The sequence below is a fragment of the Comamonas serinivorans genome, from assembly GCF_002158865.1.
Classification (GTDB): Bacteria; Pseudomonadota; Gammaproteobacteria; order Burkholderiales; family Burkholderiaceae_C; genus Comamonas_E; species Comamonas_E serinivorans.
On sequence record NZ_CP021455.1, the window covers coordinates 1760757 to 1818427 of the forward strand.

Sequence of the window (57671 nt, forward strand, 5' to 3'; positions counted from 1 at the left end):
CAGCCGCCGCTGGCACCCAGTTGCACGATGGGCGAGAAGCCGCCGAAGATCATGCGTTTGCCGTCAAACGGCATGGTGTCCGGCCCCATGCCGGCGATGCGCGGGTCGGCCATGACGGCCGCGTTGATGCGGTCGCGCTCGGCGCGAGAGGCGTAGACGATCCACGAGAAGCAGGCGACTTCGTCGTCCTTGAGCTGAACGGCCAGCGGGAAGGACGTGACCTTGCCCGGCGGCACGTCGTCGCCCACGCATTCCCAGTACTGCAGGGCGCCGTGTTCCATCCAGACGGCGCCGGCGGTTTCGGCCACCTGGCGGTAGGCCTCGACGTTGGCGCGCGGCACGGGCACCACAAATCCATCGACATAGGGCATGACGTTCTCCTGCGGGGGTGAAGGAAAGCCGGCGCTCACAACGTGGCGGCCAGCTCGGCCAGCTGGTCGGCACAGGTGCCCCAGCCGGAATGAAAACCCATGGCTTCGTGCTGCTGGCGCGCGGCTTCCGTCCAGTGGCGCGCGATGGCGGTGTAGCGGGTCTGCCGTCCGCCGTCGCCCACGGCCTCGAAGGTGACGATGGCGGTCATGAAGGGCTTGTCGGTGGGCACCCAGCCGGCGGTGTAGGCGTCGGTGAACACCAGTTTGCGCTCGGGCACGACCTCGAGGTAGACGCCGGCATTGGGGTACTCCTGGCCGTCGGGATCGCGCATGACGATGAGGCTGCCGCCGCCGGGCCGCAGGTCGATCTCGGCCCGGGCGATGGTCCAGGGCCGGGGCACGAACCATTGCTGGAGCAACGCGGTGTCGGTCCAGCAGCGGTAGAGCGTGGCGGCGGGCGCGTCGATCAGGCGCGTCAGCACCAGGTCTTGAGGGTGGTCGGTGGGCGAGGTCATGCGGGGCTCCGGTTGAGGGACAGGGGTGAAGGGCGAGGTGGGCCTTGCCGGGTGTGGGGGCGGGAAGCGGTCATCGGCGTCGAGGCGGTTCGCGGCGCGGTGCACGGCGCGGTTCCCCGTGCGGGTGAGGCGGGTGCACTCGGGCGGCGGGCGTGCATGGGGACGGGACGGGCTCATGGCGGGGCAGCGCCCAGCACTTCGGCGCTCAGGCGGTTCAGGTTTTGCGCGTTGGCGGGCACCACCAGGGCCGCCAGCTGCGCGGCCACCTCGGCGCTGTCGAACACCTGCGCCCATTCGACCCGCGTGCCGGCGCCGTCGGCATGCAGGGTGAGGTGCAGGCGAAACAGCGGCGCGCCCACATGACGCACGACGAACTGCGCGGGTTGATCGGGGTGATCGGCTTGTGGGGGCGTCAGGGTTTCGAACACGTTTTCGTTCGGGTAGGCGCGGCCATCCGGTCCGTGCATGACGAACACCCAGCGCCCGCCCGGCCGCATCTCGCACAGACTGACCTCGTTGGTGAAGCCGTTCGGGCCCCACCAGCGCGCCAGCCGCGCGGGATCGGTCAGCGCCGCAAACACCTGGGCCGGCGGGGCGGCAATGTGGCGCGTGGCCTGGAAGGTGTGGTCGGGGTGGTCAGGCATGGTGGTCCTTCACAGTGCGCGGCCGTCGAAGCGGTGAAGGGGCAGGGTGTCCAGGTCGATCTGGTCCACGCAGCGCAGGTTGATGGCGGCCATGGCCGTGCCGTTGGGGGCCGTGCCCTCGCCGTGGGTGTGGATGCCGCAGGTGGGGCAGAAGTGGTGGGCGATCTGGTGCGTGTGAAAGCGGTAGACCGCGTCGGGCGCCGCTGCGTCGCGCGCCGCTGCGTCGGGCGCCGCCGCGTCGGACGCGGGCGTGCGCAGCGTGAGCGCCCCGCGCGGCACAAAGCTCAACAGCGAGCCGCGCCGGCGGCAGAGGGAGCAGTTGCACGACAGCGCCTGGGTGATCTCGGCCTCGAACGTGAAGGTGATCTGGCCGCAATGGCAGCTGCCGGTGTAGGTGTTGGTCGATGTTTCCATGGGTATGCGGGTGAAGTCGTTTTCAGGTCATCGGCATCTGGCCCATACTGGAAAAAGATGTGGTGAAGCGGCAACGCGCGGCATGAAGCATGCAGCGGGGCTGCGTCAGCCTTGGGGCGGCTCGGTGGCCACGTTCACCATCCAGGGGGTGCCGAAGCGATCGGTCACCATGCCGAACCCGGGCGACCAGAAGGTGGCCGCGTAGGGCATGGTGACCTGGCCGCCCTCGGCCAGGCCATCGAACACGCGCTGGCCTTCGGCGGCCGAGTCCACGCCGATCGACACCCACAGGCCTTGCGGCTTGACGTAGCCGCCGCCGCCGCAGGCCTCGGCCGATTGGCCGGGCATGGCGGGCAGGGTGTCCGACGCCATGATGGCCTGGGCACCAACCTGCAGGTGGGCGTGCATGAGGCGGTTTTTGGCCGACTCGGGCAGCGGGGGCATGCCCTCGCCGGGCGGCATGTCGGCGAACGTCATCTGGTGCACGAGCTGTCCGCCAAAGAGCCGGGCGTAGAAGGCCATGGCCTCGGCGCACTGGCCGTCGAAATTGAGGTAGGGCACGAATTGCATGAGGGTCTCCTGGGGGTGAAAAAAGCGCGTCAGGGCAGGTTGATCTGCCAGGACACGCCGAAGCGGTCGTCGGTCCAGCCAAAGCGCTGGCTGAAGCCGTAGTCGGCCAACGGCATGCGCACCTGGCCGCCATCGGCCAAGGCGGTGAACACGCGCAGCTGCTCGTCGGCCGATTCGCAGTCGATGAAGATCGAGCTGGATGGCGTGAAGCCGAAGGCATGCACGGGCGGGCTGTCGCTGAACAGGAAGGAGGTGCCGCACAGCGCCACGCGGGCCAGCTTGATGGAGCCGTCGCCCGTGCCCGCGCCGGGGTGGCGTTCCAGCGCTGTCGGGCAGCGTGGCCACGTACAGGTCGATGGCGGCCTGGGCCTGGCCCTGGAACATCAAAAACGGGGTGGCGGTGGGCATGGTGCAAGCTCGTGCAGTGCCTGGCGGGCCAGGCGGGTGGGGAATGGCGCGGTGACGACCATGGCCGCGCCGCTCAGGCCTGGCCGTCGAAAGCGGCCTGCAGGCGGGCGATGTCCAGCTTCTTCATGCCGAACATCGCCTGCATGGCGCGCTTGGCGCCAGCCTGGTTGGGCGAGGTGTAGAGCTCGGCCCACATGCGCGGCGCGATCTGCCAGGACACGCCGTAGCGGTCGGCCAGCCAGCCGCACTGCTGGGCGTTGGGGTCGCCGCCTTCGCCCAGGCGCGCCCAGTAGTGGTCGATCTCGGCCTGGGTGTCGCAGTTGACCATCAGCGACACGGCGGGGTTGAACTGGAACACGGGGCCGCCATTCAAGGCCACCATCTCCTGGCCATCCAGCGTGAACGACACCGTCAGCACCGAGCCGGCAGGCCGGCCGTGGTGCTCGAAGCCGACCTCGCTGTAGCGCGTGATGAGGCCGATGGCCGAGTTGGGAAAAATGCCGGCGTAAAAGCGCGCGGCTTCCTCGGCCTGGGAATCGAACCACAGACAGGGGGCGATGCGGTGCAGTTGAGCCATGGGATGTCTCCTGAAGTCATGGGGTCATGCGTCTTCATGTGGACGCTGTTCACACGCATTCTGCAGGTTAAAATGGACGCTGTCCACATGCTTTCGTGTATGGGATGTAAGCCTGTGTGCCAGACGCCCATGACGGCACGGTGTCCATCCAATGTTGATGGGGGTATCACCCATTTTTCGATGAATCAAAAACGACAGCAGATTGATACTGCAAAATCATCTGCCACCGCCCCAGCTGCCCGCCGCAAGCGCCAGGCAGCAGCCGCCGATGCCGGGCAGATCCGAGACCGGGATCGGGACCGCTACCACCATGGCGACCTGCGCCAGGCCCTGGTGCAGGCGGGGCTGGCCCTGGCGCGCGAGGGTGGGCCGGCGGCCGTGGTGCTGCGCGAGGCCACGCGCCGGGCCGGCGTGGCGCCCAACGCCGCCTACCGCCACTTTGCCAACCACCAGGCCTTGTTCGACGCCGTGCGCGCGGCCGCCCTGGGCGCGCTGGCCCAGGCCATCGAGGCCGAGATGACCGAGGCCAAGGCCATCGCCGATCCCGTGGTGCGGTCACGCGCCTTGCTGGCCGCGGTGGGGCGCGGCTACTTGGGCTTTGCGCGCCGCGAAACGGGGTGGTTTCGCACCGCGTTCGCCTCCGGCGCCCACGACGTCGCCGTGCCGACCGACCCCGCCCGCACCGCGGCCATGGGCCTCAACCCCTACGAGTTGCTGACCTACGCGCTGGATGCGATGCAGGCCGCCGGCGTGCTGCCCGACGCGCGCCGCCCCATGGCCGAATTCCTGGCCTGGTCGGCCGTGCACGGCATGGCCATGCTGATGATCGACGGCCCGCTGCGCCATGTGCCGCCCGAGCACCTGCAGGCCCTGGGTCAGCGCCTGCTGGTGATGGTCGAGCAGGGTCTGTGAGCGCCTTGGCGGTGGAGGCGCGAGCCGCCCGCGTGCCGCGGGCTTTGCAGGCGTGCCTCACGCGGCGGGCGGGATCGTTCCTGGCCCGATGGGGCAATTTGCTGGCGCGCTTGGCGCCAGTCACCCCGCTGGCCGCGGGCCGGCCCGGCGCCTGAGCGGACACCGGTGCAGAGGATATGTGCAGTAGATTGACACAGTATGCGGCAGTTGACGATCCTGCATGATCGGGTGTGCATGCATACTCTGGTCATCGATTCGATTGGGTGCCAGTGACCACGCGGCCCCATCGGTTCGGGGTCGCACTTCCAGCACGCGACCCGTCATCGGCCCGGCCCCAGCGGGGCGCGGGTCGGTGTCCTGCCGAGGCGTTCACCCCCGAGCCGGTTCGGCGACCCCAGCCAACCTGGACAAACGCGGCCCGTCTGCGGCGTGCAGCCGTGTCGTCGGGACAGGGCAGGACTGCACGCGCGAGCCTGGAGCAGGCGGTGGGCGCGTGCTGGCCGAAGCCGCGCCAGGGGCGCAGCCGCCAGGTCCGCGAAGGGGGCCAGCTGCCGGATGCATTCATCGGGCTTGAGGATGCGGCGTGTGGCCGACGCGCGCGCGGGATGGGCCGCCTGTCTGCAACGTGTGCGCGCCGCGGCCGCAGCCACGCCGGCCTCTGGGGTCAACCCGCCGGCGAGTCCCGGTGCAGCTCGCCCTCGGCCACGGTGTCGGGGCGCAGTTGCCAGAAGATCCAGGCCGAGCAGGCGGTGACGATGCCGATGCTGACGAAGGCGGCACGGAAGGCCATGAGCGCGTGCTCGGCCGTGGCCGGGGTGAACCAGGCCGTGAAGGTGGCGACCAGCGCGGCGGCCACGGTCACGCCCAGGCTCATGGACAGCATCTGCACCATGGACAGCATGGAGTTGCCGCTGCTGGCGTTGGCGGCGTCCATGTCCTTGAGCGTGACCGTGTTCATGCAGGTGAACTGCATGGAGTTGAAGGCGCCGAACACCGCCATCTGCACGATGCGCAGCCACAGCGGCTGGTCGGGCGACATGAGCGCGAACCCCGCGATCTGCACGCCCAGCAGCACGGTGTTGATGGCCAGCACGTTGCGGTAGCCATAGCGCCGGATGATGCGGATGGCGACGCGCTTGGTGCCCATGCTGGCCAGGGCCACGGGCAGCATCAGCATGCCGGCCTGGGCTGGCGTGTAGCCCATGTGCAGCTGCATCAGCATGGGGATGAGGAAGGGCATGGCGCCCGAGCCGATGCGGGCGAACAGGTTGCCGAGGATGCCCACGCGAAAGCTCTGGATGCGGAACAGCACGGGCGAGAACAGCGGCTTGGGCACCTTGAGCGCGTGCAGCCAGTAGGCCGCCAGCATGGCCAGCCCGACGAGCAGCAGCACCAGCACCGTGGCGTGGCGCATGCCCAGCCCGCCCAGGCCGTCGACCGAGAGCGACAGCGTGACCATGGCCACGGTGAGCATGACGAAGCCGGACAGGTCGAAGCCGCCGAGGTTGGCCTGGCGCAGGTCCGGCATCCACACGCGCGCGGCGAGGACGCCCAGCACCCCCACGGGCACGTTGATGAGGAAGATCCAGTGCCAGGTCAGGATCTCGACCAGCCAGCCCCCCAGCGTGGGGCCGATGAGCTGGCCCATGAGGCCAGGGATGGCGACGAAGGCCATGGCGTCCAGGAACTTGTCGCGCTCGAACGAGCGCAGCACCGCGAGCCGGCCCACGGGCAGCAGCAGCGCGCCGCCCAGGCCCTGCAGCACGCGCGCGGCCACCAGCTGGTTGAGGGTGTGCGCCGCGGCGCAGGCGGCCGAGCCGAGGGAAAACAGCACGGCCGCCGTCATGAAGATGCGCCGCGTGCCAAAGCGGTCGGCCAGCCAGCCCGAGGCCGGGATGACCGCGGCCACGGCCAGGCCGTAGGCCACCACGGCCATCTGCATGTGCAGCGGGCTTTCCTGGAAGCTGTTGGCGATGCTGGGCAGCGCGGTGTTGACGATGGTGGAGTCCAGCGTCTGCATGAAAAAGCCGATGGCGACCAGCCAGAGCAGGCGCCGTTCGGCGGGGTTGAACGAAGTGGCCATGAGAAGTCCCTTTCGGCCGCGCATCATGCACCCGGCAGCGGCGAAGCCATGTCCGTCGGGTTCGCCAATCGGCGGGCCAGCAGCCAATCCGCGAGTCTGCAAGCGCATCCGCAGGCGCATCTGCAAGCGCATCCGCAAGCGCTTTGCCCTCGGGCAAGGGGCATCGACCGGCCGAGCGCTGACACACCGATGTCGCCCGCAGCGGGGCTGCGGCTGCGGGCGACTGCCGGGCCAGGCCGCTGAACGCGCTGGGCGTGCCGTCGGCGCCGGGGCCGTGCCCGCCCGGTCACGGTTGCTGCCCGCCAGGCATTCGGCGCCGAGACCGTGGGCGGGGGCGCGCAACTTCCGCCCCATGCAAGATTCAAAAGGGGTATGGGCCGGTTGCCGTTCAAGGTTGATCGGCAACTGAGCCATACTGCGTTTTCGGCGAGTGAGTCACTTCATGACGCCTTGAGCCAGGCACGCCCTGGCCCGAGACGGTGTCAGCCACCGCGCCAAGGCCCTGGGTGTGCCTGGTGACCCGCGGTGGCTGGCGCAGCCCCAGGCTGGCGCGGCAGCCATGGGGCCAGGGCCGCTGGCGGCGTCAGTGCATGGCGCCGCCGCCCGGGGGTTGCAGTTGCTGCGCCATCAGCTCGCTGAGGCTGCGCATGCCGTCGGTGATGTCGGCGCGCGAGGCCATGCCGGCGCTCAGGCGCACGAAGCGGTCCATGCGCGGCTGGCCCGAGAACAGCGGCCCCGGCGCGATGTGGATGCCGCGCGCCAGCGCGTCGTGCCCCAGCTGCATGGCGCTGACGCCGGCCGGCAGCTCCAGCCACAGGAACAGGCCGCCATCGGGGGGCGTGAGCTTGACCTGGTCGCCAAAGCAGCGCGCCACCTCGTCGGCCAGGGCCTGGCGCCGCTCGCGCAGGTCCTGCTGCAGGCGGCGCAGGTAGCGGTCGTGGCTCTTGCTGGCCAGAAAGCGGGCCAGCACGATCTGGCCCAGCTCTTCGGGAAAGCGGCTCTGGCTGTACTTGAGCATCTCGACGCGCGCCTGCCAGCGCCCGGCCGACATCCAGCCGATCCGCATGCCCGGCGCCAGGCTTTTGTTCAGCGAGCTGCAGTGGATCACCAGGCCGGTCTCGTCCATGGCCTTGATGGGCTGGCAGTGGCTGGCCGCGGCGCCCATGTCGGCGTAGATGTCGTCTTCGATGATGGGCACGCCGTGCTCGCCGCACAGCTGCAGCACCGCGCGCTTGTGGGCGTCGGGCATGGTGCAGCCCAGCGGGTTGTGCAGCGTGGGCATGCACAGCAGGGCGCGGATCGGCGTGCGCGGGTCGTCCAGCGCCATGGCCAGGGCCTCGACCGAGAGGCCGGTGCTGGGGCTGGTGGGCAGCTCGAGCGGGCGCAGCCCCAGGGCCTCGAGCGCCTGCAGCGCGCCGTAGAAGGTCGGTGATTCCACGGCCACGGTGTCGCCGGGCTGGCACAGCGCGCGCAAGGCCAGCGTCAAGGCCTCGATGGCGCCGTTGGTGACCGTGATCTGGTCGGCGCGCAACTGCATCCCCCGCGTGGCGGCGCGCTTGGCCAGCACGGCCAGGAAATCGGGGTGACCGTAGCGGCGCGTCATCTGCGTCATCACCTCGGGGTGCTGGCGCAGGGCGCTGGCGGCCAGGCGTTGCAGGGCGGCCGTGGGGTAAAGCTCGGGCGCCCCCACGCCGGTCATGAAGTTGATGCGTGGCGGCGTGGCCTCCAGCAGGTCGAGCCAGCGCGCGATGGTGGCGTGCAGGCCGGTGAAGCTGTCCGGCTGGGTCAGGCGCCGCGTGGGCAGGGCTTCGGAGGCGCGCGACAGCCCGGCACGCGGCGCGGCATCGACGTAGTAGCCCGAGCGCGGCCTGGCCTGCAGCAGGCCCCAGTCCTCCAGCGTGTGGCAGACCTGCACGGCGGTGCTCATGCTGATCTGGTGGGTTTTCATGAGCTGGCGCACCGAGGGGAACTGCTCGCCGGGCGCGAAGGTGCCCTGGGCGATGTGCTGCGACAGGCGCTGGGCCAGCTGAAGGTAAAGCGGTGCATCCATGGTGAGGCGATCCCGTTGGCGCGGGCCTGGCCGCAGGCGGCAGGCGTGCGCACCGGCACGGCTGGCCGGGGAAGCCGGCAGTGTGCCACCGCGGGCCCGCGGCGGGCGATACAGAGCCCGCCTTTTGGAGCCGCTACAGACCGCAGCCCGCAGCGCTGCTGCGGTGCACAAATCGCGGGCCTGTGTCTTGGTGCCGCAGGCGGCTTTTCTTAAGCTGACGGCAGGCAGATTCACCTTGGAATCGATGCTTCATCAACGGAAAAGGATGCATACATCATGAGCAGGCAACGTGGATTCCCGGCGTTCGAGCACGCGGCGTGGCGCATGCGGCGCTACACGCTGGCGCCCGGCCAATCGGTGTGGCTGCGCGCCCAGCCCGGTCAGGTGGCGTGTGTGCGGCGCGGCGAGCTGTGGGCCCGCTGCGTCCTGCCGCAAGCGGGACTGGAAGCCCGCTGGGCCATGAGCCCGCCGCCCGCCCAGGCGGCGCCCCAGCGCTGGCACAGCCAGGCCCTCGTGGCCCTGGCCGACGACGCCTGGTGGTGCCTGTCGTCCGAGGCCGAGGCGGCGGAACTGCTGGTGTGGCAGCCGCGGCCCCGGTGGCAGCGCATGCTGCGCTGGGTGGCCGGCTGGCGCGGTGCGCGGACCGTGGTGCCGAACGGGTCATCGCCAGTCGAAGACCGCCCAGGGCCAGCCGGGCTGCGCGCCGAGCGCTGGCTCAGTCGGGCGGCGTGAGCAGGGCCGCCACCTCGGCGTGGCCTTGCTGGCGGGCCAGGTCGGCGGCCCGCAGACCCTGGGGGTCGCGCAGCGTGCGCTGGGCGCCGTGTTGCAGCAGCAGGCGGACCAGGGGCGCGTCGCCGAGCAAGGCCGCCTGCATCAAGGGCGTGCGGCCTTGTGCGTCGCGCACGTCCACGCCCGCGCCGGCCTGCAGGGCCGCGCGCGCAGCCGGCAGGTCGCGTGCCTGCACGGCGCGCTGCAGCGGGGTGGCGAGGCCGGGGTGCGACGCGGGGGCACGCGCCACCGCAGCGGCTGGGGCTGTCATGCTGCTGACGGGTGCGGCCGCAGGTGCCGCCGCGGGTGCTACTGCCGCTGCGCGAGCCGGCGCTGCCAGAGGAGCCCCACCTGCCGCCTCGGGCGCTGCCGCCACGGCGGCTTGGGGTGCCGGGGCTGCGGCCGACTCGGCCCGGGCCGGCGTGCGCGAGCGCGCGGCCATCGGCGCGGGTGCCGGGGGCGCGGCAGCATCGGATGGGGGCGCCGTGTCGGCGTTGGCCAGGGCGAGGCGCTCGCCATCCGCCGGTTGAGCGGGGACCTCGGCCGCCGCCATGGCGGCCGATGGCGCAGCGGCTTCATCCGCACGGCGGGCCTTGGCCATCCGGGTGTCCGCCGCGGCCACGGCGGGCGCGTGCGCGACAGAAGGCTCGGCCGCGGGGGCTGCGGGTCTGGCCGGTTCGGCAGACGGCGGCGGTGCAGTGGGCGCAGGTGCTGGAGCGGGTGCCGCCTCGGGCGCCTGCGCCAGGGCCACGCGGGGGGCATCGTCGGCAGGGGCCGGTGACGCCGTCTCGGCCTGGGGGGCAACGGTGTTGAAGGCCACCTGTTCGGCCGTGTCCTCGCGGTCCAGGGTCAGCGCGATGCCCCCGATCACGCCCACCATGGCGACGCAGGCAGCGGCACGCCAGAGCCAACGCGGCTCGTTGGCGGCTGCACGCGATGTGGTGGCGGCGTCGGTCGGCGTGGCGGGCGGCACCCGCGGTGCGGCGCCATCGCCGGCTGCGGCGCCTTCGGGCGCCAGGACGGATGCCGCGTTTCCTGGCGCGCGGCTTTGCGCCTGGGCTTGCGCAAACGCCAGCACCTGGTCGCGCAGGCGGGCGTCGGGTTGCTCGGCCAGCAGCTCGCTGGCCTCGCGGTAGCGCGCCACCAGTGGATCGGGCCGGCTGGCTTCGGCGGGGGTGCGCTCGGTCATGCCAGGGCCTCCAGCGATTGCCGCAGCTTTTGCCGCGCGTAGCGCAGGCGGCTCTTGACGGTCTCCGTGCTCGTGCCGGTGGCCTCGGCGATCTCGGCCAGCGACAGACCGGCTTCGGCCTGCATCAGGAAGGCCTCGCGCTGCAGCTCGGGTAGCTCGGCCAGGGCGTCCAGCAGGGCTTGCGCCTGTTGCCGGTGCGCCACCTGCTGCAGGGGGCCGAAGCCCGAGTCCACGGCCAGCGTGTTGGCCAGCGCCAAGCCCTCGTCGGTGTCGGCGCTGAGGCTGACCTGGGGGCGCTTGGCCCGCAGGTGGTCCACCAGGCGGTTGTGCGCCAGCGTGAACAGCCAGGTCTTGAAGCGGGCCGTGGGCTGGTAGCTGGCGGCCGCGCGCACCACGTTGAACCAGGTGTCCTGGGCGATGTCGTCGGCCATGGCGCGATCGCCCACGCTGCGCAGCACATAGCGCCACATGGGCAGGGCCAGGCGCTCGTACAGCGTTTCGAACGCGCGCAGGTCGCCGTGCTGGGCATACGCCAGCATCAAGGCCTCGTCGCTGGGTGGGGCTGCCGGAAGGGACATGGCGCGCATTATGCGGGCCGCCCTGGCGCGGCTTTGCGCGGGCTGGGCCCGCCGGGCGGGGCACCCAGCGCCGCGCCCATGCCCGCTGCCCAGGCAGGTCCCCGGGCGTGGGAAACGGCGCCTTGGGACCGCAGGGGGCCGTCCGCGCATGCGCGCGCCGTCAACGCCAGCGCGGGGGATCGGGCACATAGCCGCTGTTGCCCGGAAAGGGGTCGGGCTGGCCGCGCCACGGCCGCTGGCTGGGGATGACGCCCATCGCGATGAGGTTCTCGCGGCTGTCGTAACGCAGGCGCAGCACGGCGCTGGGGCGCGACGAGGCGCGTTCGAACTGCGTGGCCTGCGCGTGCGAGTACTCGCGGCGGCCATGGCCCGTGCCCAGGCTGGGCGCTTGCGCACGGGCGCTTTTCTCGGCCATGGGCGCGGCGTTGTCGGCCCGGGCTTCGGCGTCCTCGCGGTTCGCCTCGCCGCTGCGCGGGTAGGTGCGGTCGTAGATCACGGGCGGCGGGCGGCGGTACTCGTCGAACACGGCGACGCCGATCACCCCCACGTCGTCAGGTCGGCCGGTGCGCGCGGCGTACGAGTTGGGCAGCGCGGTGAAGTTGAAGGCCGCCACCTGGTTGCTCGATTTGCGCCAGCCGTTGATCTGGCTGTTCTGCCAGGGGTCGAGCACGTAGCCGGCCTGGTCGGTCGCGGCGGTGTCGCCGGTCAGCACGTTGACGCCATCGACCGAGATCACCGCCAGCAGGCGCTCGCCGCTGCGGTTGTTCACGCGGATGCCATAGCGTGCGCCGGGCCGGCCTTCGACCCAGTACTCGCCGCGGTGGGCGTAGACGGGCAGGCTGCGGCCGGTGTGGCGATCCACCACATCGACCTGCAGGGGACCGGCCTGCTGGGCCTGGGCGGCAGAGGCGCCCAGCGCCAGGCACAGGGCGGCCGCCAGCGGCGCGGCGCGCAGGCCATGCAGCAGGCGATGCGGGCGGCTGCCGCGGGAGGCGGGGTTGGGGGTCATGACGTGCACCTTTCTCGTTGGACGGACCACGGCTTTAACGCGGCAGCGGGGCCAACGGGGTCAGGTCATGACGCAAAAAAGTGTTGCAGCGCCGGGGCGGCTGCGGCCTTGGCGTGTCGTTGTCCGGCCGCACGGGCCGGCCGTCGCCCGCGCCGGGGATGGCCCACGCGATGCAGGCTTGGGTTGGAATAGGCAGTATGGTGCCATCGCCGTTTCATGTAAAACGGCAGTGGTCCCATACCCCAATGTCTTCAGCAAGACGAGCCACCGGCGCTTGAACCCGAGCTCTGCACCGACGCGCTGGCGCCGTGGCCGGCGCTCGTCCTCACTGGTCGATCTTGGCGCCCGACAGCTCGGCGAGCTTTTTCCAGCGCGGCGCCCACTCGCGGTACTCGGCGACCAGCTTGCGGGGCGTGCTGTCGGCCACCGGCGTGTAACCCATCTTGACGATCATCTCCTGCATCTCGGGCGTGGCCATCACGGCGCCGATGGCCTGGGCCAGCTGATCCTGGATGGCGGCGGGCGTGGCCTTGGGCGCGATGATGCCGAACCAGTTCTGCATGCGGAACACGTCGTCGCCAAAGCCTTGTTCGGCCATGGTGGCCAGCTCCGGCATGGCGGCCGTGCGCTGGCCCGCGATGAGGGCGATCGGGCGCAGCTTGCCGGCGTCGAAGTGCTGCTTCTGGGCGTTGAGGCTGGCGATGCCCACCTGCACCTGGTTGCCCAGCATGTCCTGCACCAGCGGGGCTTCGCCCTTGTAGGGCACGTGGTTCATGCGCGCATCCAGCGTCTTGCGCAGGTACTCGCACAGCAGGTGCGGCGACGAGCCCTGGCCGTAGGAGCCGAAGTTCAGCTTGTCGGGGTTGGCCTTCAGGTAGGCGACGAAGTCCTGTGCGTTCTTCACCGGCACCGAGGGGTGCACCGCCAGCACGCCGGCCGTGTCGGCCACTTTCGAGATCAGGGCGATGTCGCGCTCCACCTGATAGGGCACCTTGGTGTAGATGTGCGGGTTGATGAGCACCACGCCGCTGAGGATCAGGCCGATGGTCTGGCCGTCGGGCGCGGCTTTCACCACCTGGTCGGTGCCGATCATGCCGAAGGCGCCCGGCTTGTTCTCGATCACGAAGGGCGCGTTCAGGGACTTGCTGAGCTGGTCGCCCAGCTTGCGCGCGATGACGTCGGTGGCACCGCCGGGCGTGAAGGGCACAACGAGCTTCACCGGGCCCTTGGGGTAGGCCTCGGTCTTGGCCTGCACCGGGGCGGCCAGGCCGCTGCCCGCGAGGGCCGCTGCGCCGCACAACCACTGGCGGCGCGAGGGGGTGAGCAGGGCTGGCGGCTGGATCGGGGTCATCGGTGTCTCCTGTGAAAGCCGGCCATTTCAGGGGCAGATGCGGCAGGGGCTTGTCCCCGGAGCGTCAAACCCGCAGCTCGCCAGCGGGTGTCCGGCGGGCGTTTGATGGAGGCTCCAGGCCCGCCTGGATCGGTGCGCCCGCATGTGCTGCGCCACGCGGGCGTGCTGCAGCCGCGCCGGCCGTGGCAGCGGTCCGTCACGCGTTGCGCCAAGCGGTCGGCGTGGGCCGGTTCCTCGTTGGCGTGCACCAGAAGCGCCTCGGCGGTGGTCAGCAGCCGTCTGTCGCGCGTGTCGGGGTGATGGCCGCCGCAGCGGGGCGTGCGCGTGAGCCGCCAGCCAGGGCGGGCTGCGGCGCCATGCCCCGGCTGGCGTAGAGTGGCGGCCCATGACTGCACCCACCCCCTTCACCGTCACCGAACTGTTCACCGACCACGATGGCCGCGCGCGCTTTCGCGACCACACCCTGTCGCTGGACGAGGGCACGCCGGTGTCGCGCCTGACGCGCCTGGCCGCCAGCGGCGGCTGCCAGTGGCGCGAAAGCCCGGCTGGCTTTGCCAGCAGCTTCCATTGCACGGGCGAGCCGCAGTGGCTCATCGTCCTGCAGGGCCAGATGGAGATCGGCCTGCAGGACGGCAGCACGCGCGTGTTTGGTCCCGGCCAGGTGTTCTATTCGAACGACACGCTGCCCGAAGGCGCGGTGTTCGACGACCGCGTGCACGGCCACCGCAGCCGCCTGCTGGGCGAGCAGCCGCTGCGCACCCTGTTCGTGCGCACGCGCGAGCCGGGTTTTTGAGGCGCCGCGTGATGCACGCCGCGCTGCTGCCCGGTGCCCTGGGCGCCCGCTGTCAGCGGCATGGGCGAGGGCCGGTGCGCAGCCAGGCGCCAAGTCAGCCTGGCGCGCCGGCCCACCCACAACGTTGAGGGCCGACACATGTTCTGGTCGCGTCGCCTGTTGCCGGCCGAGCAGGCCTTTGTGCGGCGGCACTTCGGCACCAGCCTGGCGCCGCTGATGCCGCGTTTGCGCCTGTACCTGCGGCGGCTGGGCGACACGCGCCGCGCCTGGTCGTTCAACGGCGGCCGCATCGCGCTGCCCGCGGGCTGTTTCGAGGCGGGCGACCCGCGGCGGGCGCTGCGGCTGGACGATGCCGCCGTGGCCGGTGTGCTGGCGCACGAGCTGTTTCACCAGTGGCAGCGGCTGCGCGGCCAGCCCGTCACGCGTCAGGCCGCCTGGCTGCACGGCAAGGCCGTGTGCCTGGGGCACGACCCCTATGCCTACCCGCGCTGCGACGATGCCGAAGCCCTGTGGGCCTGCTTCGTCACGGCCCAGGTCGAGCAGCAGGCGCAGATGTTCGAGGACCACGTGCGCGCCGTGCAGCGAGGGCGGCCCGACCCGGCGTTTGCACGCCTGGCCGCCCATGTGCGGGGTGCGCCCTTGGACGAGGCATCGCAGGCAGTATGAAGGGATTGGCGATTAAAAATTCGTCGGCGAGGCCGGATACTGCGGCTCCAATGGTTGCATGTCAGCCGTTCGCCTGCGTGAAGACCTCACCTGGCCGGGCCGTGTGGGCAGGGCGATGTGCGTGGGGCGGCGGCACCCACCCAGCGGCCCTGGTGCGGAGCAGACGCGGCCAGCGCTGCTTCGCTAGCGCAGGGGGCCGGGCGCCGAGGCCGCTTCCGCTGGGCGCAGCAGCAGGCTGGCCTCGAAGCCACGCGGCAGGCCGTCGGGCGGTGAGCGCAGCACCAGCTGCGCGCCTTGCTTGGCGGCCACGCTGGCGACGATGGACAGGCCCAGGCCAAAGCCCGCATGGTCGGCGCTGGCGCGCACGTGGCGTTCGCGCAGCTGGGCCAGGCGCTCGGGGGGCACGCCGGGGCCGGCGTCGCGCAGCTGCAGCGTGGCCGGCGCCAGCACACGCAGCTCGATCTCGGCCGAGCCGGCGTAGCGCAAGGCGTTCTCGATGAGGTTGCGCAGGGCGATGGCGACCGCGTCGGGCTCGGCCCAGGCCCGCGGCGCGGGGTCTTCGGCCAGCACCAGGTCGAGCTGGCTTTGCGCGGCGGGGTGCTGGCGCCACATCTCCTGCGCCACGGTGCTCGCCAGCTCGTTCAGGTTCACCGCCTGCAGGTTCAGCGCCTGGGCCGACTCGGCGCGCGAGAGCTGCAGCAGCTTTTCGGTGCGGTGTTGCAGGCTGATGAGGGCCTGGTGCGCGGCCTGCACGTGTTCGTTCTGCACCCCGCTGGACATGGCCGTGGCCAGGCGCAGCTGGGCGGCGGCCAGCGGCGTGCGCAGCTCGTGGGCGGCATTGGCGGCCAGTGCGCGTTCGACCTGCAAGGCCTCTTGCAGGCGGGCCAGCAGGGCGTTCACATCGCGCGCCAGGGCCGCCAGCTCGACTGGCATGCCCGTCAGCGCCAGCGGTTGCAGGTGGTTGCCGCTGCGGGTGCCGATCTGCTGCTGCAGGGCCGACACCATGCCGATGCGCTTGCGGGCCAGCACGACCAGCAGGGCCGCCAGCGCGACCAGCACCACCGCCCACGCCAGGGTCAGCGTGGTCATGGCCGAGACCACGGCCTCGGTGCGCTCGGCCAGGGGGTCGGCCAGGTACAGGTAGAGCGGCCGGCCGGGGTGGGCCGCCACGTAGATGCGCCAGCCCGCCAGGTCGTGGAAGCCCTCGCGCTGCTCGACGGCGAAGGCGGTCAGCGGCGCGGCCTGGGTGCGCAGCCAGATGCGGCCCTGGGCGTCGACCAGTTGCACGACCAGGTCGTCGTCGTGGAACAGCGGCGGGTCGCTGAGCAGCGGCGCGGCGGGCGCGGTGTGTGCCCCCGGCAGGTCGCGGTCCACCTGGTGCATGGCCACGTCCATCATGCGGTGGGCGCTTTCCACCAGCTCGGTGTCGAAGTTGCGGTTGATCTGCTGCAGCAGAAAGGCCGCCGTGCCGGCCAGGGCCAGCAGCACCACGGCGGCCACAGCCAGGATGAGGTCACGCGCCAGCGCATCGGCCAGGCGGCGCGGTGCGCGGGCGTCGGCCGACGCGGCGGGTGCATCGGCTGGCGCCGCGGCCCCGCCCGCTGGTGCTGGCACGGCTGAAGCGGCTGGCACAGCTGGGTCGGCTGGCGCGGATGGGTCAGCTGATGTGGCGGACGCGGCTGGCGCTGGCGATCCAGAGGACACCGAGGCGGCAGCGGGCGAACGGGGGGACTCTGCCATGGCGGTCAGCGCTGAATCGGGTAAGGGGTATGGGTCATGGGCCGATCATTCTGATTTCGGTGCCAGCCGATACCCCAGGCCACGCACGGTGTCGATGGCGTCGCGCCCCAGTTTGCGGCGCAGGCGGCTGATGAACACCTCGAGCGTGTTGCTGTCGGCGCTGTCGTCCAGGCCGTAGAGGGCGTCTTGCAAGGTCTCGCGTGCATGCACGCGCTGGGGGCGCGCCGCCATCACGCGCAGCAGCGCCCACTCCTTGGGCGTGAGCACGATGGGGACGCCGGCCCGTGTGACCGACTCGCGCGCCAGGTCGATCTGCAGCGCGCCCAGGTCCACGCGCGCCGAGTGGCTGTCGCTGCGGCGCCGGTTCACGGCGCGCAGCCGCGCCAGCAGCTCGTCGGGGTCATAGGGCTTGACGAGGTAGTCGTCGGCGCCGGCGTCCAGCCCGCGGATGCGGTCGCTGATCTGGTCGCGCGCGGTCAGCACCAGCACCATGGGCGCGTCGTCCAGCGCGCGCAGGCTGGGCATGAGCTGCAGGCCGTCGCCGTCGGGCAGGTGCAGGTCGAGCAGCACGGCTTCGAACCGCGCGGCCAGCAGGTGGGCACGTGCGGCGGCCAGCGACGCAGCCGCATCGACCACGAAGCTGCGGCTGCGCAAAAAGGCGCAGGTGGCCTGGGCCAGGTCGGTGTCGTCTTCGACGAGCAGGATGCGCATGGGGTGAAGGGCGGACGAGGAGGCGGATCGGTGGGGCGTGTCAGCGTCGAATGTCTTGATGCCTTGGGGTATGGGGCTGTTGCCGACTCAAGAAAATCGAAAATCCAGGTGTACTGCCATTCAATGGGGTTGTTCGAGGGCCAGCCCAGCCCGTTCAACAAGACCCATCCAGCCGCCTGCGCGTGCGCCGAGCCTGCGGGGCCAAGCTGAACGCAGCCTGAACGCGGGGTTCAGGCGGGGTTCAGGCCCGAATCCTACGCTGCGCGGCCATGACTTCCCTGCACGACAACCCGGACGCGGCCGACGTGGGCCCGCGTGCCGCTCGGCCCGGCCCGCCGGCCGCCGGCTCCTTGGCCGCTCAGCCGGTCACGGGCTTAGACGCCGCCCACCCATCCCATTCAACCGCGCCGTCTGGGGCCTTGCCCGCAGCGCCGCGCGCCACCGCGCTGCAGCGCGTGCGCCACTGGCTGACGCAGCCGCGGACGCCGCAGGCCGTGGTGGCGCTGCTGGCGGCCTGGCTGGTGCTCACGGCCAACTGGGCGCTGATGAGCCGGCTGGGCCACCTCGACGGCGCGGCGGATCCGGCCTGGGTGCTGCGCCTGGGGTTTGGCGGTTTGAGCTTTCTGGCCGTGCTCAGCCTGCTGGCGCTGACGGCCTGGCCGCGCGGCATGAAGCCCGTCTGGGTGGCGCTGGCGCTGGTGGCGGCGCTGGCGCAGCACTTCATGCTGAGCTACGGCACGGTGATGGACAAGGGCATGATCCACAACGCCCTGCAGACCGACTGGCGCGAGAGCCGCGACCTCGCCAGCCCGTGGCTGCTGCTGCAGGTGCTGGTGATCGCCGGGGTGCCGGCGCTGTGGCTGTGGCGCCAGCCGCTGCGCCGCGACACGGCCTGGCGCGGGCTGGGGCGCACGGCCGTGCTGTTCGCGGGCAGCGTGGGCCTGCTGCTGGCCGGCGTGCTGGGCGGCTACCGCCACCTGGGGCCGCTGGTGCGCAACAACATGGAGCTGCGCTTCATGATCAACCCCGTCAGCCCGGTGCTGGCGGCGCTGGACGCTGGGGTGAAGCCCTGGTTCAAGCACGCCAGGCCGTTCGCCAGCATCGCGGCGGGTGCCACCCTGGCGCCCGCGCGGGGCGACGATGCGCGGCCGCCGTTGCTGGTGCTGGTGGTGGGCGAAACGGCGCGTGCCGACCATTTCTCGCTCAACGGCTACGGGCGCGACACCAACCCCGAACTGGCCCGCCACGGGGTGCTCTCGTGGCACCAGGCCAGCTCGTGCGGCACGGCCACGCGCGAATCCGTGCCCTGCATGTTTTCGCACCTGGACCGCCAGGCCTTTCTGAGCCGCAAGGTCGACTACGACGGCCTGCTGGACGTGCTGCAGACCGCGGGCCTGGCCGTGCTGTGGGTGGACAACCAGGCCGGCTGCAAAGGCGTGTGCGACCGCACGCCGCACGTGACCACGGCCGACGAGCTGGCCACGCCGGCGGGCCGCCGCCACTGCGACGCCGATGGCGAATGCCGCGACGGCATGCTGGTGGACACGCTGAGCCAGCGCCTGGCCAGCCTGCCGCCCGAGCGGGCGCGCCGCGGCGTGGTGCTGGTGCTGCACCAGATGGGCAGCCACGGCCCGGCCTACCACAAGCGGTCTGACGCCGCGCACAAGGCGTTCAGCCCCGAGTGCACGACCAACGCCCTGGCCGACTGCTCGCACGAGCAGCTCATCAACGCCTACGACAACACCATCCGCACCACCGACCACGTGCTGGCGGGCGTGATCGACTGGCTGCAGGCGCAGCCGCAGTACGCCGCTGGCATGCTCTACGTGTCCGACCACGGCGAGTCGCTGGGCGAGAACGGGCTGTACCTGCATGGCATGCCCTGGCGCATGGCGCCCGAGGTGCAAAAGCACGTGCCCTGGATCCTGTGGCTGGATGGCCTCCAGCGCCGCAGCGGCGTGGACCTGGCCTGTGCCGCCCACGAGCTGGACCAGCCGATTTCGCACGACCACTACTACCACACGGTGCTGGGCCTGCTGGGCGTGCGCACGCCCACCTACCTGACGGGCCTGGACACCCTGGCCAGCTGCCGGCGCCCGGCGGCGGTGGCGGCTGACTTGTGAATCGCAACGGGGTATGCAGGCGTGCTCGTTTTGGAACATCGGGAATGGGTAGATACTGCGTTGGTTGGTTCAAGCTGCCGCGTGGCGTGGCGCGCGCCGGTCCCGCGCCAGCAGCTGGGCCAGGCCGTCCAGCGCGCTGCACATCAGCCAGTACAGCAGGGCCACGACGAGGAAGACCTCGGCCGGGTGCACCATGATGCGGGCGTTGACCTGGGTGGCCAGCATGGACAGCTCGGGCACGCCGACGATGTAGGCGAGCGAGCTGTCTTTGATCAGCGTGACCCACTGGTTGACGAAGGACGGCAGCATGATGCGCAAGGCCTGCGGCAGCACCAGGTGGCGCAGCGCACCCCAGCGCGTGAAGCCCAGCGCGAGCCCGGCATTCCATTGCGCGGGCCCCACGGCCTCGATGCCGGCCGCCACCGCGTGGCCGAGGTAGGCGCCGCTGACCAGCGCCAGCGCCGCCACCACCGACAGCGCACCCGGCACGTCCATGCCGAACACGATGGGCAGCAGGAAGTAGGTCCAGAAGATCAGCATCAGCACCGGGATGGCGCGCAGAAAGCCCAGCACCGTGCGCAGCGCCCACAGCGCCGGGCCGCGCCACATCACCAGCGCCACGCCGAACACCAGGCCCAGCGCGGCCGACAGCAGCGCGCCGCTGACGGCCAGCAGCAGGCTGAGCAGGGCGCCGCCGGGCGGCCCGGCCGGGAACGTGCCGACCAGCAGGTAGCCCAGGTCATCGCGCAGGAAGGAAAAGTCCATGGAGAAAGCCGATCAGCGCAGGTGCCGCGTCAAATGGCGCTGCCAGGCCTGGCCCAACACGGCCAGCCCCGCAATGGCGGCGACGTACAGCAGCGTGGACACGCCGTAGACCTGGAAGGTCTTCCAGGTTTCGGCCTCGACCTGGCGCGTGCGGTACGACAGCTCGACCAGGCCGATGGCCATGGCCAGCGAGGTGTTTTTGAGGATGTTCATGAACTGGCCGATCAGGGGGGTGGCCGCCAGGCGCAGGGCCTGCGGGAAGACCACCTGACGCAACACCTGCAGCGGCGTGAAGCCCAGCGCCAGGGCCGCCAGGCGCTGACCTGCGGGCACGCCGCGCAGGCCGGAGCGGATGTCTTCGCCCACGTAGGCGGTGGAGTAGGCCACCAGACCCACCAGCGCCGCCAGCATCTCGAACGAGGGCCAGCGCAGCAGCGTGACGCTGCCCAGGGCCAGCTCGTGTGGGGTGTTGAGCCAGGGCAGCACGCCCGGGGGCAGCAGCGCCGGCAACCCGAAGTACCAGAAGAACAGCTGCACCAGCAGCGGCGTGTTGCGGAACACCGACAGGTAGAGGCGGCTGGCGGTGCGCCACACGGGCCCGCCGAATTCGCGCGCGCCCGCCAGCCCCAGGCCCAGCAGGGTCGAGGCCACGATGACGAGCAGCGCGCTCCAGAGGGTGGTGAGCAGGCCCTGCCACAGCCACGCCAGGTAGCGGGGCGCGAGCAGGGCGGACAGGTCGAGGTCCATGGGGAATGTTCAGGTCGACCACGCTGAACGCCGTGCCGCCCGTGCCATGGGGGTGCACGGGCGGCACGGCTCAAGCCGTGGCAGGGTGGCCGTGGCCGTTCAGGTCTTGTCGCCGATCTTGAAGATGCGCTTGAGCGGCGTCTTGCTGGTGGGGCCGAACCAGGCGTCGTAGATCTTCTGCGCGCGGCCGTCGGCTTCCAGCTCCTGCAGCGTTTGGTTGACGAACTCGGTCAGCGCGGTTTCGCCCTTGGGCGCGCCCACGCCGATGTAGTCCTGCGAGATGGCGAAGGGGGGCACTTCCCAGTTGGCCTTGTCGGGCACATTGGCCAGCAGGCCGATCAGCTTGGGGCCGTCCTGCGAGATGGCCTGCACGTTGCCGTTGCGCAGCGCGGCAAAGGCAAACGGCGTGTCGTCATAGGCGACCAGCGTGGCCGTGGGGTACTGCTGGCGCAGCTGGATTTCGTTGGTCGTGCCCTTGTCCACCCCGATGCGCAGCTTGCCCAGCTGCTCGGGCCGGGTCAAAAAGCCCTTCTTGGCGATGAACTGCGTGCCCGAGGCGAAGTAGGGGATGCTGAAGTTCACCGCCTGCTTGCGCTCTTCGGTGATCGTGAAGTTGGCCAGCACCAGGTCCACCTTGCCCGAGGTGAGCAGGGGCACGCGGTTGGCCGGGTTGGTGGGCACCACCTGCAGCTTCACGCCCAGTTTCTGGGCCAGCGCGTTGGCGTAGTCCACATCCAGGCCAACGATCTGACGGGTTTTGGGGTCGACGAAGCCGAAAGGCGGGTTGGCGTCGAAGGCGGCGACGCGGAGCACGCCGGCTTTCTGAATGTCGGCCAGGCGGTCGGCCCAGGCGGCGTTGGCGCCCAGCGCCAGGGTGGCGGCGATGAGCATGGCGGTGCGGGTTGCGCGAATCATGTGTGAACTTTCCGGGATGCGTGAAGCGTCGTGCCAGCCACCCTCCCTGACGGCGGCCTGGTGGGGGAAAGTGTGGGGGATGTGCGCGCGCAAACCAACGAAGGACTTTTCATATGGATATGCGTGTCAATCGGGATAACCCTTGTCTCAACATGCATCCACTTGGCCGCGGCACCGCAGCATGCGGTGGTGAGCGACGCCCCACGATGGCCTGCACCAGCGGTGAAACGGCCCACCGGCCACCTGACCGGCGGGCGCTGGAGGGCTGCGCGACGCCTGCGGGTCGTTCGGCCGCCACAGGGCACGCTTCGACCGGGCGACGGTGCGGTTGCAGCGACTGGGCGGCGCCGAGGGCGATCAGCCGCGGCGTGATCGGCCTGGGGATTCAAGCGATGGGTGTATCGGCTGTCGTCGATCAAGCAATGATCGGTTCGGCCGGATACTGCCTGGTGCTTGGGCGATTGGTCAGCTGCCGCTCAGCGAAGGCCCTGCCACCAGCGCACGTTCGTCCTGGGCTGGCCAATGGTCAGCACCTCGCCGATCACCGGCGTGGCGACAGGGATGCCTTTCTGTTCGGCCAGCGTGGCGAGGCGTTCCAGCGGGTCTTGCCAGGTGTGGAAGGCCAGGTCGAAGGTGCTGTTGTGCACGCCATACAGCACCTGGCCGCGCACGTCTTGAAAGGCCTGCACCGATTCCTCGGGCGACATGTGCACGGCGGGCCAGTAGCTGTCGTAGGCGCCGTTTTCCATCAGGGCCACGTCAAACGGCCCCAGGCGTTCACCAATGGCCTTGAACCCGTCGAAGTAGCCGGAGTCGCCGCTGTAGTAGATGCGCTGACCGCCGCTTTCGAGTGACCACGAGGCCCACAGCGTGCTGTCCCGGTCGGTGAGCGTGCGGCCCGAGAAGTGCTGCGCGGGCGCGGCGGTCAGCTTCACGCCCGCGTGCTCGGCTTCGCCCCACCAGTCCAGCTCGGTCACGCGGCTGGCGTCCACGTCCAGGTCCTGCAGGCGTGCACCCACGCGCAAGGGCACGAAAAAGCGTTGCACCTTGTCGCGCAGAAACGCGATCGTGGGCACGTCCAGGTGGTCGTAGTGGTCGTGCGAGAGCACCAGTCCCGCGATGGGCGGCAGCTCGCTCAGGGGCAGCGGCGTGGCGTGGAACCGCTTGGGCCCCATGAAGCTGAACGGCGATGCGCGTTCGCCAAACACCGGGTCGATCAGCCAGTACTGACCTTGCAGCTTGAGCAGGTGCGAGGAGTGGCCCAGGCGGATGATGTGGTTGGCGTCCTGGGGCAAGGCCTCCAGCTGCGCCCGGGTGATGGGCTGAACCGGAATCGCATCGACGGGCACGGTGCCCGTCTTGCTGCCAAACAGAAAACGCGACCAGATCGCCCAGCCGCCGGCCGATGGCTTGGCGGCGGCGTTGGGGGCGTTGCGAAAGCGCTGGGTTTCGGCCGAGTACTGGGGCGACTCCGCCAGCCGCTGCGCTTCTTCGGGGCTGGGTACGCTGGTGCAGCTCCAGCTGGCGACGCAGGCCAGCGTGATCAGGCTGGCGCGGTGCAGACCGGCGCGGTGCAGGCGCGGCGGGCGGCCGGGGGGTGTGAAGCGGGGCGTGGCAGGCATGGTTCACCGGACAGGGCCGTGGCGGGAGAGGGCAGGTGCATTGTCCCGGAGGGATGGCGCGCTCGTCCGTGCCAGGCCGCCGGGGCGGCGAAAAAGTCACCAAAGTCCGACCTTCGGACGGGCGTTGAGGACGGCTTGCAGCTCGCCGCAGATCCCGGCAGGCGCTGCGTTCGGCCGTGCGTCCATTCGCTTGGCGGCACCCTGCCGCAGAACAGGTGGGGTCCCCATGGACGTTGTCGACGCGGCCCACGGTGACCCCCTGCGTGAGCTGGCGGGGTTGCCACTGCGGCAGGATTGCGGCGTCTCGCGCGAGCCGGTGCCTCCGCCCGCCAGCAGGCCGGGCCACGGTGTGAAGGAGTGCGCTTCAGCGAGAGATTTGTGAGGGCGACGTTGTGTAACAACTCGAGAATCGCGGCCAAAATCAGTGCCCTCATCGCCCTTAGGATTTGTCATGAAGTGCCCTGTCTTGTTGCTGCCCGTCGCGTGGTTGATGACGGGAGGGGCCCACGCCGCCACCTTCCAAACCTATGTCGATGACATGCCGGGATTCCTGGCTGCTGTGGGCCCGGTGTCTGTGGTGACGGTGGAGGATTTCCGATCCGTCACGGCAAATACCAGCGTCGGGGCGCCAGGCCACCCGGACACCTGGAACGGGTTCACGGCCGAGGTGTACCTCAGCGCGACCACGGGCTATGGCAGTTATTTCATGTACGGCTATCCCAACTACTGCACGGCCTTGAACGGCACCGGCTGCATCGACTGGAATCCGAATGTGGCGGTGCCCGGCTTGCGCGGCTCGATGAGCAATGGCTCGGGGGTGTCCCTCAAGCCCACGTCCAACGTGATTGCAGGCATCAGTTTTGACGTCATCGACTGGAACGACATCGTGGCCAACCGCTCGGTGTTGCACATTTTTGCCAGCGATGGCAGCACCACGACGGTCACCGGCCCTGCGCAGGCCAGTGGGGCGCCTCCTCAGTCCTTCGGGGTGAAATTGTCTCAGGCCGACATCGACAATGGCCTGTATGTGTCCGAGATCCGGTGGGTGGGGAACAACGTTCCGGGCCAGGAAAATGAATTTCAAAACAACGAGGCGGTGGGCTTTTTCAATGTCCGCACCTATTCCAACCCGAACCTCTTGGCGAACGGCCTGCCCGTTGCCGTTCCGGACGTTTACCAGGGCACCCGGGACACCCCGCTGCCCTTGACGGTGCTGGGCAACGACAGCGATCCGGATGGCGATGCACTGCAGGTCACCGACATCAACGGCACGGCCCTGACGCCAGGCGTGGCGCAGAGCATTCCGGTGACGGGTGGCACGGTGCAAGTCAGCGCCGCCGGTGGCCTGACCTTCGTGCCCGACAGTGGCTTCACGGGGACCGTCGTTTTTCCCTATGCCATCAGCGATGGGCGTGGCGGCGCGGCCAGCAGCACCGTCGAGATCACCGTGGCCGAGCCCCCGGTGAGGGCGGCCCACCCGGTGCCGGTGGGTGGCGGTGCGTGGCTGACGCTGCTGGCCCTGGTGACCGGCTGGCTGGGCCTGAGGCGGCGCACGCGCGGCTGATCGCGGGTGTGATCGCCTGATCTTGAGGGCGCGGCCCGCGCACGCGTCAACAGCACACAGCCCGCCGAAGCGGGCTGTGTTGTTCAAGGTGCCCTTGAGGGCGCCTGAGAGGGGTGACGTACCTCAGTCGTTCGCGAACTCGCTCAGTGGCACGCAGCTGCAGAACAGGTTGCGGTCCCCGTAGACGTTGTCCACGCGGCCCACGGGCGACCAGTACTTGAGCTGGCCGGGTTGCAGCTGCGACAGGGCTGCGGCCTCTTCGCGCGAGTAGGGGTGGGTCCAGTCGCCCGCCAGCAGGCTGGGCGCGGTGTGCGGCGCGTTCTTCAGCGGGTTGTCGTCCTGCGGCCATTCACCGGCCTCGATGCGCGCGATTTCACCGCGGATGGCCACCATGGCGGCGATGAAGCGGTCCATCTCGGCCAGGGGCTCGCTCTCGGTGGGCTCGACCATGAGCGTGTTGGCCACCGGGAAGCTCAGCGTGGGGGCGTGGAAGCCGTAGTCGATGAGCCGTTTGGCCACGTCCTCGGCCATCACGCCGCTGGTGTCCTTGAAGCCGCGCAGGTCCAGGATGCACTCGTGCGCCACGCGGCCGGGCTGGCCGTCCTGCGCCGCGCTGGCGTACAGCGTGGGGTAGTGCGACTGCAGGGCCACCGAGATGTAGTTGGCGTTCAGGATGGCCAGCTCGGTGGCCTGCTTGAGGCCATCGGCGCCCATCATGCGCATGTACATCCAGCTGATGGGCAGCACGCTGGCATTGCCCAGCGGCGCGGCCGAGATGGCGCCCACGCCGTGGGCCTTGTCCAGGCCCGCATGCTCGGCCAAGGTGCCCGGCAGGTGGCCGGGCAGGTAGGGCAGCAGGTCGCTGACCACGCACACCGGGCCCACGCCGGGGCCGCCGCCGCCGTGCGGGATGCAGAAGGTCTTGTGCAGGTTCAGGTGGCTCACGTCACCGCCGAACTCGCCCGGTGCGGCCAGGCCGACCTGGGCGTTCATGTTGGCGCCGTCCACGTACACGCGGCCGCCATGCTGGTGCACCAGGGCGCACAGCTCCTTGACCTGGGCCTCGAACACGCCATGCGTGCTGGGGTAGGTAATCATCACGCAGGCCAGGCGGTCGCTGTGTTGCTCGCACTTGGCCTTCAGATCGGCCAGGTCCACGTTGCCTTGCTCGTCGCACTTGGTGACGACGACCTGCAGGCCGGCCATCTGGGCGCTGGCCGGGTTGGTGCCGTGGGCGCTCTGGGGGATGAGGCAGACGTCGCGCTGGGCCTGGCCCTTGGCGCGGTGGTAGGCGCGAATGGCCAGCAGACCCGCGTACTCGCCCTGGCTGCCGGCGTTGGGCTGCAGGCTGACGCCGGCATAGCCCGTGGCCTGGCACAGCCACTGGCGCAGCTGGGCGTCGAGCAGTTGGTAGCCGCGCTGCTGGTCGGCCGGGGCAAACGGGTGCACGCCACCGAACTCGGGCCAGGTGACGGGGATCATCTCGCTCGTGGCGTTGAGCTTCATGGTGCAGCTGCCCAGCGGGATCATGCTGCGGTCCAGCGCCAGGTCCTTGTCGCTCAGGCTGCGGATGTAGCGCAGCATGGCGGTTTCGCTGTGGTGGGTGTTGAACACCGGGTGCGTCAGGAAGGCGCTGCTGCGGCGCAGCCCGGCCGGGATCAGGTCGGGCGCGCTGGCTTCCAGCGCCGCGAAGTCGGGCAGGGCCTGACCGTCCGCCGCAAAAACCTGCCACAGCAGCTGCACGTCGGCACGCGTCGTCGTTTCGTCCAGCGAGATGCACAGGTAGTCGTTCCAGGCCGTGCGCAGGTTGGCGCCACGTTCCACGGCGCGCTGGGCGATGGGTGCGGTCTGGGCATCGGTTTTCAGGCACAGCGTGTCGAAAGCCGTGGCGTGGTGGCGCGCCTCGAAGCCCAGCTGGGCCAGGCCGGCGCTGAGGATGGCCGTGAGCCGCGCCACGCGCTGGGCGATGCGCGTCAGCCCCTGCGGGCCGTGGTAGACGGCGTACATGCTGGCCAGCACGGCAGGCAGCACCTGCGCGGTGCAGATGTTGGAGGTCGCCTTCTCGCGGCGGATGTGCTGCTCGCGTGTCTGCAGGGCCAGGCGGTAGGCGGGCTTGCCGTGCACGTCCACGCTGACGCCTACCAGGCGGCCGGGCAGGCTGCGCTTGAAGGCGTCGCGGCAGGCCATGAAGGCGGCATGCGGACCGCCGGCGCCCATGGGCAGGCCCAGGCGCTGGCTGTTGCCGACCACGATGTCGGCGCCCCATTCGCCGGGCGGCGTCAGCAGCGTGAGGGCCAGCAGGTCGGTGGCGAAGATGGCGGCGGCCTGCTTGGCGTGGATGGCGGCCACGTCGGCCGACCAGTCCTGCACCCAGCCGCTGCTGGCCGGGTACTGGATGAGGGCGGCGAAGAACTCGCCGGCCAGGGCTGCATCCCATTCGGCCTTGGAGTTGGCCACCAGCACCTCGATGCCCAGCGGCTCGGCGCGGGTCTCGATGACGGCCAGGGTTTGCGGGTGCGCGTCGCCGGCCACGATGAAGCGCTTGGCCTTGGACTTGACCGAGCGCAGCGCCAGCGTCATGGCCTCGGCAGCGGCCGTGGCCTCGTCCAGCATCGAGGCGTTGGCGATGTCCATGCCGGTGAGGTCGGTCACCAGGGTCTGGAAGTTGACCAGGGCCTCCATGCGGCCCTGCGAAATCTCGGCCTGGTACGGGGTGTAGGCCGTGTACCAGGCGGGGTTTTCAAGGATGTTGCGCTGGATCACGCCCGGCAGGTGGTTGGCGTAATAGCCCTGGCCGATGAAGCTCTTGAGCAGCTTGTTCTGGCCGGCGATGGCCTTGAGCTCGGCCAGCGCCTGGGCCTCGGGCACGGCCGCGGGCAGCTGCATGGGCTTGGCGCGCGCGATGGACGCGGGCACCACCTGGGTCATGAGGTCGTCCAGCGAGCGGGCACCGACGGTGGCCAGCATGCGCTGCTGGTCGTCGGCATCGGGGCCGATGTGGCGCGGGACGAATTCGCTGGCGTTTTCGAGGTCGTGCAGGGTGGTCATGGTCTTGGTGCGGCAGGCAAAATGAAGAGGTGTAGTATGGGGTTGTTGCCCTTTGAATGAAAACGGCAATGAGCTGATACTGCTGTTGTTGTGCGATGTGGTGTCAATCGTCGGTGTGGTGCGGGTCGGGCAGCAGCCAGTTCAGCACCAGGGCGCTGATGCCGCCGGTGGCCACGCCCGACTCGAGCACGTTGCGCAGCCAGTGCGGCATGTGTTGCAGGAATTCGGGCGTCTGCGAAATGCCCAGGCCCAGGCCCAGCGAGACGGCGATGATGAGCAGCGCCCGGCGGTCCAGCCGTGTGCTGGCCAGGATGTTGATGCCGGCTGCGGCGACGGCGCCAAACATCACGATGACGGCGCCGCCCAGCACGGGCTCGGGCACGGCCTGAATGACGCCGGCCACGGCCGGGAACAGGCCCAGGATGACCAGCATGGCCGCGATCCAGAGGCCGACGTGGCGGCTGGCCACGCCCGTGAGCTGGATGATCCCGTTGTTCTGCGCGAACACCGAGCTGGGGAAGGTGTTGAACAGGCCGGCCAGCAGCGAGTTGGCGCCGTTCACCAGCACGCCGCCTTTCACGCGCTCCATCCACAGCGGGCCTTGCACCGGCTGCTGCGAGATCTTGCTGGTGGCCGTCACGTCGCCGATCGCCTCGAGCGAGGTGACCAGGTAGATGACCACCATGGGGGCGAACAGCGACCACGAGAAATCGAGGCCGAAATGCATGGGCATGGGCACCTGCACGGCCGGCGCGTCGCGCAGGCCCGAGAAATCAAGCCGGCCCAGGTAGGCGGCCAGGGCGTAGCCGACCAGCAGCGCGATGACGATGGCGCTGGAGCGCACCCAGACCACCGGGATGCGGTTGAGCAGGATGATGAGCGCCAGCACCGTGCACGACAGCAGCAGGTTCTGCGCGTTGGCAAAGCTGCCGTCCTTCATGGCGCCGAAGCCGCCGCCCATGCTGATGAGGCCGACCTTGATCAGCGTGAGGCCGATCATCAGCACCACGATGCCGGTGACCAGCGGCGTGATCAGCCGCTTGACGAAGGGCAGCACGCGCGAGACGCCCATCTCGATGAACGAGCCGGCGATGACCACGCCGAAGATGGTGGCCATCACCTTCTCGGCCGAGGCGCCCTGGCCGACCATGAGCACGCCGCCCGCGATCAGCGGCCCGACGAAGTTGAAGCTGGTGCCCTGCACGATCAAGAGGCCGGCGCCCAGCGGGCCGAACTTGCGGCATTGCACAAAGGTGGCGATGCCCGAGATGACCAGCGACATCGACAGGATGAGGTTGGTGTCGCTGGGCGACACGCCGATGGCGTTGCAGATCAGCAGGCCGGGCGTGACGATGGGCACGATGATGGCCAGCAGGTGCTGCAACGCGGCCAGGAAGGCCACGGTGGGCGCTGGCTTGTCGTCCAGGCCGAGCACGAGCTCGGTCTGATCGGCCGCAGGGCCCGACGACGGGGAGGTGGGGGAGGACATGGCGAAAAAGGGTGGAGGAGGGCGGGGGAGCCGTGTGGCCTGACGCGATGAGGGCCTGTGATGGGTTGGGTGAGTGCGAACGGGTGCGGGGGAGCCGCGTGGTCTGGCGCGAGGAAGGAACTGTGGCCTGTGACGGGTGGTGCGAACGGGTGCGGTGGCGACGCGAGGTCAGCTCGCCAGGCTGGGCGTGCGCTGTGCCAGCACCGCCTGCATGCTGCGCAGGGCCTGGGCGTCTTCGTCGGCGTGCGGCCAGTCGGGGAACTGGCTGCGGGCGCGCTCGTTCAGCCACAGCAGGGTGTGCAGGGCGCTCAGGGCTTGCTCACGCACCTCGGGGTCGAGGCGGCCGCTGACCTTGATCTGGCCAAAGGCTGTGGCCACGCGGGCGCGGCAGACGGAGGCCAGGTAGCTGTCGTTCATGGCGTCTTGCTGCAGCCAGGCGGCTTTGGCGGCGTCGTCGCGGTCCAGCAGGTCGGCGGGGACGGGGAAGTCCCAGTCCGCCAGCAGCTGCTGCAGAAAAGGCATGACAGGGGCCGAGGCGCCGTGGCCGCCCTCGCGGTACCAGTCGACCAGCGACGACAGCGTGTCGTGGCCGTCATCGCTGCCGAAGGGGCTGAAGTCGTCGGCACCGTCCCACCAGAAGGCCTCGCGTGCGAACTGCACGAAGGCCGGGTGGCTGGTGGCGGGGGCCAGGCCCTCGTCGGGGTCGTCAAAGTACAGGCTGGGCATGGCGGGCTCCGGGTGAACGGCGCAGGGCAAAAGCTCAGGTCAAGGTGGGCGGTGGGGCGGGGCAGGCGGCCCTGCCGCAGGTTTTGTGTCCCCGCAAGGGCCGTGCACAGCGCCAGCCGCAGCACAAACGGCCTGAGCGCGGGGCAACGCCCACGGCGCGGCGGGTGAACCGCTGCCGCAAGGGGCGGGCGATGCGTGCCGCACCCGCTGCGCGCCTGACCGAGCAGGGCCGCGTGCCGCCGGGCATGCCGCACGCGCCGTGCGCCGTCGGCGGCCCCGCGTTCGCGTGGCCGTTGGACTCAGTGGTTGGCGGCGAACTCGGTGTAGGCGGTTTCGTCGAGCAGCGCGTCCAGCTGGCCGGCATTGCTCAGCTTGACCTTGAAGAACCAGCCGGCGCCCAGCGGGTCGCTGTTGGCCAGGGCCGGGTCGTCGCGCAGGGCCTCGTTGACCTCGGTGATTTCGCCGTCCACGGGCATGTAGACGTCGGCGGCGGCCTTCACGGACTCGACCACGCCGGCCACGTCCTTTTGCGCAAAGGTCTTGCCGACTTCGGGCAGCTCGACGAACACCACGTCGCCCAGCGCGTCCTGCGCATGCTCGGTGATGCCGACGGTGGCGATGTCGCCGTCAATGGTCAGCCATTCGTGGTCTTCGGTGAATTTGCGGCTCATGGGATTCCTTGGAACGAGGGAAGGGAAACAGGGGCTTGGCGAGCGGCGGGCCGGCACGCCAGCGCGCATCGTAGGGGCTCTTGTGTGGCAGTGGCCACCGTCTGCAAACAGCGAGGGGGTATGCCCGCGTTGGCGTTTATTTTCTGACAGCAGGCCGGTGATACCGGGCAGGCACGAAGGGCATGGCGGTCACCGTCATGGGCACGGCGCGGCCGCGCACGATGGCGTTCACCACGGTGCCCAGCGCGGCGTGGGCGGGGTCGACGTAGCCCATGGCGATGGGCACGTTCAGGCCCGGGGCCAGCAGGCCGCTGGTGACCAGGCCCACGGCCTGGCCGGCGGCGCTCTGCAGCTCGGCCGGTTCGCGCACGGGCACGCGCTCGGTGGCCATCAGGCCCACCCGCACGCGGGGCAGCGGCTCGCCGGCCAGCTGGGCCAGCAGCCGGTCTGCGCCGGGAAAGCCTCCCGCGCGCTCGCCGCCAGTGCGGCGCACCTTTTGGATGGCCCAGCCGAGGCCGGCTTCGGCCGGCGTGGTGGCGGTGGTGATGTCGTTGCCGTAGAGGCACAGGCCGGCCTCCAGGCGCAGCGAGTTGCGCGCGCCCAGGCCGGCAGGCTTGACCTCGGGCTGGGCGAGCAGGGCGCGCGCGAAAGCCTCGGCTTGCGTCTCGTGGACCGAGATCTCGAAGCCGTCTTCGCCCGTGTAGCCGCTGCGGGTCACGTAGAGCTCGACCGTCCCCCAGTGGAAGCGGCCGCCGGTCATGAACACCAGGTCCTGCACGCCGGGCGCCAGCCGCTCCAGGGCGGTCACGGCCTGCGGGCCCTGCAGGGCGAGCAGGGCGAATTGCGGCAGCGGGCGCACCTCGCAGCGGCTGCCGATGCGGGCCTGCAGGTGGGCGATGTCGGCGGCCTTGCAGGCGCCATTGACGACGAGGAACAGGTCGTCGCCGGTGTTGACGAACATGAAGTCGTCGAGGATGCCGGCCTGCTCGTTCAGGAACAGGCCATAGCGCTGCTTGCCCACGCCCAGGCCCTGCACGTCCATCGGGATCAGGCTTTCGAGCGCGGCGGCGGCGTCGGGGCCGACGAGGCGAACCTGGCCCATGTGGGAGACGTCGAACAGCGAGGCGGCCTGGCGCGTGTGCTGGTGTTCGGCGATCAGGCCGGCCGGGTATTGCACCGGCAGGCTGTAGCCGGCGAAGGGCACCATGCGGGCGCCGAGTTCCAGGTGCAGCGCCTGCAGCGGCGTGTGTTGCAGGTCGCCAGGGGCGTTGGGGGTTGGGGTGGCGGACATGGTGAGACTCCAGAGGCGGTGCAAAGCCGTGAGGACGCGGCCGGCCATGGCCGTGCGTCGACACGGGGGGAGTCTTCCTGTCCGCTTTACCTGAGAGATTCGCCGCCGTGTGGCGCCTGGGGCGCGGAGGGGGGCTTGCTCCTTCGGTGGATGCTGGTCTGCCGCATGATGGGGTATGCGCCAGTTGCCGTTGGTGTTGAAACGGCGATGGCCTGATACTCCGATTCATGCAGGCTGTGACGCCGCATCTCTCTCCAGAAAGTGCGCGGGCTGCCCACGGGGGCGGCCTGCGTTTGCCAGTCCTGGTGCCTGAGCGTTATGCGGTGGTGATGCACCGTGCGCCTTCGGCGGCGTCCGGCACGGGGTGTGACTCCCGCTGACGCGCTCTCCTGACAGAGCGCGGATTCTGCCACGGCCGGCAGGTGTGTGGATGCGGCGCCGTCGCCTGAGCGCGTCGGGTGTCGTCCCCAGATTCGTGTCGGATCGTCGCAGAGGGCCCGCAGGCCATGGCGCCGCAAGGCCCGGCGCGGCCCGGGTCGTGGGGGTGGTGCGCGCCTTGGGCCTGGCCGCATACCCAGGTGGGGCGCCGAGCGGCCGAGCCCACGGGGGTGGTTCAGCGCGGCTGGAGGGGCAGGTCGCTGTTGCGGCGGCGCTCTTGCTCGATGGCGTGTGCGAAGGCCTGCGCGCTGCCGTCGCCCGCTTGCTGGTGCGAGGCGTCGATGTGCTGGCGGACCGCCGGAGCCTGCAGCGCGGCCCGCAGGGCCTGGTTCAGCCGCAGGACTGTGGCGGCGGGCGTTCGCGGCGGTGCAAACAGGCCGAAGACAGAGGCCAGGTTGGCGCTGGCGAAGCCCAGCTCGGCCAGCGTGGGCACGGCCGGCAGCGCCGCCACGCGCTGCCCGAACCCCACCGCCAGCGCCCGCAGGCGGCCTTGCCGCACGTGGGCCATCTGCTGCAGGGCGACGTTGGTGGACAGGAGCTCGAAATGGCTGCCCAGCGCATCGTTGAGCTGTGTGCCCCCACCTTGGTAGGGAATGTGGGTGAATCGGCTGCCGCTTTGGCGCTGCACCTGCTCCAGGATGAGGTGGCCAGTGGTGCCGTGGCCCGATGTGGCCCAGCGCAGCGGCCTGCTGCGCCGCCGGGCTTGCTGCAGCATGGCCGCGAAATCGGCGGCGTGCAGCGCGGGCGTGGCCACCAGCAGCGAGGGGGTGTGCAAGGCCGCGCCGATGGGCACCAGTCCGTCGGGCCCGCCCAGGGGCGGCAGCGCGTCGCTACGCAAGCGCCTCAGGGTGAACGGCGTGATGGCCGACAGGGCGACCGTGTGCCCGTCTGCGGCGGCATGGGCCAGCAGGCGCAGGCCGATGGCGCCACCCGCACCGCCGCGGTGGTCGATCCACACCGGGTGGCCCAGCACCGCTTCCAGCGCGGGTGCCAGCACCCGCACGAAGGCATCGCTGGCGCCGCCGGGCGGGTAGACCACGATCAGGCGCAGGGCGCGGACGCGCAGGGCCTGCAGCGGTGCAGCCTCCCAGGCCACGCCAGCCGCGAGCGTCTGCAGCAGCCATTGCCGACGGCCACCGGCCGGGGGGGCACGGCCGGCCGCGCTGCGCAGGAGACCGCGCAGGCGGGCGTCGTTCGCGTGTCGGGCCATGGCGTTCACCCGGTGGTGGTCGGATCCGGGTGAGGGCTGGCGGCGAGGGCCTCGGCTTTGCTGACCGCCAATTGCTTGACCAGCGCGATGAAGCTGCCCACCGGGCCGTGGTCCTCGTCCTCACGGTAAATCAGGGTGAGGGGGGCGGCGAGGGCCACGCTTTTGTCCAGCCGCACGAAGGTGATGGCGTGACGGTGGACCGAGCGCATGGATTCGGGGACGATGGTCAGGCCCACACCGGCGGCCACCAGGTTCAGGGCCGTCATCATGCGGTCCACTTCGGCGGTGACACGGATGCGCACCTGGCGCGCTGCGCAGGCCTGCTCGAAATTGGCATACAGGCCCGGGGCCTCGGGGCGGCGCACGAAGATGAAGGCTTGGTCCTGCAGGGCGGTGAGCGGCATCGAGGCGGGAGCCCGCCGCGAACCGCCGAGGTTCAGCAGGGCGTGGTCGCGCGGCAGGGCCAGCCACATCGGTTCGCTGAGCAGCACGTGCTGGACGACGTGTTCGGGCCAGGCCACCGAGGCGCGCACGAATCCGCAATCGAGCTGCGCGCTGGCCACCGCTTCGGTGATGGCGGCGGCGTGGTTTTCGCTCACCACCAATTGCACCGAAGGGTACTTGCGCCGGCAGCGCCGCAGCACCAGCGGCGTGAAGGCGTGCGCGGCGGACGAGCTGGTGAAGCCGACCGAGACGGTGCCCTCGCTGCCGTCGAGGTAGCGGCGCATGTGCGCCTGCATGGCCTGGAATTCGTCCACGAGGCGGCGCGCGTCCTTTTGCAGGGTCAGGCCCGCCTGCGTCAGGCGCAAGCCGCGCGCGTGGCGAGTGAACAAGGGCACCCCCAGTTCGCGCTCGAGGTTCTTGATCTGCTGGCTCAGCGGCGGTTGCTGGATACCCAGCAGCTCGGCCGCCTGCGTCATGTGTCCGGTCTGCGCGGCGGCCAGGAAGTACCGCAGGTGGCGCATTTCAATATGCATGGCGTATGGAAGTCATCGTGTTGGCGTGTTGGAAGTATGAAGACCCCTTCCTAGAATGACCATCAGAACAAACCTAGACGGCAGCAGGAGACCATGCATGCAGACCCTTCACCCCCTCTCGTTCGTGGGCGCGGCCCTCAGCCTGGCCCTGGTGGCCTGCGGTGGCGGCGACGGCAGCCCGGCCGAGCCGACCACGGAAGCCGCGCCCAAGCCCATGCAGTGCCCGGCCGACGTGCCGGCCGATGCCAGCTGCCTGGGCGGCCAGGATTCGGCGGGCGCCTACTACATGATCGCGATGCCCAAGGGCTGGCAGGGCAAGCTGGTTCTGCATGCCCATGGTGGCCCGGCACTGGGCGAGGCGACGATGGCGCGTGTCGAGGAGGACCTGACGCGGTGGTCCATCATGGTGCGCGCCGGTTATGCGTGGGCCGGTTCATCGTTCCGGCAGGGCGGGGTGGCGGTCCGTGCGGCAGCCGAAGACACCGAGCGGCTGCGCCGCATCTTCGTGGCGCACGTCGCCAAGCCCACGCGCACCATCCTGCATGGCCAGTCGTGGGGCGCAGGCGTGGCGGCCAAGGGGGCGGAGATGTTCACGGCCGCCTCGGTGGGTGAGCGGCCCTACGACGCGGTGCTGCTGACCAGCGGCGTGTTGGCGGGCGGCACGCATTCGTATGACTTCCGCCTCGATCTGCGTGTGGTCTACCAGTACCTGTGCAACAACCACCCGCGGCCGCAGGAGCCAGGCTATGCCCTCAACCTGGGCTATCCGGCCGGGGCCAGCATCAGCAATGCGAACGTGGCGGCGCGCACCGCCGAATGCCTGGCGCTGGATCAGCCGGCCGAACAGCGCACCGCTGAGCAACAGCAGAAGATCGACACGCTGGTCAAGGTCATCAAGATCCCCGAGAGCGCCATTCAGGCCCACCTGAACTGGGGCACGCGGCACTTCCAGGACATCGTCAGCCTGCGCACCGGCGGGGCCAGCCCGTTCGGCAACCTGGGTGTGCGCTACACGGGCTCGGCCGACGACGATGCCCTGAACGCCGGCGTGCAGCGCTACGCAGCTGACCCGGTGGCCTACGCGCGCTTTGCCGAGGACACCGACCCCACCGGGGCCATCCCCGTGCCCGTGATGACGACCAAGTGGATCGACGACCCCACCGCGTTTGTGGAGCTCGACGCGTTCTTCAGGCGCACAATGGAACGCGCCGGGACGGCCGGACACCTGGTGCAGACCTACGCCACCGAGGGCACGCACAGCTACCTGACCGATGCCACCTACGTCACCTTGATGAACGCCTTGCTGCGCTGGGTGGACAGCGGTGAGAAGCCGACGGTGCAGCAGGTGATCGCGGGCTGCCGCGAGGTGTTGCAGGCCTTTCCCGACGGTTGTGCATTCGATGGCGCGTACCAGCCACGGCCGCTGGAGAGCCGGGTGCCTGCGCGGCAGCGGCCTTGATGGCCGGCCTGAGCCACTGGGCGCGCGATCGGTTTCGACGTCCTGAGCGCAAGGAGACGACATGGTTGTTCTGCATACCTGTGTGGCCATCGCCCTGGTCATTGGCTTCATCATTTGGCTGCGCGTCGATCCGGTGATTTCGCTGGTGCTGGGGTGCCTTTACCTGGGCCTGGCCAGCGGCGTGGGGTTCACCGGCACGCTCAAGGAAATCACCGGCGGCTTTGGCGAGATCATGGGCAAGGTCGGTTTGCTGATCGGCTTCGGGGTGGTGATCGGCTCGCTGTTGCATGCCACGGGCGCCTTCCGGCGCATGGTGCAGGCGCTGGTGTCTGCCGTGGGCGCGCGGCGCCTGCCCTATGCCATGGCTGGCGCCATGTCCACCATCTTCCCGTCGATCTACGTGGATGTGCAGGTGGTGCTGTCCGCGCCCGTGGCCAGGTCGGCGGCCCCGCTGCTGGGCCGCCATGGCCTGCCGTTTCTGGCGGGCGCCATCGGCACCGGCATCTTCTCGGGCTATGTGTTCGTGGTGCCGGGTCTGGCGGTCATCCTCATTGCGGGGCAGATGAACGTGAGTCTGGGGGCGTGGCTGGTGGGCGGGCTGTGCATCGGGCTGGCCACGGCGCTGTTGACCACCTGCCTGTTTGGCCTGCTGCTGCGCACCTCGTACTGGAAGCCCGAGACCGACGAGGATGCCAGCGAAGCCATGCTGGAGACCGAGGCCAGCGACGCCCAGGCGCCGCCTGCCGAAGCCGGCCCGGGCCTGTTGCTGGCCACGGCGCCCATCGTCGTGCCGCTGCTGATGATCGCGGTGGGGGCCTTTGCCAAGCTGGCAGGCATCTCGAACGACGTGCTGAGCTTCATCGGCAATGCCAACCTGGCGCTGTTCGTGGGCCTGCTGGGCGCCTACCTGATGGCGCGGCGCCAGATCGGCGTGGAGCGCACGAGCGAGGCCTTGACCGATGGCTTCAAGACCAGCGGCGAAATCCTGCTGATCACGGGGGTGGGGGGCTCGCTGGGCGCCATCATTACCGCGTCAGGCATGGGCACCGAGCTGGGCAAGCTGTTCGCCACCGACGCCGGCGGGCCAGTGCTGCTGAGCATCCTGCTGGCCTGGTTCATCGCGGCGGTGCTGCACGTGGCCATCGGCTCGGTGTCGGTCGCGGCGCTGACGGCCGCGGGCATCATCGGCCCCGTGGTGTCGCAGCTGCCCACCTCGCCCGTGGTCATCGGGTTTGCGATCGCCTCGGGCGCGCTGTTCGCGGTGCAGGTCAACAGCAACTTCTTCTGGATGTTCAAGGGCTTGCTGGGCCTGTCCACCAAGGGCGCCTTGAAGACCCTGACCATGGTCACGTCCATCGCGGCGGTGGTCTCGCTGCCCATGGTGATCCTGGTCAGCTGGGTGTTTTAGTGGGTATGTGTCCATCCTGGTTGTTTGAACAACGTGGATTGATGCATACTGGCTTGTTCTCGCTCAGGATGCGGCGCCGGGCACCACGGCAATCGTGGCGTGCATCAAGGCCATCGGCTTACGCGCATCACCGGCCAGGGCATGGACCTCGCAGGCGCAGGCGATGAGGCGTCGGCCCGACGCTGACCACCTTGCCCGTGGCCACGAAGTGTTCGCCGATCGCGGGCCGCAGCAGGTTGAGCTTGAACTCGGCCGTGACCACCTCGGCGTCTGCCGGCGCCTGCGTCAAGGTGGCATAGCCGCAGGCGCTGTCGGCCATGCTGGTGGTGGCGTCGGCATGCAGGAAGCCGTGCTGCTGTGACAAGGCTGGGCAAAGGGCAGGGCGATCTGCATCTCGCCCGCGCTGATGAGCGTGAGGTGGGCACCCAGCGTGGTCATCAGGCCCTGTCGGGCAAAACTGGCGCGAACGCGTGCTTCCATGGGCGTCATCCTGGTGGGACGCGCGAGGGCCTGTCGCGCGGGCGGTGCTTGGCGTGAAAGGCTTGCGCCAAGGCTCTCGCCGAGGCGTGCGATGTGGGGTGGACCGAATCGGCGCCAGCCCCACCAGCTGCGACGGCGCGGCGGGTGTCTGCCAGGCCGCCTGGGCCGGGTCAGCTGCCCGTGTGACTGTCGGCGGCCTCGGGCGGCGGCACAATCGCTGCTTTCCTGAAAGCAGCACACCATGACAAGCCCACGCGGAGCCACCCATGTCTGAACGGCTGGTGGTCACCACCTGCAAGCTGGGCATCGGCCAGACGCTGTCCTGGGGGTCGGCGTTTTACCTGCCGGCCATCCTCTCGGGGTCCATGGCCCAAAGCCTGGGCACCCAGGTCCCCACCATCTTCGCGGCGTTTTCCCTGGCCTTGCTCGTCGTCGCCGCTACCGGTCCGGTGGCCGGGCGCATCATCGATCGCTGGGGCGGGCGGCCGGTGCTGATGGCGACCAACGTGCTGTTTGCCGTGGGGCTGGTGCTGCTGTCGCAGGTGCAGACCCCGGGGCAGCTGTTCGCGGTGTGGCTGCTGCTGGGCGTGGCCATGGGGGCCGGTCTGTACGAAGCCTCGTTCGCCACCGTGGTGCGCCTGCATGGGCAGGCGGCGCGGCGGGCCATCGTGGGCATCACCTTGTTCGGAGGCTTTGCCAGCACCGTCAGCTGGCCGGTCACCACCTTTTTGCTGCACGAGGTTGGCTGGCGCAACGCCTGCCTGTTCTGGGCTGGCGTGCAGGCGCTGGTGCTGCTGCCCCTGCATGCCTCGCTGCCACGCATTCAGCCACCGGCCGAGGTGCCGGCGGCGCAGACGCCGGCTGCGCCGGGCCCGGCTCAATCGCCCACCTTCGTGCGCGACAACCTGGGCACGCTGCTGCTCATGGCGCTGTCGTTCTCGTGCGTGTGGTTCATCGGCACGTCCATGATGTCGCACCTGCCGCGCCTGCTGGTGGTGAGCGGCGCCACGGCCGCCGCCGCCGTGGCCGCCGCGGCGTTGGTGGGTCCGGCCCAGGTGCTGGGCCGCATCGCCGATTACAGCTTTCTGCGCGAAGCGCATCCGCTGTGGTCGGCGCGCATCGCCATCATGGCCTACCCGCTGGCGGCCTTGGTGCTGGCGCTGTTCGGCAGCGCGGCCGGCTGGGCCTACGGGGTCATCTTTGGCCTGGGCAACGGCATCATGACCGTGGCCATGGGCACCTTGCCGCTGGCCATGTTCGGCGCCCAGGGGTATGGCCAGCGTCAGGGCATGCTGATGGTGCCCGCGCGCATGGCGCAGGCCAGCGCCCCCTTTGTGTTCGGCATGGCCCTGGATCGCCTGCAGCTCGGTGCACTGTGGCTGGTGGTGGTGGTGGCCACCACGGCCTGCATCGCCTTGTGGTGCCTGCGCGCGCGCCAGGCGCCGGCCGCATCGGCCGTGCCGCAGGCGGCTTGAGCACCGGCTCGACATCGGCTTCGTTGGGGTGACCACGCCTGCCGGCGCCAGGGTCGGCAGATGCTACCGCCGTGACCGGCAAGGGCGAAGCGGTGCGTGCATGAGCGGACGGCCTGCACCGCCTGTGCCCGGCTCGCGACAAGCCGGGTGACGTCCGAATGCACCGGTGCACTGGCATTCAGGCCTGGATCGATTGCCCCTGGTCCGGCATCCGTTCGCCAGCCGCTGGGAAGGCAGGCCAGCCGTCGGCCGCGGCGCCTGGCCAGCCTTTACATAACTTCAAGCAGCCTTCACGGCGGCTGCGGGCGGCCACGCTACGATGGCCACCCATTGGACGATCCGGCCGCGTGAAGCGGGCTGGCCAACCCCTTCATCCGCACCAACCCCGGCGACGCCTTCATGAACGCGACACCACCTCCCGCACACGCTCCAGCCCCTTCTGCTGCCCCTCATGCGCCACGTCCGCGGCGTTGGCTGGGCACGTTGGTGGCGCTCGCGGTCACGGCAGGGCTGGTCGGCGGGGGCTACTACCTCGTCAAGCGCCAGTCGGCGGGGCCGGCTGCAGCGCGCGGGCCGGGTGGCCCCGGTGGCCCAGGCGGCCCTCCTGGAGCGGGTGGTCCCGGTGGGCCAGGGGGCCCGGGCGCGCGCATGGGCGTCACCGTGGGCATGGCCACGGCGCGCCACGGCGAGCTGCCGCTCGTGATCGAGGCCCTGGGCACGGTGGTGCCGTCGCAGCAAGTGGCGCTGACGGCACAGGTGGGCGGCGTGCTGCAGGAGGTGCTGTTCGAAGAAGGGCAGCTCGTGAAGAAGGGCCAGTTGCTGGCCCGCATCGACCCGCGCACCTACGAGCAGACGCTGGCCCAGGCCAAGAGCCAGACCGCCAAGGACCAGGCGCAGCTGGTCTCGGCGCAGCAGACGCTCAAGCGCTACGAGACGCTCTGGCAGCAGGACTCGATCGCCCGCCAGGACGTGGACACCCAGGCGGCGCTGGTCAAGCAGCTGCAGGCCACGGTGATGGCCGACCAGGCCAGCGAGCGGGCGGCGCAGATCAACCTGGATTACACGCGCATCACGGCGCCCATGGCCGGCCGCATCGGCCTGCGCGGCGTTGACCCCGGCAACCTGGTGTCGGCCGGCAGCAGCACGGCCATCGCCTCGATCGCCCAGATCACGCCGGTGGACGTGAGCTTTGCGGTGCCGCAGGACCGCGTGCCCGACGTGCTGGCCGCCCAGCGCGCCGGGGCTTTGCCCGTCACCGCGCTGGACCGCGCGCGCGTTCAGACCCTGGCGACGGGGCAGTTCCTGACCCTGGACAACGCCGTGGACACGGCCACCGGCACGGTGAAGGCCAAGGCGCGCTTTGCCAACGCCGACTACAAGCTGTTCCCCAACCAGTTCGTCAACGTCAGCCTGCGCCTGGGCTCGGCCACGGGGGTGCTGGTGCCCGTGAGCGCCGTGCGCCTGGGGCCCAATGGCAACTACGTCTACGTGGTCGACGACGCGCAGACGGCGCACATGCGCCAGGTCAAGCGCGGCACGGCCAGCAACGAACTGGTCGAAATCACCGAAGGCCTGCAGGCGGGCGAGCGTGTGGTCACCGAAGGCGGCGACCGTGTGAAGGACGGTGGCCAGGTGCAGCTGGCCAGTGCCAACCCGGCGCAGCCCGCCAGCGGTGCGGGCCGTGGCATGCGTGGCCGGCGCGGCGGGGCCAGCGGGCCGGGCATGGGCATGGGGCCACGCGGCGCTGCCTCGGCGCCGCGCGACGGCGCGTCCAGCCCGGCCGCTGGGGCGTCGGCCCCCCGGGCCGCGGCATCGGGCTCGGGCGGCCCGGCGCCTCGCGTCGGCTCGAACGTGGCCGCTGGCGCCAGTGCGGCGGCCGTGCCCGAGGCCGGCGTGGTGCCGGCGCCCACCGCACCGCCTGCGCCCGCAGCGCCCGCGCCGACACCCGATCGTCGCTCGCCTCATCCTGAAGGTATGGCCTCACGTCCGTTCAATGGTGAACGGCAATCGGGTGATACTGGTGGCAGGCAGTTGCCGCCTGAAGTGGCGGCCAAGCTGGCCAGCATGAGCGAGGCCGAGCGGCAGGCCTTTTTTGCGGCGCGCCGCGCGGCTCGCGCCGCCGGCGCTACGGCGTCGGCCGCTGGGCAGGGCGACGCGCTGGCTCGCGCACCCGGCACGCGCTGAGGTGCCGCAGCCATGAACGTGTCCCGCCTCTTCATTCAGCGGCCGGTCGCCACCGGGCTGCTCATGGTGGCCATCGTGCTGTCGGGCCTGCTGGGCCTGAAGTGGCTGCCGATCTCGGCGCTGCCGCAGGTCGACTACCCGACCATCCAGGTGCAGACGCTGTACCCCGGGGCCAGCCCCGATGTGATGAGCCGCACGGTCACCGCGCCGCTGGAGCGGCAGTTCGGCCAGATGTCGGGCCTGGACCGCATGAGCAGCACCAGCGCCGCAGGCGTGTCCATCGTCACGCTGCAGTTCGGCCTGTCGGAAAGCATGGACACGGCCGAGCAGCAGGTGCAGGCCGCGATCAATGGCGCCAGCACCTTCTTGCCGGCCGACCTGCCTTCGCAGCCGGTCTACGCCAAGGTGAACCCGGCGGATGCGCCGGTGCTGACGCTGGCCATCCGCTCGGACAGCCTGCCGCTGACCGAGGTGCAGAACATGGTCAACACGCGGCTGGCGCAGAAGATCAGCCAGGTGTCGGGCGTGGGCCTGGTCACCCTGGCCGGGGGCCAGAAGCCGGCCGTGCGCATCCAGGCCAACATCGACGCGCTGGCGGCCATGAACCTGGGCCTGGACACGGTGCGCAGCGCCATCAACAACGCCAACTCCAACAGCGCCAAGGGCAGCTTCGACGGGCCCACGCGCGCCTACACCATCAACGCCAACGACCAGCTCGCCACCGCGGACCAGTATGGCGAGGTCATCGTCGCCTACAAGAATGGTGCACCCGTGCGCCTGAAGGACGTGGCCCGCGTGGTCAACGGCGCCGAGAACGACCGCCTGGGCGCCTGGGCTGCGGTGCTGGGCGGCGCGAGTGCCCAGGCCGACACAGGCACCGGCGACGGCGCGGACCGGGCCGCCGACCTGCGGCCCGTGATCCTGCTGAACGTGCAGCGCCAGCCCGGGGCCAACGTCATCGCCACGGTCGACGCCATCAAGAAACAGTTGCCCGCGCTGCGCGACAGCCTGCCCGGCAGCGTCAGCGTGGACGTGCTGACCGACCGCACCCAGGGCATCCGCGCCTCGGTCGAACACGTGCAGATGGAGCTGGTGCTGGCCGTGGTCATGGTGGTGCTGGTGATCTTCTTCTTCCTGCACTCGCTGCAGGCCACGGTCATCGCCAGCATCGCCGTGCCGATCTCGCTGCTGGGCTCGGCCGGCCTCATGTACCTGCTGGGGTTCAGCCTGAACAACCTGAGCCTGATGGCGCTGACGATCGCCACCGGGTTCGTGGTGGACGATGCCATCGTCATGATCGAGAACATCTCGCGCCACATGGAGATGGGCAAGAAGCCCATGCGCGCCGCGCTCGACGGCGCAGGCGAAATCGGCTTCACCATCGTGTCGCTGACGGTGTCGCTGATCGCGGTGCTGATCCCGCTGCTGTTCATGCAGGAGGTGATCGGCCGCCTGTTCCGCGAGTTCGCCGTGACCCTGGCCCTCACCATCCTGATTTCGGCCGTGGTGTCGCTCACGCTGGTGCCCATGATGTCGGCGCGCTGGCTGCGCTCGCTCGAAGAGGTGCATGGCCGCTTTGGCCAGGCCGTGCAGCGCGGGCTGGACGGCATCGTGCACCGCTACGACCGCGGTCTGGTCTGGGTGCTGGCCCACCAGCCGCTGACCCTGGTGGTGGCCCTGGCCACGCTGGCGCTGACGGCCTTCCTGTTCTGGCTGATGCCCAAGAGCCTGTTCCCCACGCAGAGCACGGGCCAGCTGCAGATGCGGGTCGTGGCCTCGCCCGATGTGTCGTTCGAGCGCATGCAGACCCTGCAGAACCAGGTGGTGCGTGTGGTGATGGACGACGCCGCCACACAAAGCGTCTCGTCCGTCGTGGGCGTGGATGCGGCCAACAACACCATGCTCAACCAGGGCAGCGTGGTGGTGAACCTGCGCCCGCAGGGCGTGCTGGGCGACACCCAGGCAACCATCATGAGTCGCCTGCGCGAAGCCGTGGGCCAGCAGGTGGCAGGCGTCCGCATCTACCTGCAGCCCACGCAGGACCTGACGGTGGACAGCGAACGTGGCCCCACCGAGTACCGGTTTGAGATCGAGGGTGTCAATACGGCGGAAGTGAATACCTGGGCCAAGAAAATGGTGGAGTTGCTGGGGCAGGCGCCCGAGGTGCGCAATGTGACCACCGACGCCGGGGCCAGCGGCCCCACGGCCATGGTGCAGACCGACCGCGACACCGCGTCGCGCCTGGGCATTTCGGCCAGCACCATCGACGACACGCTCTACAACGCGTTCGGCCAGCGCATCATCTCGACCATCTTCACCGAGACCAGCCAGTACCGCGTCATCCTTGAGGCCGTGCCCGATGCGGACGCGAGCCTGCACACCCTGGAAGACCTGCCTGTGCGCACCAGCGGCAGCAGCACCACGCCGCTGTCGGCGTTCGCCCAGGTGAAGGAACAGTCGGCGCCGCTGCAGATCACGCGCGTGGCGCAGTACCCGGCGGCCACCGTCAGCTTCGACACGGCCAGCGGGGTGTCGCTGGGGGCCGCGGTGCAGGCCATCGACCGGGTCGCCCAAGAGGCCGGCATGCCCGAAAGCCTGAAACTGAGCTTCACGGGCACGGCCGGCACGCTGGCGTCGTCGCTGTCCAACCAGGTCTGGCTGCTGCTGGCGGCCATCGTCTGCGTCTACATCGTGCTGGGCGTGCTGTACGAGAGCTGGGTGCACCCGCTGACCATCCTGTCCACGCTGCCCTCGGCCGGTGTGGGTGCCTTGCTGGCGCTGTGGCTGATGGGGCACGCGCTGGACATCGTCGGCATCATCGGCCTGGTGCTGCTGATCGGCATCGTGAAGAAGAACGCCATCATGATGATCGACTTCGCGCTGGAGGCCGAGCGCCACCAGGGCATGAGCGCGCAGGACGCCATCCACCAGGCCGCGCTGCTGCGCTTCCGGCCCATCCTGATGACCACGCTGGCGGCGCTGGCGGCGGCGCTGCCGCTGATGTTCAGCTGGGGCGACGGTGCCGAGCTGCGCCGGCCGCTGGGTGTGTCCATTTTCGGGGGGCTGGTGCTGAGCCAGCTGCTCACGCTGTTCACCACGCCGGTCATCTACCTCTGGTTCGACCGCTGGGGCCGCAAGTGGGACCGCATGGGCCACGCCCCCGATGACGACGAGCCGCCCGCATCGCAGGCGCCGGCCGCCCTGGCCGCGCCGGAAGGACGGGCATGAACCTGGCCCGGCCCTTCATCGAACGGCCCATCGCCACGCTGCTGCTGACGATTGGCCTGGCCATTGCGGGCATTGGCGCGTTCTTCGCGCTGCCGGTGGCGCGCCTGCCGTCGGTCGATTTTCCCGTCATCGTGGTCAGCGCCAGCATGCCGGGTGCCAGCCCGGCCGACATGGCCCGCAGCGTGGCGACGCCGCTGGAGCGCTACCTCGGCGTCATCTCGGGGGTCAACGAAATGACCTCGAACAGCTCCACGGGCTCGACCAGCGTGGTGCTGCAGTTCGACCTGGGACGCGACATCGACTCGGCGGCGCGGGACGTGCAGGCGGCCATCAATGCCGCGCGCACCGACCTGCCGACCAACCTGCGCGCCATGCCGACCTGGCGCAAGATGAACCCGGCCGGCATGCCGTTCCTCACCTTCGCGCTGACCTCGCCCACGCGCACGCCGGGCCAGATCTACGACGAGGTCAACAACGTGCTGAGCCAGCGCCTGCTGCAGGTCGACGGCGTGGGCGACGTGACGATTGGCGGTGGGTCGCAGCCGGCGGTGCGCATCGAGCTGAACCCGTTCGCGCTCAACGACCTGGGCGTGTCCGGCGAGGACGTGCGGGCCGCGATTCAGGCCAACAACGCCAACCGGCCCAAGGGGGTGATCGAGATCGGGGGCACGGACGACGGGCGCGCCCTGCAGGTGATGACGCCGGCCCCGGGCCTGAAGGCGGCCGACTACCGCGACCTGATCGTGGTGTCGCGGGCCAACGGCCAGGTGCGCTTGTCCGACGTGGCCCGCGTGACCGATGGCGTGCAGGACAGCCGCACCCTGGGCCTGTTCAACGGCCAGCCGGCCGTGATCGTCAACATCACGCAGGCCCCGAACGCCAACCTCATCGCCACCACCGACGCCATCTACGCGCTGTTGCCCTCGCTGCGCGCGCAGCTGCCGGCGGACGTGAGCCTGTCGGTGACCACCGACCGCACCGAGTCCGTGCGCGCCTCGCTGCACGAGGTCGAGATCACGCTCGTCGTGGCCATCGCGCTGGTGGTGCTGGTGGTGGGGCTGTTCCTGCGCAACCTGCGCGCGGCCGTCATCCCGGCCGTGGCCACGGTGGTGTCGTTGCTGGGCACGTTTGCCGTGATGTACGCGCTGGGCTACTCGCTCAACAACATCACCTTGATGGCGCTGACGGTGGCGACCGGCTTCGTGGTCGACGACGCCATCGTGGTGCTGGAAAACGTGGCGCGCCACATGGAGGCCGGCATGTCGCGCCGCAAGGCGGCCTTGATCGGCGCCCGCGAGGTGGGCTTCACCGTGCTGTCCATCAGCCTGTCGCTGGTGGCGGTGTTCATCCCGCTGCTGTTCATGGGCGGGCAGACCGGGCCGCTGTTCCAGGCCTTTGCCGTGTCGCTCTCGGCGGCGGTGATGATCTCGCTGGTCATCTCGTTGACGACCACGCCCATGTTGTGCGCCTTGCTGCTCAAGCTGGGCCACCGGCAGCTGCTGGTGACGCCGGAGGGGCGCCTGAGCTGGCGCCAGCGGCTGGGCGTGGCCTGGCACCGCATCCGCCACGGCGTGCCCACGGGCCACGGGGTGATCGAGCGGGGCTACGCGCGCGTGCTCGACTGGGCCCTGGCCATGCCGTGGCTGGTGGTGGCCCTCCTCGTCGTGACGGTGGGGCTCAACGTGTACCTGTTCGCGCACATCACCAAAGGCTACTTTCCCGAGCAGGACAACGGCCAGCTCATGGGGGGCCTGCGGGCCGACCAGAGCATTTCGGCCACGGCCATGAACGCCAAGCTGACCGAGGCCATCAAGATCATCCATGCCGACCCCGACGTGGAATCGGTGGTGGGCTTCAGCGGTGGCCGCTCCAGCGGCAGCGCTTTCCTCTCGGCCACGCTCAAGCCGCTGGGCCAGGGCCGCACCGTGCCGACGCGGGATGTGGTCAACCGCCTGCGCCCCCAGCTGAGCAAGATCACCGGCTTGCAGGTGTTCTTGAACCCGGTGCAGGAGTTGCGCGCGGGCGGACGCAGTTCCAACTCCACCTACCAGTACACACTCAAGAGCGACAACCAGGCCACGCTGGACACCTGGGGCCAGCGGCTGATGGACCAGATGGCGACGGACGCGCGCCTGACCGATGTGGACGGCGGCCGGCCCGAAAACAACGTGGAGACCTTCGTCAAGGTGGACCGCGACCTGGCCAACCAGCTCGGCGTCTCGCCCTCCGACATCAACAGCGCGCTCTACAACGCGTTTGGCCAGCGTTCGGTGGCCACCATGTATGCCGACTTGAACCAGTACTCGGTCATCATGGAGTGGCAGCAGCGCTACGCCCAATCGCCGCTGGCGCTCAAGGACGTGTACGTGCCGGCGCAGTTCGAGGTCAACACCACCACGGACGACGACGATCGGGTGTCGGCCAACCCGGGTCAGGCCAACGCCTCCACGGGGCAGGCGCTGTCCAGCACGCGCACCCCCATGGTGCCGCTGTCGGCCTTCGCCAGCTTTTCGGAGCGGCCCGCGCCCAACAGCGTGCGCCACGACGGCGGCGAGCTGTCGGTCACGCTGTCGTTCAACCTGGCCGACGGCGTGTCGCTGGAGCAGGGCCGCCAGGCCGTGCAGGACGCGGAAAACGCCATCGGCATGCCCAACAGCGTGCGCGGCGCCTTCGCCGGCATCGCGGGGCAGGCCCAGTCCGACCAGTCGAACCAGGTGGTGCTCATCGTGGCGGCCCTGGTCGTGGTCTACATCGTGCTGGGCATCCTCTACGAATCGCTGATCCACCCCATCACCGTGCTCACCACCTTGCCGTCGGCCGGGGTGGGCGCCTTGCTGGCCTTGCTGGCCCTGGGCATGGCGTTCGACATCATGGCGCTGATCGGCCTGTTCCTGCTGATCGGCATCGTGAAGAAGAACGCGATCATGATCATCGACTTCGCGCTCGACGCCGAGCGCGCGCGCGGGCTGACGGCGGTGCAGGCCGTGAAAGAGGCCTGCATGCTGCGCTTTCGCCCCATCGTCATGACCACGCTGGCCGCCGGCCTGGGCGCCTTGCCCCTGGCCATCGGCTTTGGCCAGGGCTTCGAGCTGCGCCAGCCGCTGGGCGTGACCATCGTGGGCGGCCTCATCGTCAGCCAGGTGCTGACCCTGGTCACCACGCCCGTGGTTTATGTGCTGATGGACAAGCTGCGTCGCAAGGCGGACGAACGGCACCTGGCCCGGGATCTGGCGGCCGACCCCGCCGACGCCGGGGCCGCCGCCGATGTCCATCCCCGGCCCGCTGCCTGAAGGCTGTTCAACCTTTGCTTTTGCCATGAACAAACCCCCTGTATGGCCGTTGGCCGATGTCCCCGTTAACGAAAAGGGTCGATACCCCGGTCATCGGCTAAACCTCACACCCCGTCAGCCGGCCCGCGCCGCCCTGGCCGCGCTGTGCGCCAGCGTGGCGCTGCTGGCGGGCTGCAGCCTCACGCCTCCGCTGGCTGACGTGGCGCCCGCCCTCAACACGTCGTGGAAATCGGCCCAGCCCGAGCCCGGTTTCACCTCGACCGAACAGGCCGGGCGCTGGGCCCAGGGCGAGTGGTGGGCCCTGTTCGACGACCCCACGCTGAACGGACTGGTGCAGCGGGCCAACGCCGCCAACCAGAACGTGGCCCTGGCCGTGGCCAATGTGGCCCAGGCGCAGGCGGCGCTGGCCAGCCAGCGGGCCAGCCTGTTCCCGACGCTGGGCGCCACCGTGTCCACCTCGCGCAGCGGTGGCGACGAACGTTCGACCAGCAATGCGGCGGCCGTGGGCCTGAACGCCAGCTGGGCTCCGGATCTCTGGGGCCGGCTGAAGGAGTCCGTGCGGGCCCAGCAGGCGAATGTGCAGGCCAGCGAAGCCGACCTGGCGGCGGCGCGCCTGTCGGTGCAAGGGTCGTTGGTGAACGCTTACCTGGCCCTGCGCGAAGCCGATGTCGAGCTGAGCCTGCTGGACGACACCATCGCCGGCTACGAGCGCAGCGCGGCCATCACGCAAAACCGCTACGACGTGGGCACGGCGGCGCGCACCGATGCGCTGCAGGCGCAGGCCACACTGGCCAGCGCGCGCGCCAGCCGCGTGGCGCTGCAGCGCACGCGCACCGGCTACGAGAACGCCATGGCGCTGCTGCTGGGGGTGGTGCCGGCCGATTTCACGCTGCCCTCCGCCGAATGGCGCCAGACGCTGCCGTCCGTGCCGGTGCAGCTGCCGTCGCTGTTGCTGCTGCGCCGGCCCGATGTGGCGGCGGCAGAGCGCGCCGTGGTGGCCGCCAACGCCCAGATCGGCGTGGCGCGGGCGGCGTACTTCCCCGATTTTTCACTCAGCGCCGGCCTGGACGGCAGTGCCAGCAACCTGTCGCGCCTGGTGTCGGCGCCCGCGCTGGCGTGGTCGCTGGGCCTGTCGCTGGCGCAGTCGATCTTCGACGGGGGCTCGCGCTCGGCCCAGGTCGATGCCGCGCGCGCCAGCTACGACGCCGCCGTGGCGCGCTACCGCCAGTCGGCCCTGACGGCCGTCGGCGAGGTCGAAGACCAGCTGCTGGCGTTGAACACCCTAGCCGAGCAGACCGAGCAGACGCGTCAAAGCGCCGACATCGCCCAGCGCGTGGAGCAGCAGATGCTCAACCGTTACCAGGCCGGCCTGTCGGACTACACCGAGGTGGTGAGCGCCCAGGCCAGCGCCATCAGCGCGCGCCGCTCGGTGCTGCAGCTGCAGCTGCAGCGCCAGCAGGCCGTGGTGGCGCTGATCCAGGCCGTGGGCGGTGGCTGGCAGGCGGACTGGGCAGCGAACTAGTCACCGGTTGAATGCTGAGCAGAGTATGCATCGGTTCTCGTTGTTTGAATGACGAGAGGCGATGAATACTGCTGCCTGAGTGGCCAGTGAGTCAGTTCACGCGGTACGCGAGGGCCCAGTCGTGCGGCCACGTGTCAAGCTGCACGTCGCTGGCCATGCCGTGCACCTGCGCGCGCACCTCATCGGGTGTGGGAAAGGTTTTGAGTACACGGTGAGTGGTGCCATCGCTCAGGCGACGGCACTGGAAGGTGTTGCCTTCGGCATCGGTGTCGGCCAGTGGCGTGCTGCTGCCCGCCACCCAGCGGTTGTCGAGGAAGACGACGCGTGCACCGGGCCGCAGCGTGGCATGCAGGCCCCGCAGGAAGCCGGGCAGACGAGAGCGCGGCACGTGCGACCACCAGAAGCCGGCGAAGCAGGCGTCGAACGGGCAGGTCGGCAAGGTGGGTAGGGCCGGCAACGCATAGGCGTCACCCTGAACGAACTGCACCGAGGCCTGCGGCACGCGTTGGCGCGCCAGGGCCAGGGTGGCCGGGTTGGCATCGAAGGCCAGCACCTCGCGCACGTGCGGGGCGAAGCACCGCGTCCAGTAGCCGGTGCCACAGGCCACCTCCAGCACCGAGCCCTGGCCCAGCACCGGGGGCAGCCAGGCTTCGATGGCACGCCAATCGCTCTGGCGTTCGGGTTTGGCATACACCAGATCGTATTCAGGGGCGCGGGCGGCGTAGTCGTCCAACATGGGCAGGTCGTGTGGGTGACGCGGTGGCACGGGTGCCCTCGATGCTAAGCGGATGGGGCTTGCGGTGCTGCGGACCCTCACGCCTACAATGGGCGCTCACCCCCCGCCCTTGCGGCCTCAGGCCTCCAGCTGCCTGAGGTGCGGGCATGTGTTGATGAGTATGCGCCTGTTGCCGTTGATTGCATGACGGAAATCGGGGTGTACTGGGTGCCGATGTGCCATCAGCGCCACATGCGCCGCCCAGGCGCGGTTTCCATTTCCATGACCTTTGACCTGTTTTCATCGCCGGAACCCACGCCGTCTCCGGCGCCATCGCCTCTGCTGGATGGGCTGAACGCCGAGCAGGCCGCCGCCGTCACCTTGCCCGATGCGCACGCGCTGATTTTGGCCGGCGCCGGTTCGGGCAAGACGCGCGTGCTGACCACGCGCATCGCCTGGCTGCTGCACATGGGCCGCGTGTCGCCAGGCGGCATCCTGGCCGTCACCTTCACCAACAAGGCCGCGCGCGAGATGCAGGCGCGCCTGGGGGCCATGCTGCCGCTCAACATCCGCGGCATGTGGATGGGGACCTTCCACGGCTTGTGCAACCGCATGCTGCGCGCGCACCACCAGGCCGCGCAGCTGCCGGCCACGTTCCAGATCCTGGACATGCAGGACCAGCAGTCGGCCATCAAGCGGCTGATCAAGCAGTTTGGGGTCGATGAGGAGCGCTTTCCGCCCAAGCAGGTGATGTGGTTCATCAACGGCTGCAAGGAGGAGGGCATGCGGCCGGGCGATGTGTCCGTGCGCGACGAGGAGTCGCGCAAGAAGGTCGAGCTCTACCAGCTGTACCAGGACCAGTGTCAGCGCGAGGGCGTGGTGGACTTCGCCGAGCTGCTGCTGCGCAGCTACGAGCTGCTGCGCGACCACGCGCCGATCCGCGACCATTACCAGCGTCGGTTCCGCCACATCCTGGTCGACGAGTTTCAGGACACCAACCGCCTGCAGTACCTCTGGCTCAAGCAGCTGGCGGGCACGGGCAGCAGCGTGTTCGCCGTGGGTGACGACGACCAGAGCATCTACGCCTTTCGCGGCGCGCGCGTGGGCAACATGGCCGACTTCGTGCGTGAGTTCGACGTGCAGCACCAGATCAAGCTGGAGGAGAACTACCGCAGCCATGGCCACATCCTGGACTCGGCCAATGCGCTGATCGCCCACAACACCCAGCGCCTGGGCAAGAACCTGCGCACGGCGCAGGGCGCGGGCGAGCCCGTGCGCGTGTTCGAGGCGCCCAGCGACCTGGCCGAGGCGGCCTGGCTGGTGGACGAGATGAAGCACCTGTCGCGCGACGATGGCGTGCCCTTGCACGAGATCGCCGTGCTTTACCGCAGCAACGCGCAAAGCCGTGTCATCGAAACGGCGCTGGCGCAATCGGGGCTGGCCTATCGCGTGTACGGGGGCTTGCGCTTTTTCGAGCGGGCCGAGATCAAGCACGCGCTGGCCTACCTGCGTTTGCTGGAAACGCCGAGCGACGACACCAGTTTTTTGCGCGTGGTGAACTTTCCGGCGCGCGGCATCGGTGCACGCAGCATCGAGGCCCTGCAGACGCAGGCGCGGGCGCTGGGGCTGCCGCTGTACACGGCGGCCAAGGGCATGACCGGCCGGGCCGGAACGCTGCTGCAGTCGTTCGTGGCCTTGATCGAGGTCATGCGCGAGCAGGCGCAGGGCCTGTCCCTGCGCGAGGTGGTGGACCTGATGCTGGAGCAGAGCGGCCTGGTCGAGCACTACCGCGGCGAGCGCGATGGCGGCGACCGGATCGAGAACCTGCAGGAGTTGGCGTCGGCGGCCGAGGCGTTTGTGCGGCTGGAAGGCTTCCACACCGACCAGGCGGCGCTGCCGACCACGTCCGAGGGTGTGACCCTGACGCAGGGCCTGGCCAGCCAGGGCCTCAGCGGCGACGCGTTGGATCAAGCGATGCTGGAATCGCGCGATGCGCCGGGCGGCCAACCCGCGCCCGACTACGTCGACCTGGACACCGGCGAGACGCTGTCGCCGCTGGCCGCGTTTTTGACGCATGCCGCGCTGGAAGCTGGTGACAACCAGGCGCAGGCGGGGCAGGACGCGGTGCAGCTGATGACCGTGCATGCCAGCAAGGGGCTGGAGTTCGACGTGGTGTTCATCACGGGGCTGGAAGAGGGGCTGTTTCCGCATGAAAACAGTGCCGCCGACACGGCGGGGCTGGAAGAGGAGCGGCGCCTGATGTACGTCGCCATCACGCGTGCACGCCAACGGCTGTACCTGTCGCACACCCAGACGCGTTTGCTGCATGGCCAGTCGCGCTACAACTTCCGCAGCCGCTTCCTCGACGAAGTGCCCAGCGAATGCGTGCAGTGGCTCACCCCCAAGAGCGGCGGGTTCGGGTCGGGCGTGGGCGCCAGCCTGGCGCATGGCGGCCAGTACGGGCGCATGCCGGCCTGGAGCAAAGACAGCGGTTTCGGGCGCAGCGCCTCGAATGCCTACCCGGGCCAGCCGGCCTGGAGCGCCCCCAACCTGACGAATGCCCCCCTGGAACGCCCGCCGGTGCAGACCAGCGCCGGGCAGGCGCTGCGCGCGGGCATGCAGGTGTTCCACAACAAGTTTGGCGAAGGCAAGGTGCTGGCGGTGGAGGGCAGCGGCACCGATGGCAAAGCGCAGGTCAGCTTCACGCGCCATGGCACCAAATGGCTGTCGCTGGCCGTGGCCAAGTTGACGGTGGTGGAGACCTGACGGCACTCCCGCGGGTTGCAACGTGGACAGGTCTGATGACCGCTGAAGGAAGCCCGGTTGTGACGCAAGGCGGTCGCGCGGCCAAATCCTGCCACCTGACCAACTCGGCGCAAAAAAGCCGCCCGGGAGGGCGGCTGTGCAGTGGGGCCATGGCGTGGGACGAGTGCCACGCCGTGCGCTGGGGGCGTTGTCCATGGCAGAGACAGGCCTGGGCCAATGGGAACGCTTCATCGCAGTGGTGGCAGGCCCAGCCGCGCACGGATGATGGGATCCGTGTACTGCTGCGCGGCTTGCGTGTCGGTTGCCACGGGTTGGGCATCGGCCGGCAGCGCGGTCGCAACATGGGTGCCGGGGCAGGGCGTGCCAGCCGCTTCCATCGCCTTGGCGATTTCAGCCTTTTGGCACAAGCGTGCCCGCGCAGCCCCGGGGAGACCTGCGGCGCGCAGGGCTTCGGCGTCGTAGCGCATGTCGCAGCTCGGATCTGTCCAGGTGGAGCCAAACGAAATGCCGAAGGACACGCCCTGGGCCCCCGCGCTGGTTGAGCCCATGCAGGTGCCGTTGCTGGCGGCCAAGGGCGCCGCGTAGGCGGTGGCGACGGGGTTGCGCGCCTGCGCCTCGTACATCACGGTGTCGCCGTTCACCGTCATGCTGTTGGCCTGCGTTTGTGGACCGCCGGTCAGGGTGTTGCCACCACTGTTGGCAGACGATGAGCCACCGGCACCCCCGTAGCCGCTGCCGCCTGCACCGCCGGATCCGCCGTAGCCGCCTGCGCCACCGGATCCTCCCAGGCCGCCCGCACCGCCCGCGCCGCCGGATCCACCGGTTGCGAAGGCCCCGTTGATGTTGCGGTTGGCGCTGTTGCCGGAACCGATGACGGCGGAGTTGGACGAGGAGTTGCCGGAATCTCGCACGCTACCGCCTGTGGCGTTGCCGCCCTGGCCGATTCCAACCCCTATGCCCACACCCACGCCGGTGCCGCTACCGCCTGCGCCGCCATGGTTTGTGGTGCCTGGAGGAGGCGAGGGAGGGGGTGAGGGCGGAGGAGGTGGGGTGCCGCAACCATTGGTCTGCTGCCCCACGCCACAGCCTCCGTTACCGCCTCCGTTGTTGCCGGGAGCGGCGCTGGCCGCATTGCAGATGGTGACCAGTGCCGTCAGGAAAAGAATGACGTTTTTCATGATGATGGTCGTTTGAAGTCCCTCGAAGTCCGCGAGGTCGGATCGGACGGCGTCCGGTGCAATCGGCTGTCACGCGATTGGGGCGGATGCTGTCGGTGTGGGGTCGAACGGCGACCGGCCGTTGTGCTGGTGACTTGCTGAGGGGGCCAGACCTGACGACCACAGTCAAGCTGACGATGTGCGGGAGAACCACGCGTCACGATCGCTGCGGCTCGCCATGAGCCATGGCAGGCCACGCTAATCGTTGGCGTCGTGTGTGGTGTGTCCCATGGGCCCCTCGTCGGGTGGCGTTGTGGCGATCAGGACAGTTTCAAATACGGGGTATTTGGCAAGAGCCGAATCCAACGCTGGAACATGGCGCACAAGGTGCTGTGGCTTGGCGACCAGCCTTGGCCATGCGTGGCTGGTGCAGACGTTGAGGCCGAAGTCAGCGACTCGGGTTCTCCCCATCAACCTGGCATCAGGGTGAGGAGCGTCCTTGGAAGGTCCACATCTGTTCAAACAGGTGCTGTAAGCGGCTGTGGGATTCGTGACCGCATATTGCTACCAACGCTGCATCGGGTCAATACAAGGGATGCCTTGAGGCGAAGAGGCAGGGCGTTTCTCACGCCTGATCATGCTCCCCAGAGACGAACCCTGCGTGGAGAGGCGCTCTTCGAAGATCCCAATAAGACCGCTCCAACCTGCTGTTCGAGGCCTTGCCGTTCACGAAGGTTGAATGTCATTGTCATTGAATGTCAATCAATTAATCAATTGGGATTAAATTTTCGCGCTGCTCAAGACCCATGGCCTGAAAATCGGTGGGGCATTCAACAATTCATTGCATTTCGCGCTGCTTCTGCCGTATGGTGTGTTGCCTTTTAACCATCTCAGGGAGTCAGCATGGCAGATCATTCCATCCGGGGCAAAGTCGCACTCATCGCCGGTGGCGGTAAAAATTTGGGCGGCTTGATCGCTCGTGATTTGGCACAGCAAGGCGCCAAGGCCGTGGCCATTCACTACAACAGTGCGTCCAGCAAAGCTGAGGCGGATGCCACGGTGGCGGCTGTTCAGCAAGCAGGCGCCAAAGCCGTGGCCATTCAGGGCGAGCTGACCCAGGCTGGGGCGATGGCAAAGCTGTTTGAGCAAGCCATTGCCGCTGTGGGGCGTCCCGACATCGCCATCAACACGGTGGGTAAAGTGCTCAAGAAGCCTTTGGTGGACATCAGCGAGGCTGAATATGACGAAATGACCGCTGTCAATTCCAAAGCGGCTTTCTTTTTCTTGAAAGAAGCCGGCAAACACGTGAATGACAATGGCAAGGTCTGCACCTTGGTCACCTCGCTGCTGGGGGCGTTCACGCCGTTTTATGCCGCCTACGCAGGGACCAAGGCGCCCGTGGAACATTTCACACGCGCGGCAGCCAAGGAGTTTGGGGCGCGTGGTATCTCGGTCACGGCCGTAGGCCCTGGCCCCATGGACACGGGCTTCTTTTACCCGGCCGAAAGTGCCGAGGCTCAGGCTTATCACAAAACAGCCGCAGCGCTCTCGGGCTTCACACCCACAGGCCTGACGCACATCGAAGATGTGGTGCCCTTCATTCGCCACTTGGTCAGCGACGGGTGGTGGATCACCGGGCAGACGCTGCTGATCAATGGCGGCTATACCACCAAGTAGTTGGCTGATTGTCATGAAAGCCGTCTGATATTTAAGGCGGCTTTTTTGTGGGTTTTGGATCTGTGCCGGCGTGAACATGAAAATATCATGCGCCGTGTGTCGGTGCGGTGAATCGACACTCAAGCTTGGATCCTGCTGGCTGATGCGGGCCATTTTTAGTGCCAAGGTATTAAGGCCTGTCGTTCGCTGATGGCAGCCTGTTTACATTCGCCTGAGTCGTTCTTATGCTGCACCGGTCATTCATGAACCGCGCGTTGGTTGGTGACTGCTGTACGCAGCCATTGGCCATGTTGTGACCCATAGAAATGCGCATTGTTTTACATCCTGGCCATTGTGGCTTTGAGGAGGTACTGTGCCCAATCGTTTCGCCCCCATCCTTGAAGCGCAACAGTCGCATTTCCTCAGTGACGCCACGAAGTCACCCGCGTGGCGCATCGATCAACTGGACCGCATGGCGCGGATGTTGACCGAGCACCAGCAGGCCTTCTGTGATGCGCTTTATCAGGACTTTCACAAGCCGCCCTTCGAGCAATTGTTCGAGATCACCGTGCCACTGGGCGTCATTCGCTACTACCGTGAGCACTTGAGCGAGTTGATGGCCCGCAAGACGTGCCTATTCCTTCGGGGCTCGAATCGGAAGGGTATCGAGGCGTCATTCACAAAGAACCTTACGGCTCGACCCTGGTCATCGGTCCTTTCAACGCCCCGGTGCTTTTGCTCCTGGACCCGGCCATCGCTGCATTGGCGGCCGGTAACCCCGTGGTGCTCAAGCCCGCCAACACCACGCCGACGGTGGCCGCGTTGTTCCAGAAGTTGATTCCTGAGTACTTTGCGCCCGAGGCCGTCGCCATCGTCACCGGCGGGCGTTCAGAAATCGCCGAACTGCTGGAACTGCCCTTTGATTTCATTTTCTTCACAGGCAGTGCCGCTGTCGGCAAGGTGGTGATGCGGGCAGCAGCTGAGCACCTCACGCCCGTCATCCTGGAGCTCGGCGGTCAAAATCCGACCGTTGTGGACGCATCCGCCAACCTGGACGTGGCTGTGGACCAGATTGCCTGGGGACACAATGCCATTTCTGGCCAATGGTGTATTGCGCCAGGCTATGTGTACGTGCACCGTTCCATTGCCGACGACTTCATCGCGCGCCTCAAGCGGTCGATCACGGCGATGTATGGTGAGGACCCCAGCCTCAGTCCGGATTTTGCCCGCATGATCAGCGAGCATGATGCCGGGCGCGTGGTGTCTTACATTCAACCCGAGAAGGTGGTGCATGGCGGTCGCTTCGACGTGCAGGCGCGCTATGTGGAGCCAACGATTCTGTACCCCAGCACCTGGGATGATCCAGCGATGCAGCAAGAGATTTTCGGTCCGGTTC

At 69.4% G+C, this 57671-nt stretch carries 45 protein-coding genes and 2 riboswitches (2 of these 47 cut by a window edge); of the genes, 16 read left to right on the forward strand and 29 right to left on the reverse strand.

Translation table 11 applies throughout. The features are described from left to right. The 7 genes from CCO03_RS07530 to CCO03_RS07560 form a co-directional block, all read right to left on the reverse strand. On the reverse strand, positions 1-371 hold the 5' portion of the coding sequence (locus CCO03_RS07530) for a DUF1428 domain-containing protein (protein ID WP_087279327.1). It extends 1 nt beyond the left edge of the window; 371 of the gene's 372 nt are visible here — the first part of the coding sequence; the start codon lies at positions 369-371; its stop codon straddles the left edge of the window (only 2 of its three bases are visible, at positions 1-2). 35 nt (positions 372-406) lie between these two features. Beyond that, positions 407-886: an SRPBCC family protein gene (locus CCO03_RS07535; RefSeq protein WP_087279331.1), complete on the reverse strand. Its 480-nt coding sequence runs from the start codon at positions 884-886 to the stop codon at positions 407-409. Positions 887-1059: 173 nt separating this feature from the next. Next, the gene (locus CCO03_RS07540) at positions 1060-1530 is read right to left on the reverse strand and encodes an SRPBCC domain-containing protein (RefSeq protein WP_087279335.1); all 471 of its coding nucleotides are present in this window, start codon (positions 1528-1530) and stop codon (positions 1060-1062) included. A 9-nt stretch (positions 1531-1539) separates the two neighbouring features. Continuing rightward, complete coding sequence (locus tag CCO03_RS07545) at positions 1540-1944, reverse strand: GFA family protein (protein ID WP_087279338.1); 405 nt, start codon at positions 1942-1944, stop codon at positions 1540-1542. 105 nt (positions 1945-2049) lie between these two features. Then, the gene (locus CCO03_RS07550; RefSeq protein ID WP_087279341.1) at positions 2050-2514 is read right to left on the reverse strand and encodes a VOC family protein; all 465 of its coding nucleotides are present in this window, start codon (positions 2512-2514) and stop codon (positions 2050-2052) included. Between the two features lie 29 nt (positions 2515-2543). Then, complete coding sequence (locus CCO03_RS07555; RefSeq protein ID WP_205690373.1) at positions 2544-2783, reverse strand: VOC family protein; 240 nt, start codon at positions 2781-2783, stop codon at positions 2544-2546. Positions 2784-2995: 212 nt separating this feature from the next. After that, positions 2996-3499, reverse strand: a complete 504-nt coding sequence (locus tag CCO03_RS07560) for a VOC family protein (protein ID WP_087279344.1) — start codon at positions 3497-3499, stop codon at positions 2996-2998. A 180-nt stretch (positions 3500-3679) separates the two neighbouring features. Here CCO03_RS07560 and CCO03_RS07565 point away from each other — a divergent pair, with 180 nt between their 5' ends. Continuing rightward, on the forward strand, positions 3680-4411 hold the full coding sequence (locus CCO03_RS07565) for a TetR/AcrR family transcriptional regulator (protein ID WP_087279347.1): 732 nt from the start codon (positions 3680-3682) through the stop codon (positions 4409-4411). Between the two features lie 664 nt (positions 4412-5075). Here CCO03_RS07565 and mdtD read toward each other — a convergent pair. Both mdtD and CCO03_RS07575 read right to left on the reverse strand, forming a co-directional pair. Further along, positions 5076-6494 (reverse strand): multidrug transporter subunit MdtD, encoded by a 1419-nt coding sequence (mdtD, locus tag CCO03_RS07570; protein WP_087279351.1) that lies wholly within the window; start codon positions 6492-6494, stop codon positions 5076-5078. Positions 6495-7077: 583 nt separating this feature from the next. Beyond that, entirely contained in the window at positions 7078-8544 is a 1467-nt protein-coding gene (locus tag CCO03_RS07575; RefSeq protein WP_087279354.1) for an aminotransferase-like domain-containing protein, read from the reverse strand. A 276-nt stretch (positions 8545-8820) separates the two neighbouring features. Between CCO03_RS07575 and CCO03_RS07580 the strand changes: the two genes are divergently transcribed. After that, a complete protein-coding gene (locus CCO03_RS07580) occupies positions 8821-9276 on the forward strand; it encodes a hypothetical protein (RefSeq protein WP_157667555.1) in 456 nt (151 codons plus the stop codon). Here CCO03_RS07580 and CCO03_RS07585 read toward each other — a convergent pair. From CCO03_RS07585 to CCO03_RS07600, 4 genes are all read right to left on the reverse strand, one after another. Further along, complete coding sequence (locus tag CCO03_RS07585; protein WP_087279361.1) at positions 9260-10501, reverse strand: ankyrin repeat domain-containing protein; 1242 nt, start codon at positions 10499-10501, stop codon at positions 9260-9262. The two genes, CCO03_RS07580 and CCO03_RS07585, sit on opposite strands and share 17 nt — an antisense overlap. Next, a complete protein-coding gene (locus tag CCO03_RS07590) occupies positions 10498-11079 on the reverse strand; it encodes an RNA polymerase sigma factor (RefSeq protein ID WP_236904076.1) in 582 nt (193 codons plus the stop codon). Before CCO03_RS07590 ends, CCO03_RS07585 begins: the two co-directional genes overlap by 4 nt. 160 nt (positions 11080-11239) lie before the next feature. Next, positions 11240-12088: a hypothetical protein gene (locus CCO03_RS07595; RefSeq protein ID WP_236904078.1), complete on the reverse strand. Its 849-nt coding sequence runs from the start codon at positions 12086-12088 to the stop codon at positions 11240-11242. A gap of 325 nt (positions 12089-12413) precedes the next feature. Next, complete coding sequence (locus CCO03_RS07600; RefSeq protein ID WP_087279368.1) at positions 12414-13439, reverse strand: Bug family tripartite tricarboxylate transporter substrate binding protein; 1026 nt, start codon at positions 13437-13439, stop codon at positions 12414-12416. Positions 13440-13824: 385 nt separating this feature from the next. Between CCO03_RS07600 and CCO03_RS07605 the strand changes: the two genes are divergently transcribed. Both CCO03_RS07605 and CCO03_RS07610 read left to right on the forward strand, forming a co-directional pair. Beyond that, positions 13825-14232 carry a cupin domain-containing protein gene (locus CCO03_RS07605; RefSeq protein WP_087279371.1) on the forward strand — a complete coding sequence of 136 codons (408 nt, stop codon included), beginning with the start codon at positions 13825-13827 and terminating at the stop codon, positions 14230-14232. A gap of 138 nt (positions 14233-14370) precedes the next feature. Beyond that, positions 14371-14898, forward strand: a complete 528-nt coding sequence (locus CCO03_RS07610) for a hypothetical protein (RefSeq protein WP_087279374.1) — start codon at positions 14371-14373, stop codon at positions 14896-14898. A gap of 183 nt (positions 14899-15081) precedes the next feature. Here the strand turns inward: CCO03_RS07610 and CCO03_RS07615 are convergent, their stop codons facing one another. After that, positions 15082-16512 (reverse strand): sensor histidine kinase, encoded by a 1431-nt coding sequence (locus CCO03_RS07615; RefSeq protein WP_236904079.1) that lies wholly within the window; start codon positions 16510-16512, stop codon positions 15082-15084. Between the two features lie 171 nt (positions 16513-16683). Beyond that, positions 16684-17349, reverse strand: coding sequence for a response regulator (locus tag CCO03_RS07620; RefSeq protein WP_087279378.1), 666 nt, complete (start codon positions 17347-17349; stop codon positions 16684-16686). A 269-nt stretch (positions 17350-17618) separates the two neighbouring features. Here CCO03_RS07620 and CCO03_RS07625 point away from each other — a divergent pair, with 269 nt between their 5' ends. Further along, on the forward strand, positions 17619-19472 hold the full coding sequence (locus CCO03_RS07625) for a phosphoethanolamine transferase (RefSeq protein WP_087279381.1): 1854 nt from the start codon (positions 17619-17621) through the stop codon (positions 19470-19472). Between the two features lie 69 nt (positions 19473-19541). Here the strand turns inward: CCO03_RS07625 and CCO03_RS07630 are convergent, their stop codons facing one another. The 4 genes from CCO03_RS07630 to CCO03_RS07645 form a co-directional block, all read right to left on the reverse strand. After that, on the reverse strand, positions 19542-20237 hold the full coding sequence (locus CCO03_RS07630) for an amino acid ABC transporter permease (protein ID WP_087279384.1): 696 nt from the start codon (positions 20235-20237) through the stop codon (positions 19542-19544). A gap of 12 nt (positions 20238-20249) precedes the next feature. Beyond that, positions 20250-20972, reverse strand: a complete 723-nt coding sequence (locus CCO03_RS07635; protein WP_205690401.1) for an amino acid ABC transporter permease — start codon at positions 20970-20972, stop codon at positions 20250-20252. 111 nt (positions 20973-21083) lie between these two features. Next, positions 21084-21899 carry an ABC transporter substrate-binding protein gene (locus CCO03_RS07640; RefSeq protein WP_087279390.1) on the reverse strand — a complete coding sequence of 272 codons (816 nt, stop codon included), beginning with the start codon at positions 21897-21899 and terminating at the stop codon, positions 21084-21086. A 476-nt stretch (positions 21900-22375) separates the two neighbouring features. Next, positions 22376-23521: an MBL fold metallo-hydrolase gene (locus CCO03_RS07645; protein WP_087279392.1), complete on the reverse strand. Its 1146-nt coding sequence runs from the start codon at positions 23519-23521 to the stop codon at positions 22376-22378. Positions 23522-23945: 424 nt separating this feature from the next. Here CCO03_RS07645 and CCO03_RS07650 point away from each other — a divergent pair, with 424 nt between their 5' ends. Further along, positions 23946-25085, forward strand: a complete 1140-nt coding sequence (locus tag CCO03_RS07650) for an Ig-like domain-containing protein (RefSeq protein ID WP_157667556.1) — start codon at positions 23946-23948, stop codon at positions 25083-25085. A 123-nt stretch (positions 25086-25208) separates the two neighbouring features. Here the strand turns inward: CCO03_RS07650 and gcvP are convergent, their stop codons facing one another. From gcvP to CCO03_RS07685, 7 genes are all read right to left on the reverse strand, one after another. Continuing rightward, positions 25209-28133, reverse strand: a complete 2925-nt coding sequence (gene gcvP / locus CCO03_RS07655; protein WP_087279398.1) for an aminomethyl-transferring glycine dehydrogenase — start codon at positions 28131-28133, stop codon at positions 25209-25211. Between the two features lie 103 nt (positions 28134-28236). After that, positions 28237-29622: a nucleobase:cation symporter-2 family protein gene (locus CCO03_RS07660; RefSeq protein WP_087279400.1), complete on the reverse strand. Its 1386-nt coding sequence runs from the start codon at positions 29620-29622 to the stop codon at positions 28237-28239. A gap of 168 nt (positions 29623-29790) precedes the next feature. Further along, entirely contained in the window at positions 29791-30348 is a 558-nt protein-coding gene (locus tag CCO03_RS07665) for a MolR family transcriptional regulator (RefSeq protein WP_087284386.1), read from the reverse strand. Between the two features lie 299 nt (positions 30349-30647). Further along, positions 30648-31019 carry a glycine cleavage system protein GcvH gene (gene gcvH / locus CCO03_RS07670; RefSeq protein ID WP_087279403.1) on the reverse strand — a complete coding sequence of 124 codons (372 nt, stop codon included), beginning with the start codon at positions 31017-31019 and terminating at the stop codon, positions 30648-30650. Positions 31020-31155: 136 nt separating this feature from the next. After that, a complete protein-coding gene (gene gcvT, locus CCO03_RS07675; RefSeq protein WP_087279406.1) occupies positions 31156-32310 on the reverse strand; it encodes a glycine cleavage system aminomethyltransferase GcvT in 1155 nt (384 codons plus the stop codon). 67 nt (positions 32311-32377) lie between these two features. Next, positions 32378-32578, reverse strand: a riboswitch (glycine riboswitch). Positions 32579-32597: 19 nt separating this feature from the next. Then, positions 32598-32712: riboswitch (glycine riboswitch) on the reverse strand. 211 nt (positions 32713-32923) lie between these two features. Beyond that, on the reverse strand, positions 32924-33958 hold the full coding sequence (locus tag CCO03_RS07680; protein WP_157667557.1) for a tripartite tricarboxylate transporter substrate binding protein: 1035 nt from the start codon (positions 33956-33958) through the stop codon (positions 32924-32926). A 5-nt stretch (positions 33959-33963) separates the two neighbouring features. Next, entirely contained in the window at positions 33964-34935 is a 972-nt protein-coding gene (locus CCO03_RS07685) for a LysR family transcriptional regulator (protein WP_335583037.1), read from the reverse strand. Between the two features lie 97 nt (positions 34936-35032). Between CCO03_RS07685 and CCO03_RS07690 the strand changes: the two genes are divergently transcribed. Together CCO03_RS07690 and CCO03_RS07695 are read left to right on the forward strand one after the other, a co-directional pair. Beyond that, positions 35033-36394 (forward strand): hypothetical protein, encoded by a 1362-nt coding sequence (locus CCO03_RS07690; RefSeq protein ID WP_087279412.1) that lies wholly within the window; start codon positions 35033-35035, stop codon positions 36392-36394. Between the two features lie 61 nt (positions 36395-36455). Continuing rightward, positions 36456-37802, forward strand: a complete 1347-nt coding sequence (locus CCO03_RS07695; protein WP_087279415.1) for a GntP family permease — start codon at positions 36456-36458, stop codon at positions 37800-37802. Between the two features lie 127 nt (positions 37803-37929). Here CCO03_RS07695 and CCO03_RS20650 read toward each other — a convergent pair whose 3' ends face one another. Further along, positions 37930-38166, reverse strand: a complete 237-nt coding sequence (locus CCO03_RS20650) for a PaaI family thioesterase (protein ID WP_335583038.1) — start codon at positions 38164-38166, stop codon at positions 37930-37932. A 382-nt stretch (positions 38167-38548) separates the two neighbouring features. On the opposite strand from CCO03_RS20650, the gene CCO03_RS07705 reads away from it, so the two are divergent. The 5 genes from CCO03_RS07705 to CCO03_RS07725 all read left to right on the forward strand — a co-directional run bounded on the left by CCO03_RS07705 (position 38549) and on the right by CCO03_RS07725 (position 49981). Further along, positions 38549-39757 (forward strand): MFS transporter, encoded by a 1209-nt coding sequence (locus CCO03_RS07705; protein WP_087279418.1) that lies wholly within the window; start codon positions 38549-38551, stop codon positions 39755-39757. 648 nt (positions 39758-40405) lie between these two features. Beyond that, entirely contained in the window at positions 40406-41941 is a 1536-nt protein-coding gene (locus CCO03_RS07710) for an efflux RND transporter periplasmic adaptor subunit (protein ID WP_236904080.1), read from the forward strand. A gap of 12 nt (positions 41942-41953) precedes the next feature. Beyond that, positions 41954-45169 carry an efflux RND transporter permease subunit gene (locus tag CCO03_RS07715; protein WP_087279424.1) on the forward strand — a complete coding sequence of 1072 codons (3216 nt, stop codon included), beginning with the start codon at positions 41954-41956 and terminating at the stop codon, positions 45167-45169. Next, on the forward strand, positions 45166-48459 hold the full coding sequence (locus tag CCO03_RS07720) for an efflux RND transporter permease subunit (RefSeq protein ID WP_087279427.1): 3294 nt from the start codon (positions 45166-45168) through the stop codon (positions 48457-48459). The genes CCO03_RS07715 and CCO03_RS07720 overlap by 4 nt, the downstream gene beginning before the upstream one ends. A gap of 25 nt (positions 48460-48484) precedes the next feature. Next, complete coding sequence (locus CCO03_RS07725) at positions 48485-49981, forward strand: efflux transporter outer membrane subunit (protein WP_087284392.1); 1497 nt, start codon at positions 48485-48487, stop codon at positions 49979-49981. A gap of 91 nt (positions 49982-50072) precedes the next feature. On the opposite strand, the gene CCO03_RS07730 is transcribed toward CCO03_RS07725, so the two are convergent. Then, the gene (locus CCO03_RS07730) at positions 50073-50717 is read right to left on the reverse strand and encodes a class I SAM-dependent methyltransferase (RefSeq protein WP_087279430.1); all 645 of its coding nucleotides are present in this window, start codon (positions 50715-50717) and stop codon (positions 50073-50075) included. Positions 50718-50978: 261 nt separating this feature from the next. Between CCO03_RS07730 and CCO03_RS07735 the strand changes: the two genes are divergently transcribed. Beyond that, positions 50979-53462, forward strand: a complete 2484-nt coding sequence (locus CCO03_RS07735; protein ID WP_236904081.1) for a UvrD-helicase domain-containing protein — start codon at positions 50979-50981, stop codon at positions 53460-53462. 227 nt (positions 53463-53689) lie between these two features. Here the strand turns inward: CCO03_RS07735 and CCO03_RS19560 are convergent, their stop codons facing one another. Further along, on the reverse strand, positions 53690-54373 hold the full coding sequence (locus CCO03_RS19560; protein ID WP_157667558.1) for a histidine kinase: 684 nt from the start codon (positions 54371-54373) through the stop codon (positions 53690-53692). Between the two features lie 1149 nt (positions 54374-55522). On the opposite strand from CCO03_RS19560, the gene CCO03_RS07745 reads away from it, so the two are divergent. Beyond that, the gene (locus CCO03_RS07745) at positions 55523-56296 is read left to right on the forward strand and encodes an SDR family oxidoreductase (RefSeq protein ID WP_087279433.1); all 774 of its coding nucleotides are present in this window, start codon (positions 55523-55525) and stop codon (positions 56294-56296) included. Between the two features lie 609 nt (positions 56297-56905). Next, a protein-coding gene (locus tag CCO03_RS07750) for an aldehyde dehydrogenase family protein (RefSeq protein ID WP_205690375.1) crosses the window boundary here: on the forward strand, positions 56906-57671 show its 5' portion. The gene runs 356 nt beyond the window's last position; only the first 766 of its 1122 coding nucleotides appear in the window; it begins with the start codon at positions 56906-56908; its stop codon lies off the right edge, out of view.

What these genes read in the sequence shown, in the direction of transcription:
- CCO03_RS07535 (WP_087279331.1), bottom strand. Translation starts at nt 886, where the DNA reads ATGACCTCGCCCACCGACCACCCTCAAGACCTGGTGCTGACGCGCCTG.
- CCO03_RS07540 (WP_087279335.1), bottom strand. Translation starts at nt 1,530, where the DNA reads ATGCCTGACCACCCCGACCACACCTTCCAGGCCACGCGCCACATTGCC.
- CCO03_RS07545 (WP_087279338.1), bottom strand. Translation starts at nt 1,944, where the DNA reads ATGGAAACATCGACCAACACCTACACCGGCAGCTGCCATTGCGGCCAG.
- CCO03_RS07550 (WP_087279341.1), bottom strand. Translation starts at nt 2,514, where the DNA reads ATGCAATTCGTGCCCTACCTCAATTTCGACGGCCAGTGCGCCGAGGCC.
- CCO03_RS07560 (WP_087279344.1), bottom strand. Translation starts at nt 3,499, where the DNA reads ATGGCTCAACTGCACCGCATCGCCCCCTGTCTGTGGTTCGATTCCCAG.
- CCO03_RS07565 (WP_087279347.1), top strand. Translation starts at nt 3,680, where the DNA reads ATGAATCAAAAACGACAGCAGATTGATACTGCAAAATCATCTGCCACC.
- mdtD (WP_087279351.1), bottom strand. Translation starts at nt 6,494, where the DNA reads ATGGCCACTTCGTTCAACCCCGCCGAACGGCGCCTGCTCTGGCTGGTC.
- CCO03_RS07575 (WP_087279354.1), bottom strand. Translation starts at nt 8,544, where the DNA reads ATGGATGCACCGCTTTACCTTCAGCTGGCCCAGCGCCTGTCGCAGCAC.
- CCO03_RS07580 (WP_157667555.1), top strand. Translation starts at nt 8,821, where the DNA reads ATGAGCAGGCAACGTGGATTCCCGGCGTTCGAGCACGCGGCGTGGCGC.
- CCO03_RS07585 (WP_087279361.1), bottom strand. Translation starts at nt 10,501, where the DNA reads ATGACCGAGCGCACCCCCGCCGAAGCCAGCCGGCCCGATCCACTGGTG.
- CCO03_RS07590 (WP_236904076.1), bottom strand. Translation starts at nt 11,079, where the DNA reads ATGTCCCTTCCGGCAGCCCCACCCAGCGACGAGGCCTTGATGCTGGCG.
- CCO03_RS07595 (WP_236904078.1), bottom strand. Translation starts at nt 12,088, where the DNA reads ATGACCCCCAACCCCGCCTCCCGCGGCAGCCGCCCGCATCGCCTGCTG.
- CCO03_RS07600 (WP_087279368.1), bottom strand. Translation starts at nt 13,439, where the DNA reads ATGACCCCGATCCAGCCGCCAGCCCTGCTCACCCCCTCGCGCCGCCAG.
- CCO03_RS07605 (WP_087279371.1), top strand. Translation starts at nt 13,825, where the DNA reads ATGACTGCACCCACCCCCTTCACCGTCACCGAACTGTTCACCGACCAC.
- CCO03_RS07610 (WP_087279374.1), top strand. Translation starts at nt 14,371, where the DNA reads ATGTTCTGGTCGCGTCGCCTGTTGCCGGCCGAGCAGGCCTTTGTGCGG.
- CCO03_RS07620 (WP_087279378.1), bottom strand. Translation starts at nt 17,349, where the DNA reads ATGCGCATCCTGCTCGTCGAAGACGACACCGACCTGGCCCAGGCCACC.
- CCO03_RS07625 (WP_087279381.1), top strand. Translation starts at nt 17,619, where the DNA reads ATGACTTCCCTGCACGACAACCCGGACGCGGCCGACGTGGGCCCGCGT.
- CCO03_RS07630 (WP_087279384.1), bottom strand. Translation starts at nt 20,237, where the DNA reads ATGGACTTTTCCTTCCTGCGCGATGACCTGGGCTACCTGCTGGTCGGC.
- CCO03_RS07640 (WP_087279390.1), bottom strand. Translation starts at nt 21,899, where the DNA reads ATGATTCGCGCAACCCGCACCGCCATGCTCATCGCCGCCACCCTGGCG.
- CCO03_RS07645 (WP_087279392.1), bottom strand. Translation starts at nt 23,521, where the DNA reads ATGCCTGCCACGCCCCGCTTCACACCCCCCGGCCGCCCGCCGCGCCTG.
- gcvP (WP_087279398.1), bottom strand. Translation starts at nt 28,133, where the DNA reads ATGACCACCCTGCACGACCTCGAAAACGCCAGCGAATTCGTCCCGCGC.
- CCO03_RS07660 (WP_087279400.1), bottom strand. Translation starts at nt 29,622, where the DNA reads ATGTCCTCCCCCACCTCCCCGTCGTCGGGCCCTGCGGCCGATCAGACC.
- CCO03_RS07665 (WP_087284386.1), bottom strand. Translation starts at nt 30,348, where the DNA reads ATGCCCAGCCTGTACTTTGACGACCCCGACGAGGGCCTGGCCCCCGCC.
- gcvH (WP_087279403.1), bottom strand. Translation starts at nt 31,019, where the DNA reads ATGAGCCGCAAATTCACCGAAGACCACGAATGGCTGACCATTGACGGC.
- gcvT (WP_087279406.1), bottom strand. Translation starts at nt 32,310, where the DNA reads ATGTCCGCCACCCCAACCCCCAACGCCCCTGGCGACCTGCAACACACG.
- CCO03_RS07680 (WP_157667557.1), bottom strand. Translation starts at nt 33,958, where the DNA reads ATGGCCCGACACGCGAACGACGCCCGCCTGCGCGGTCTCCTGCGCAGC.
- CCO03_RS07685 (WP_335583037.1), bottom strand. Translation starts at nt 34,935, where the DNA reads ATGCATATTGAAATGCGCCACCTGCGGTACTTCCTGGCCGCCGCGCAG.
- CCO03_RS07690 (WP_087279412.1), top strand. Translation starts at nt 35,033, where the DNA reads ATGCAGACCCTTCACCCCCTCTCGTTCGTGGGCGCGGCCCTCAGCCTG.
- CCO03_RS07695 (WP_087279415.1), top strand. Translation starts at nt 36,456, where the DNA reads ATGGTTGTTCTGCATACCTGTGTGGCCATCGCCCTGGTCATTGGCTTC.
- CCO03_RS07705 (WP_087279418.1), top strand. Translation starts at nt 38,549, where the DNA reads ATGTCTGAACGGCTGGTGGTCACCACCTGCAAGCTGGGCATCGGCCAG.
- CCO03_RS07710 (WP_236904080.1), top strand. Translation starts at nt 40,406, where the DNA reads ATGGGCGTCACCGTGGGCATGGCCACGGCGCGCCACGGCGAGCTGCCG.
- CCO03_RS07715 (WP_087279424.1), top strand. Translation starts at nt 41,954, where the DNA reads ATGAACGTGTCCCGCCTCTTCATTCAGCGGCCGGTCGCCACCGGGCTG.
- CCO03_RS07720 (WP_087279427.1), top strand. Translation starts at nt 45,166, where the DNA reads ATGAACCTGGCCCGGCCCTTCATCGAACGGCCCATCGCCACGCTGCTG.
- CCO03_RS07725 (WP_087284392.1), top strand. Translation starts at nt 48,485, where the DNA reads ATGAACAAACCCCCTGTATGGCCGTTGGCCGATGTCCCCGTTAACGAA.
- CCO03_RS07730 (WP_087279430.1), bottom strand. Translation starts at nt 50,717, where the DNA reads ATGTTGGACGACTACGCCGCCCGCGCCCCTGAATACGATCTGGTGTAT.
- CCO03_RS07735 (WP_236904081.1), top strand. Translation starts at nt 50,979, where the DNA reads ATGACCTTTGACCTGTTTTCATCGCCGGAACCCACGCCGTCTCCGGCG.
- CCO03_RS07745 (WP_087279433.1), top strand. Translation starts at nt 55,523, where the DNA reads ATGGCAGATCATTCCATCCGGGGCAAAGTCGCACTCATCGCCGGTGGC.